Source organism: Yersinia ruckeri ATCC 29473 (assembly GCF_000754815.1).
GTDB lineage: Bacteria > Pseudomonadota > Gammaproteobacteria > Enterobacterales > Enterobacteriaceae > Yersinia > Yersinia ruckeri.
Window position 1 is genome coordinate 683,655 of record NZ_KN150747.1, and the last position, 57,671, is coordinate 741,325.

Consider the following 57,671-nt stretch of genomic DNA (forward strand, 5'->3'; position numbering starts at 1 on the left):
GTTGTCATGCCAATGGCATTGCCCGGTAGCTAAATGCGGAAAAGATAAGCGCTGAAAGCATCTAAGCGCGAAACTTGCCTCGAGATGAGTCTTCCCTGGGGCTTTAAGCCCCCTGAAGGAACGTTAAAGACTATGACGTTGATAGGCTGGGTGTGTAAGTGCAGCGATGCATTGAGCTAACCAGTACTAATGATCCGTGAGGCTTAACCTTACAACACCGAAGGTGTTTTGTGTTTGAGAGAATATGATTTTCAGCGAAGTATCCAGATTGGATTGACTGGTTGTGCAGAGATGCATGGCGGGTTGATTGAAACAGAATTTGCCTGGCGGCCATAGCGCGACGGACCCACCTGAACCCATGCCGAACTCAGAAGTGAAACGTTGTAGCGCCGATGGTAGTGTGGGGTCTCCCCATGCGAGAGTAGGACACTGCCAGGCATCAAATTTAGTTGTGCTGATATGGCTCAGTTGGTAGAGCGCACCCTTGGTAAGGGTGAGGTCCCCAGTTCGACTCTGGGTATCAGCACCAGTAATATGGGTTTAAGTTCGGCAATTAGAAAAGAATTTACCTGGCGGCAATAGCGCGGTGGTCCCACCTGACCCCATGCCGAACTCAGAAGTGAAACGCCGTAGCGCCGATGGTAGTGTGGGGTCTCCCCATGCGAGAGTAGGACACTGCCAGGTATCAAACAAACAAAAAAGGCTACCCTAACGGGTAGCCTTTTTTGTGTCTGAAATTTATGAAAAGAAGCGTAAGTATTACTTCAGTACCGCTTGGTAGAACCTGAAGTTCCTGAGTGACACAGGCAATGCATGTTATCCCGCCTCTTACAATTAAATGCTGTATCGCTTTTCTTATCCCATCCCCCAAAATCTCTGCACTTTACGTATTGTATACGTTGTTATTGTGTAGGATTCCCCACGTTACAATGCCATGTTTTTACGCTTTTCCAGCGCCATCATAGGATGATTTATTACCTTTATAACCAGAATATCATTAATTAAACTAATGGTACTCTATTGAGTTTATTTCAATAGTTATCATTTGTTAGTGATTTTTCTAATTATCCAAAAAAGACATGACTATCTATTATTACAATACTTTTCAGGTTGTTAGCAGCATGGAAGTGATGATGACTGCTATATCAGATAATCCTCTTATGCATCACTAATCTTTTTAACATTGGCTTAATAGCTAACTACTCTTTATGATTTCTATTTTTATCCACTATTATATTAGAATGATTTAACAATGATGAATGCGTGCCGAGGCTGATATTTTGGCAAAGAATTACGGTGATTAGCCTTATCCCACAATGAAACATTTTCAGGTTACCGTTGATTACTCGACTTTTGTTTTAGAAATCGCTATCTTTGGGTGTCTAGAGGTCTAAACGTATAAACGGATATAGTTGAGGATGTAGGCATGCCAATTCGAGTTCCTGATGAACTACCCGCGGTGAGTTTATTGCGTAATGAGAATGTTTTTGTGATGACCTCATCAAGAGCGAAAACTCAGGAAATTCGACCGTTAAAAGTATTGGTCTTGAATTTAATGCCGAAGAAGATTGAAACGGAAAACCAGTTTTTACGTTTACTGTCGAATTCACCCCTACAAGTGGATATTCAATTGCTACGGGTTGATAGCCGCGAATCAAAAAATACGCCGACCGAGCACCTGAATAACTTCTACTGTAATTTTGAAGATATTAAAGATCAAAATTTTGATGGTCTTATTGTTACCGGAGCACCATTAGGGCTAGTTGATTTCTGCGATGTAGCTTATTGGCCACAGATTGAGCGTATTATTACCTGGGCTAAGAATCATGTTACATCGACGCTATTTGTTTGTTGGGCAGTGCAAGCGGCCTTGAATGTTCTGTATCGGATTCCAAAACTGACGCGGGAAGTGAAGTTATCAGGGGTTTACCCACATCGAACGCTGGAGCCGCTCGCCTTGCTAACCCGGGGCTTTGATGAAAACTTCTTTGCCCCCCATTCTCGCTATGCTGACTTTCCCGTTGAAATTTTGCAGCAGTATACCGATTTGGACATTCTCGCCTCTTCCGACGAAGCGGGAGCTTATTTGTTTGCCAGCAAGGATAAGCGTGTTGCCTTCGTTACCGGTCATCCCGAATATGATTTTGATACACTAGCAGGAGAGTATGTGCGGGATCTTGCCGCTGGTCTAGAGCCTACGGTACCACTTAATTACTTCCCGAAAGATGATCCGACACAGCGACCAATTGCATCGTGGCGAAGCCACGGGCATTTGTTATTTGCCAATTGGCTGAATTACTACGTCTACCAAATTACACCATTCGATTTACGTCAAATGAATCCAACGCTCGACTAATTTCTTTTCTATATTGGTGGCTGAATCGAGGCCGCCATTCACTTTAGCTTCTCCCTCCCCATAAAACCTTCATTTCAAACTGGTCTAATCTCTATATAAAACAATGAGTTATTTTGTCATTTTTAGTCTAATGGAATACCTTTCCTACCTGAGTACATTTGTTATTTTAGTTAATGATTTGATAAATAAAGATTAATAAAATATTTTAAATAAAAATGGAAATCGTTTTTGATTTTCGTGATTTATTGATTATTCTTAAATCTGTTGGAGTGAAAACTGACCAAAAAATGCCACCTCCAATGACTCGTGAGATGCATGTTCTGGCAAGGTAACGCTGCTTGTGCATTGTTGTATAGATTGTCAGATAGGGAAGAGGAAAGGGTAATGACACAACAGTTAGTAGGCACGGAGTTAGTTTTCACGCAGCGTTTCACCGTTGCGGAACGCCAGATATTAACCGTTCAGGCCATTGAGTTCTTAACTGAACTGGTGGCGGAATTTGCCGAGCGTCGTCGTCAACTCCTTGCCGCGCGTGAAACCTGGCAATATGCCATTGATGCTGGTGAGTTACCGGACTTTATTTCAGAAACAGCTTCCATTCGTAGTGGAAGCTGGAAAATAAAAGGCATTCCTGCTGATTTACAGGATCGCCGGGTGGAAATTACCGGTCCGGTTGAGCGCAAGATGGTGATCAACGCATTGAATGCTAATGTGAAAGTCTTTATGGCAGATTTTGAAGACTCTCTGGCTCCAAGCTGGGATAAAGTCATTGAAGGCCAAATCAATCTACATGATGCAGTAAACGGCACGATTTCTTATACCAATGAGTCCGGTAAGATTTACCAACTAAAGCCTAACCCGGCAATCTTGATTGCCCGAGTACGTGGTCTGCATTTACCTGAAAAACATGTTACTTATCAGGGTGAAGCTATCCCAGGTGGCTTATTTGATTTCGCCCTCTACTTCTTGCATAACTATCAACAATTGTTGGCTAATGGCAGTGCACCCTATTTCTATTTACCAAAAATGCAGTCCTATCAGGAAGCTGAGTGGTGGAGCGATGTATTCAGCTTTACCGAACAGCGCTTTGGGCTGCCACAGGGTACGATTAAAGCCACGGTATTAATCGAAACCTTACCTGCCGTTTTCCAGATGGATGAAATTCTCTATCATTTGCGCCATCACATTGTCGGTCTTAATTGTGGTCGTTGGGATTATATCTTTAGCTATATCAAGACATTAAAAAATCATAGTGACCGGGTATTGCCAGATCGTCAATCGGTTACCATGACCAAGCCTTTCCTCAGTGCCTATTCGCGCTTACTGATTAAAACCTGCCATAAACGCGGTGCGCTGGCTATGGGGGGCATGGCGGCATTTATCCCGAATAAAGACCCAGTAATAAATGCACAGGTTCTGGATAAAGTGCGTGCAGATAAAGAGTTAGAAGCCACTAACGGCCATGATGGCACCTGGGTTGCTCACCCTGGTTTGGCCGATACGGTTATGGATGTGTTTAACCGCGTATTGGGCGATCGTCCAAATCAGTTAGATATTAGCCGCGTGCAGGATAAACCGATTACCGCCGCTGAATTACTTGAGCCGTGTTCCGGTGAAAGAACCGAGCAGGGTATGCGTGCCAACATTCGTGTTGCCGTGCAATATATTGAGGCGTGGATCTCCGGTAATGGTTGTGTACCTATCTATGGTTTGATGGAAGATGCGGCGACGGCAGAGATTTCCCGTACTTCTATCTGGCAATGGATTCATCATCAAAAAAACCTCAGTGATGGGCAGACCGTCACCAAAGAATTGTTCCGCAGTATGTTGAGTGAAGAAATGCAGGTTGTTAAACAAGAGCTTGGTTCCGATCGCTTTGATTCTGGCCGCTTTAAAGAGGCGGCCCAGTTGATGGAGCGTATAACAACACAAGACGAACTAATCGACTTCCTGACTCTGCCTGGCTACGCACTGCTGGCATAACCCTACAAATTAATAATAAAGGACAGAACAATGACGACCTCTCGTACTCAACAAATCGAACAATTAGAACAAGAATGGAAATCGGCTCGCTGGGAAGGTATTACCCGTCCCTACAGCGCTGAAGAGGTAATTAAGCTGCGTGGTTCGATCAATCCGGAATGTACGCTAGCTCAGCACGGTGCGCAAAAACTGTGGAAATTGCTGCATGGTAACGCCCGCAAAGGCTATATCAACTGCCTGGGGGCGTTAACCGGTGGTCAGGCGTTACAACAGGCTAAAGCCGGCGTAGAAGCGATTTACTTGTCCGGTTGGCAGGTTGCAGCGGATGCCAACACTGCATCCAGCATGTATCCCGACCAATCTTTATATCCGGTGGATTCGGTTCCTGCGGTAGTTAAACGTATTAACAACAGTTTCCGCCGTGCAGATCAAATTCAGTGGTCGAACAATATTGAAGCGGGCAGCAAAGGTTATACCGACTATTTCCTGCCGATCGTTGCGGATGCGGAAGCGGGATTTGGTGGTGTACTGAATGCATTTGAATTGATGAAAGCCATGATTGAAGCGGGTGCGGCTGGCGTTCACTTTGAAGACCAACTGGCGGCAGTGAAGAAATGTGGTCATATGGGCGGCAAAGTATTGGTACCAACTCAGGAAGCAATTCAGAAACTGGTTGCAGCCCGTTTGGCGGCTGACGTGCTGGGCGTTCCGACCTTGCTGATCGCTCGTACCGATGCCGATGCGGCAGATCTGCTGACCTCTGATTGTGATCCTTACGATAGCCAATTTATCAGTGGTGAGCGCACTGCCGAAGGTTTCTTCCGCACTCACGCGGGTATTGAACAAGCCATCAGCCGCGGCTTGGCCTATGCCCCTTATGCTGATCTGGTGTGGTGCGAAACCTCTACGCCGGATCTGGATCTGGCTAAACGTTTCGCTGATGCGATCCACGCTAAATTCCCAGGTAAATTGTTGGCATATAACTGCTCGCCATCGTTTAACTGGAAAAAGAATCTGAGCGATAAGCAGATTGCCAGTTTCCAGCAAGACTTGGCTGATATGGGGTACAAATACCAGTTTATTACGCTGGCGGGTATTCATAGTATGTGGTTCAACATGTTCGATCTGGCTCATGCTTATGCGCAGGGTGAAGGGATGAAACACTATGTTGAGAAAGTGCAGCAGCCTGAATTCGCTTCGGTCGATCGTGGCTATACTTTTGCATCTCATCAGCAGGAAGTGGGTACCGGTTACTTCGATAAAGTGACTAATATCATTCAGGGCGGCGAATCCTCCGTCACGGCACTGACCGGCTCTACGGAAGAGCAACAGTTCTAGTCCTTCTGCTGCATTCTTGAGAGAGTTGACCGGAGCCTGCTAATGCAGGCTCTGTTTCGTGTGATGGGAGATGATCATGGCAATAGCATTAGAGCAGTTAATCGCCCAGACCATTTTACAGGGATTTGATGCGCAATATGGCCGATTTCTGGAAGTGACAGCCGGCGCACAACAGCGTTTTGAACGAGCCGATTGGCCTGCTATCCAGCAAGCGATGAAAAAGCGAATCCATCTGTATGATCATCACGTCGGTTTGGTGGTAGAGCAGTTAAAACGTATCACCGGCAGCGGAAGTTTTGACGCGGAATTTCTGGCTCAGGTAAAGGCTATCTATACCGAGTTGCTACCTGATTATCCTCGTTTTGAAATTGCTGAGAGTTTCTTTAACTCAGTTTACTGCCGTTTGTTCAAACATCGTGATTTAACCCAGGACAAACTCTTTGTTTTCAGTTCACAACCGGAACAGCGCTTTCGCGATATTCCTCGACCATTGGCTCGAGATTTCTCTGCACAACAGGGTTTAGCCGTGATGTTGCAGGCCATATTGAATGATTTGCCATTGCGTTTGCCGTGGGAAGATCTTGCCAGAGATATTGAATATATCATTGCTGCCTTACAGCAAAACTTCAGTCCACAACAATTGGCTACGAGCCATTTTCACATCGCCAATGAACTGTTTTATCGCAATAAAGCCGCTTGGCTAGTAGGAAAGTTACGATTACATGATGGCGTACATCCGTTCCTGTTACCTATCCATCATAATGAATCTGGCGCTCTATTCATTGATACCTGTTTAACCAGTAAAGCCGAAGCCAGCATTGTGTTTGGTTTTGCTCGATCCTATTTTATGGTTTATGTCCCACAGCCTGCGGCCATGGTGGAATGGCTACGGGAAATCCTGCCAGGTAAATCCACGGCTGAGTTGTATATGGCGATAGGCTGCCAGAAGCATGGTAAAACCGAAAGTTACCGTGAATATCTCACTTATGTTCATCAATCTGATGAGCAGTTTATTATCGCGCCAGGCGTGAAAGGCATGGTGATGCTGGTATTCACTTTGCCGTCGTTTGATCGGGTATTTAAAGTCATAAAAGACCAGTTTGCACCACAAAAAGAAGTCAGTCAGGCGCGGGTACTGGAATGCTATCAATTGGTTAAAGAACATGACCGGGTAGGACGTATGGCGGATACCCAAGAATTTGAAAATTTTGTAATTGATAAGCAGCGCATCAGCCCAGAATTATTAGCCGAACTCGAACGGGAAGTGCCAGGAAAAATTGAATATCTTGGCGATCAAATTATCATTAAACACCTGTATATGGAGCGGCGGATGATTCCACTCAATCTATATATGGAACTAGCCAATGAGCAACAATTATGGGATGCGATTGAAGAATATGGCAATGCGATCAAGCAATTAGCCGCCGCTAATATTTTCCCTGGCGACATGCTGTTTAAAAATTTTGGCGTGACGCGCCATGGACGGGTGGTATTTTACGATTACGATGAAATTTGCTATATGACTGAGGTAAATTTCCGCGATATTCCCCCTCCGCGCTACCCAGAAGATGAGATGGCCAGTGAGCCCTGGTACAGCGTTTCTCCCAATGATGTCTTCCCAGAAGAATTTCGCCATTTCCTTTGCAGCGATCCCAAAGTTCGAGCCTGTTTTGAAGAAATGCACGGCGATTTATTCCATGCGGATTATTGGCGCGGTTTGCAGCAACGTATTCGGGATGGGCATGTGGAGGATGTTTTTGCCTATCGGCGGAAACAACGATTCTCCCAACGGGTTTTAAATTAACGGCTACTGCGCGTCGTCACTCTGAGATTGCGCAGTGCTCGGCCTCCTCGTGTACTGCGTGTACACTCCGGGGCTCTCCGCGCTGGGCGCGGAAACCCCTTCTGCTGCCGATCTTCAAACCAGCAGGTCTTTAATGACGATTTCCCCCGCCGTAAGACTGAGTGATTTCTTTGGCTGCATGAATGACTAGCGCGCCCAGTTCCGTCACGCGATCGTCGGTAATGCGTGATATCGGGCCGGAGATAGAGATAGCCGCAAAAGCCTCATGGTGTTCGTCAAATAAGCAGGCGGCGACGCAGCGCAAACCCAAAGCATGTTCTTCATCATCGAAGGAATAACCCTGTTTACGAATCAGCGCCAGATTCTCTTTCAAACTGGCTGGATTGGTACGGGTATGTTGGGTGTAGGCGTGCAGGCCTTTTTTATGCAGCAACTGCACCAGTTGCTCATCAGGCAGGGTGGAGAGAAAAGCTTTACCGGCACCGGAGGCGTGCATCGGCAGTTTACCGCCAATCGGGGCTGACATTCGCATCAATGCGGTACATTGTACCTGATCGATAATGATCGCCTGATAATCACTGTGATCCAATACGGCCAGATTGACGGTTTCTCCAGATTCATCCATTAAGCGTCGTAGTATTGGATGTACCATGGCTAATAGATTACGGCTTTGCAGAAAACTGCTGCCGACAATGAATGCCTGGGCACCCATTGACCATAATCCCAAATCCCCCACTTGGCGGACAAAACCCTGTTGTTGCATGGTCGTCAATAAGCGATGAGTGGTGGAATTGGGCAAACCCGCCTGTTGTGCCAAGTCGGTAAGAGCAACCTGACCTTGAGATTCGGAAATATATTCCAGTAATTTAAGTCCGCGCGTCAATGACTGAACCTGACCCGTGGTTGCCGTTGTTGCTGCACCGGCAGCCTTTGTTTTCTTTCCCCGTTTGATGGGCGTCGGTATTGTCATAAATCAGCTCCATGTGAATATAATGGAATTCATTTTCGTTTTATGATTATGCATGCTAATAGGCAAAAACGCTCATCCGATGTGTAAGGACTTCTACCTGAAAAAGTCTCAACTTCCCACTGACTCATTAGCGATATAACTTGTGCTAGGATGGTTTGCTGGCTTTTGCAGCAATACCTATAGGTTGGACAGCCCTGAAATACTGGCTGGGACGATATTTGGCAGGGCATTCAGGCGAAGAGGCGACAGTGACAAATAGAGTAGAAAAGCTGCACCAGCAACTGGCAGAACGCATTTTAGTCTTGGACGGCGGAATGGGCACCATGATCCAGAGTTACCGTCTGGAAGAAGCGGATTATCGGGGCGCACGTTTTGCCGATTGGCCGAGTGATCTGAAAGGGAACAATGATTTATTGGTGTTATCCAAGCCGGAAGTCATTACTGCCATTCACAATGCTTATCTTGAAGCCGGCGCTGATATCCTCGAAACCAATACCTTCAACTCTACCACCATTGCCATGGCGGATTATCAGATGGAGTCGCTGTCGGCAGAAATTAACTACGAGGCTGCCCGTTTAGCCAGACTCTGTGCTGATGAATGGACGGCTCGCACGCCGGATAAACCGCGATATGTAGCCGGTGTCCTCGGCCCAACCAACCGAACTGCCTCTATCTCACCGAAGGTTAACGATCCGGCTTTCCGTAACGTGAGTTTTGATCAATTGGTTGAGGCTTATCGCGAGTCAACCCGCGCGTTGGTGGAGGGCGGCGTTGATATCATTATGATCGAAACAGTATTCGATACCTTAAATGCCAAAGCGGCCACTTTTGCGGTTGAATCTGAATTTGAAGCTTTGGGTGTGATGTTGCCAGTCATGGTTTCCGGCACCATTACGGATGCTTCTGGCCGCACATTATCTGGCCAAACGACGGAAGCTTTTTATCACTCCCTACGCCATGTGAAGCCGCTTTCTTTTGGCCTGAACTGTGCTTTAGGGCCAGATGAATTACGTCAATATATCGCTGAGTTATCGCGTATCTCTGAATGTTATGTCAGTGCCCACCCGAATGCCGGTTTGCCGAATGCCTTTGGTGAATATGATTTGGAGGCCAAAGAGATGGCCGAGCAGATTGGCGAGTGGGCACGGGCGGGGTTTTTAAATATTGTCGGTGGTTGTTGTGGCACCACACCGCGCCATATTGCTGCGATGGTCAAAGCCGTTGCTGGCGTACCACCGCGCCCATTGCCGAAAATTCCCGTCGCCTGTCGTCTGGCTGGGCTGGAACCGCTGACCATTGATGCCAGCACTTTGTTTGTCAACGTGGGTGAGCGAACCAATGTCACAGGTTCTGCTCGTTTCAAGCGTTTGATTAAAGAAGAAAAATATGATGAAGCGCTAGATGTAGCGCGCCAGCAGGTTGAAAGCGGCGCACAAATTATCGACATCAATATGGACGAAGGCATGCTGGATGCGGAAGCGGCGATGGTCCGTTTTCTCAATCTGATTGCTGGCGAACCGGATATTGCTCGTGTGCCGATCATGATCGACTCATCAAAGTGGGATGTGATCGAGAAAGGACTGAAATGTATTCAGGGCAAAGGCATTGTGAACTCAATTTCGATGAAAGAGGGTGAAGCGGCCTTTATCCACCACGCCAGGTTGGTGCGTCGTTACGGTGCGGCTATGGTCGTGATGGCATTTGATGAGGCTGGACAGGCGGATACGCGGGCGCGCAAGATCGAAATTTGTCGTCGGGCATACAAAATTCTGACCGAAACCGTCGGTTTCCCTCCAGAAGATATTATTTTCGATCCTAATATTTTCGCCGTTGCCACCGGGATAGAAGAGCACAATAACTACGCGGTTGATTTCATTGAAGCCTGCGCGGATATCAAAGCCGAGCTGCCACATGCCATGATTTCTGGCGGCGTTTCCAATGTGTCTTTCTCATTCCGAGGTAATGATCCAGTACGCGAAGCTATTCATGCCGTATTCCTGTATTACGCTATCCGCAACGGAATGGATATGGGGATTGTGAATGCCGGACAGTTAGCCATTTATGATGATTTATCGGATGAACTGAGAGACGCGGTTGAAGATGTCGTTCTTAACCGCCGCGATGACAGCACCGAGCGTTTGCTGGATTTGGCGGAGAAATATCGCGGCAGCAAAAGTGATGAAGTGGCGGTACTGCAAGCAGAGTGGCGTGGATGGCCGGTGGCAAAAAGGCTGGAATATTCGCTGGTGAAAGGCATTACCGAATTTATCGAGCTGGATACGGAAGAAGCTAGACAGGAAGCGACTAGACCGATAGAGGTGATTGAAGGCCCATTAATGGCTGGCATGAATGTGGTCGGAGATCTATTTGGTGAAGGCAAAATGTTTCTGCCGCAGGTAGTGAAGTCTGCCCGAGTGATGAAACAAGCGGTGGCTTATCTGGAACCTTATATTGAGGCCAGCAAGCAGAGAGGCACCACTGCCGGTAAAATCCTGCTGGCTACGGTCAAAGGCGATGTGCATGACATCGGCAAAAATATTGTGGGTGTTGTATTACAGTGTAATAACTACGAAATTATCGATCTGGGTGTGATGGTACCGACAGAGAAAATTCTGCGCACGGCGCGGGAAGAAAATGTCGATATTATCGGGTTGTCTGGCCTGATTACGCCCTCGTTGGATGAAATGGTGAACGTGGCGAAAGAGATGGAACGTCAAGGTTTTACGCTTCCTTTATTGATCGGGGGAGCCACCACCTCTAAAGCCCATACTGCGGTTAAAATTGAGCAAAATTACAGCGGTTCTACAACTTATGTTTCTAACGCTTCTCGCAGCGTTGGGGTCGTGTCGGCACTGTTGTCCGACACGCAGCGAGATGAGTTTATTGCCAAAACGCGGAAAGAATATGAAACAGTGCGTATCCAACATGCGCGCAAAAAACCGCGTACACCCCCGGTTAGCTTACAAGCTGCACGGGATAACCACACGGCCATTGAGTGGGAAAATTACACTCCACCAGTGGCGCACAAACTAGGAATACAGGCGGTGGAAGCCAGTATTGAAACCCTGCGCAACTACATTGATTGGACGCCATTCTTTATGACCTGGTCGCTGGCGGGCAAGTATCCACGCATTCTGGAAGATGAGATCGTCGGTGAAGAGGCCAGGCGTCTGTTTGCCGATGCTAATCAGATGCTGGATAAGTTGTCAGCGGAGGATTTACTGCATCCCAAAGGTGTCGTCGGCTTGTTCCCTGCAAATCGTGTTGGGGATGATATCGAGATTTATCGTGATGAGCGGCGCGATGAAGTGCTGGTGGTCAGCCACCATTTACGCCAGCAAACCGAAAAAACTGACTACCCAAATTATTGCCTGGCAGATTATGTCGCGCCGAAATCCAGCGGTAAAGTCGACTATCTTGGTGCTTTTGCCGTTACCGGTGGTCTGGAAGAAGATGCGCTGGCTGATGCCTATGATGCTCAACATGATGATTACAATAAAATCATGATTAAAGCGTTATCCGATCGTTTAGCTGAAGCTTTTGCGGAATATCTGCATGAGCGAGTGCGTAAAGTGTATTGGGGCTTTGCACCGAATGAGAATCTGAGTAATGAAGAGTTAGTGCGCGAGAACTATCAAGGGATTCGTCCCGCGCCAGGGTATCCGGCTTGCCCAGAACACACGGAGAAAGGCCAGATTTGGCAGTTGTTGGATGTGGAAACGCACACGGGCATGAAGCTGACTGAATCTTACGCCATGTGGCCAGGGGCATCAGTATCGGGTTGGTATTTCAGTCATCCGGACAGTAAATACTTTGCCGTTGCACAGATTCAGCGAGATCAGGTGGAGGATTATGCTGCGCGGAAAGGGATGCCGCTGGGCGAGGTTGAGCGCTGGCTAGCGCCGAATTTGGGTTACGACGCTGATTAAGCTGAATGATTAAAGCACCTGTCGCCGCTGGCTTGGGCGGCAGACTGTTTTGCATCACCGCGTTGGAGAATAGGGTGGTTCTCATCCACATATCAAATAATTAAAGTCGATTTATTAGAGAATAGGCTTACACAAATTCGCTACTCTATTTTAAGACCATAAAACAGGGAGTAGCATTATGAGAGTCAGTATATTCAAGGCATTTAATTTAACGCCTCTCGCGAAGTCAGAAAAAACGTCGGCGACTAAATTATCCGGTAGCCGTATGGGAGAAAAGCTGGCTTCGGTACGCAATAGCAATACTGGAATGGGACGAGCTGCAGGGTTGCATATGAAGGCAAACTTGAACAATCAGAAACACGTTCGATTTGCAGATACGCCAACATTAGCTAAATCGCTGGCTTCTGCACCTAAAGCGCAGGTACCAGCATCGCCAGAGAAAATGGTGAAGTTTGGCGAGTTGAGATTCAATCCAGCTAAGGCTCTGTCTCAATTAAAGATGGCTGAAACACCAATGCAGAAAGCCATCGCTTCTCGTCTAATGAATGCCTTGAAAGCCCAAGGGTAAGTCAGGAGTTGTTCAGTTAATCTGTATTAAAACTATTTACAGGGTCAAAAAACCGGCACTTCCATCAGGCAGTGCCTACTTTCACGAGTTTTATAGTGAAACGATGTCTATAAATCACATGTTTCACCTTACCCTATTCATGCGCTAACACCATCCAGTGATACAGAATCAACTTTGATAACCATCTGTCCTTGGGTATAACGAGTCTTAACTTTTATCTGCTGCTGTTTATCCAACCAACCGACAGAACTCTCCTGTAAAGATAATATGCCGGGGACATTAATGAGGATCTGATATTTTATTTTCCAGGAATGTCCTTCATATATCATAAACGCTGACCCCGTTATATTCTCAATTAATGTTCCCTGTTCATTCTCATGGTAACCATAATGACGGTATTCCATTGCCCCAATCATTCCTTGACCGTGTTCAGACTCATTTAGATTATTATACTCAGCGTCTTCTTTCCCTCCCTGTACATGCCTGACACGGATGATATCGTCACTCAATTTATCTGCGACAAGTGAACATCCGCTAAATCCAGGTGTAAATACCAATTCAGGTTGGCCTTTTTGAGGATGAGAAGGAATATCTACATAGCCTCCCTGAGGCGCCCAATATGCCAGTATTGCACCTGAATTTTTCTGATAATCTGAGGTTTGTGTATCAACAATGCGCAATGCATGGATAGCTTTATTGTCAGATATCGATACACGGATAGCGTTGAATGCGAGTATATCTCCCTCTTGACTTGAGTTGTTTAAAACCTTTTTCGTAGCAGTATCCATCACTACTTTTGCAGGATTGATAAGATCCGTAAGTAAAGGTGTAAGAGACAGTTCTGTATGGTTTAAAACATCTTGAAGTCTTACTGGTGTAGCCTTTAAATCAGCAGTAACAAAATTGAATATAAGGGGCATTAGCTGCGAATTAGGTCTATTTCTGTTTATTCCTGTACTCAACTTAGGTTTATTAAGGCTATCTTTAATTATTGGAGTCTGTGGATGAGAACTGAGGCTATTATTATCCAATAAAGCAGTGGTTACTTTATTTTTCTTAAACTGTTTTATTTTTTCATCATCGGTTAATTTACATACCGCAAGCGGTGTTGAAAGAGATGCTGAGGATCTCATATCATATATTTCGATTGGAGTTTTTGTATCAAATTCATCTTCACCTTCGGTTTTTTTAAGATATGAGTCTTGATTTTGAATTTGAGATATATCATGCCTGACGGAGTTGAATTTCTTCATTTTTAGCATTACATGTGATCCTTTTGGTTCGGCCGATAATATGCTACAAAGCAGAAGTGGGACTTATTCAGGGCATAGTTAGACAGCTAAAAAATAAAATTTTTCTCGGCTTGGCTGGTCACCCACGCTCTTACTGTCATTCTTCTATATGGCGATAAGTGAGCGGATAGGCCAGCCGCCATCAATATGAGAACTTGAATAAAGTGGCGATCCCTAAAACCAAGCACCATTTAATTTTCACTCGTTATTATTGGTTGGCAGTATAATATCACTCTATATTTTTGACGGACTCCCAATCAATGGGGTTAACTTCAGCAAGTATGTTACTGCTCTCTAGATAATACAAAGCTATTTAATGATATGATCACATCTTCTAATATGTTGTTTCTAACATAAATAAATGTCTTTTTTTTTACTGCCATCTCGCTACTGAATATATTTTTAATATCTTTACCCCATGAACAAGAATCAATAGATGCTGCTATTCCTCGAGAGACCATGTCTTTTCTAACTTTTATATTATCAATGATAATTCCATTCTCTTTATATCCAATTTCTTGGAGGTTATTTAGGATGGAATGATAGAAAGTACTCCCATAAAAACGATGATCTTGGGCTAAAAATACATTAGAGAGATTAATGTTTTTATTGTTTGAAAACCAAATCCTCATCGATTCTTCAAGTGTGAATTCAGTAATGTTGTCATCATGTTTTTTTTTCGTTGTAGACACATGAATATCACTCCCTAAAAGGCGTTCTTTCTCATTTTTTATATTTACAAATGTTATATTGTCTTTTAATAGATGGAGTGATAGATCCGTTACTATATCTGAATCAGGAGAGTTTGATGTCAGTGATATGACTTTTGTCTTATAGGTTTTGTAGGTTTTTTTGACTTTCACATTATGCAGTTCTCTATAAATTGGAAATAAGGTGTTGTATAGCTCCTGACCTTCTCTAGTCATCAAGAGCCTTCCATTTAAATTTTCAAATAGTTTACATTCAGCCCATTCTTCTATTTCCTTCAACATTTTAAAAACGGGTGGGACTGTAAGATAAAGACGCTCCGCAGCTTTTTTGTAGCTTTTTTCTTCTGCCATGGCTATGAAAAGATTTAGTTGTTTAGATAAAAACAAGATGCCCGCCCCTTATGAGAGTATATAAATAACACCTAAGTGGTAATGATTCCAATGAGTAGAACATATGTTTTTTAATAAAATTCCCAATCACTTTTTCATGCGACTTCAATCGAGCGTGAGAAGCAGATTGTTTTTCAGGCCAGAGGCGCTTAATACGGGTTCTTAACGCCAGGTTGTTACGCTCAATACGCTGAGTGAATGTTTTGCTGATCCGATGGTTATCCTTTGGCATTGCTTTGGCATCACGATTCTAGCCATTACTAGTCATCATTCCGATATTAAAAGGGGTGAGTAAAACATGCAGAGGTATTCACGGCAGCGAAATCTGTTATAGCCTTTATGGCTCTGACCATGGAAGTAAACCTGTAACGGTAAATCTGAACAGATTGACAACGGGGGCAATGAACATGAATGCAGGCCATGAGATAACCTCAAAAGTGAGCATTATACATCAAGTTCAACCAATTGGAGGCGTTACCCTGTTTTCTGTTTCGTGAATAATATTTAATTCCGATTGAGATATAAAAAACCGGTATTCTGTCGCTTGATTGTAGCTTTTCTTTTCTTCCATATAAGTGAGTTTATTCAATGACCTAGATGAAAACCCTTACTCAGTTCTAGTGGTGATGAAATAAGATAATGGGAAATGTCTCAATTTAACATGGCGCTTTGTTTCTCTTTTTTTAAATGTCATTGGTGTTGATTTTTTTCATCAGATATCTTTTGACTTTCTCTAGGGTAATCCATGTTTTATTTTTAGTGTGAACATTTTCATTTCATATTTTATAACGTCAATTATATAAAATAAAGTGCTAAAAATTAGCAAATGCAATAGTTAGTGATTATATTTAGTGATGTTTCCTTTTATTTTTAATTACATTTCAGATTACATTCGGATATTCACTTTAGTGGGGAAGTGTCACTGAGCTGATTCGAGGAGGTGAAGCCGAAAGGCATATTTCCTGAAGTGATCTGAGTTATTTTATGGCTATCATTATCTTATTGACATGAGAGACTTCTGGCGTAAGCCAAGGGCGGTAGCGTGCTTCTTTACTGGGAAATACCCAATCAGTTATTTCACTTTTCACGCAAGTAACGGTATTTATGTTATTTGCACTTATCATTAATATTAAAGAAGAGGTTAATATGTCTACAAGTGCATCTCAAATTGCGGTTGAATATCCCATTCCTACTTATCGATTTATTGTATCGATTGGTGATGAGCAAATTCCATTTAATAGTGTTTCAGGGTTGGATATAACCTATGACACGATCGAATATCGAGACGGTATCGGCAATTGGTTTAAAATGCCCGGGCAACGTCAGTTGATTAATATTACCTTGCGAAAAGGTGTTTTCCCTGGGAAGACAGAATTGTTTGATTGGATCAGTTCAATCCAACTTAACCAAGTAGAAAAAAAGGATATTACTATCAGCTTGACTAATGATTCGGGTACCGAATTGCTGATGACTTGGTGTGTTGCTAATGCATTCCCTACCTCGTTGAGTTCTCCTTCATTCGATGCCACCAGTAATGATATTGCCGTTCAGGAAATGACATTGGCAGCTGATCGGGTAACGATTCAAGCTATTTAATCTGCTAATAATCATTGAATCTCACAAAGGAATTATTATGACTATTAATACCAGTTACCCAGGTGTGTATATCGAAGAGCTGAACAGCCTTGCTTTGTCTGTTTCAAATAGTGCCACTGCCGTGCCAGTTTTTGCTGTGGGAGCGGAAAAAGGAATTGTCAGAGATGAGAAGGAGATTATCCGAATCAATTCATGGATGGATTATCTTAACTTAGAGGGCAAGTTTAATAATACAGATACATTAGCTATTTCGTTACGCGCTTATTTCACCAATGGCGGTGGATACTGTTATCTGATTAATACCGATAAACTGGAAGCCTTGGTCCCCACGCTGGATGATGTCACCTTATTGGTGGCGGCAGGTGAAAATATCCAAACGGCGGTGGATACCTTATGCACACCAGGCCGCGGGTTATTTGCCATTCTTGATGGCCCGAAAACTCTGTTAACACGGGATGACGTCGAGGCGGCTCAGGATAAATATACCTCCACACCATTTGCTGCGGTGTATTACCCGTGGCTAACTGCGGACTGGGCTGATGCGGATATTCCACCCAGCGCCGTTATGGCGGGTGTGTATGCTTCCGTGGATTTGTCTCGAGGGGTGTGGAAAGCGCCCGCCAATGTCACCTTGAAAGGGGGATTGGAACCAAAGTTTTTGGTTACCGATGAATTACAAGGTGCTTATAACTCAGGCCGCGCGTTCAACATGATCCGCAGTTTCAGTAACACGGGTACCACCGTTTGGGGAGCAAGAACCCTGGAAGATCACGATAATTGGCGTTATATCCCGGTTCGGCGTTTGTTTAATACCGCAGAGCGGGATATTAAGCGGGCGATGAGTTTTGCCGTATTTGAGCCGAATAGCCAGCCTACCTGGGAGCGAGTAAGAGCCGCGATCAGTAATTATCTTTATGCCCTGTGGCGTCAAGGCGGTTTGGCCGGGAATAGTGAAAAAGAAGCTTATTTTGTACAAATTGGCCAAGGTATCACTATGACTCCTGAGCAAATCAACCAAGGGAAGATGATTATTAAAGTGGGGCTAGCGGCGGTTCGGCCAGCAGAATTTATCATCCTTCAGTTCACCCAAGATGTTGAACAGCGTTAACTCACTGATTACGAGGTATCACTATGCCCGCGATTCTACAAGCGCCAGGTGTTTATATTGACGAAGATGCGTCGTTGGCCTTTTCAGTCAATAATAGCCCTACGGCAGTCCCCGTCTTTATTGGTGAGTTTACGCCGCTATTAGCAAACTCTGTTCCTGCCTGTACCCGTATTAATAATTGGCTTGAGTTTACCTCGTCTTTCTCTCTGGCTCCGGCAACGCAGGTTGTAATTCGTTCGACTAAACTTGATGAACTTCCCGTTATTGAGGATAAAGGAGAGGTCGAGCTTAAATCGAAAACTAAAGCGAAGAACAAAGTTGCTACTGCCGAGACTCCGGCGTGGAGCCACAGTATTGAACGCATCAAATTATCTCCTGCTGTTGAAGCGTTACAGCTCTATTTCCAAAATGGCGGTGGGGCTTGTTATCTCTATCCTATCAACGATGTTAGCGACCGAAATACGCTGGCGGCTATTCCCGATATTATTGAGCAAAAAGGGGACATTACATTAATCGTTTGTCCAGAAATTGACCTCGATTATAAAAACGCCGTTTACGATGCAGTGATCCCGCTATTAACTCAGAAGGTGGGTTATTTCCTGATCGCGGACAGCAATGAGGGGGAGCCAGTGGCGAATGTTGGCCATCTCTCTCAGGCTGCCGTTTATTATCCACCATTGGAAACCAATCTCAGAAGCTCAGCATCAGTAATTGATGATGAGAATATTTTTATCAGCGGCTATGAGGATGAGGCAGGCGAGAGCCGGTTTGCGACACTGGCAGAGCTGCGGAGTGAAAACTCAACACTGGCTGAGACCATCGACCATCAGCTGTTAGAAGTACAGCAACGCAGGGTCATAATCCCACCCAGCCCGGTTATCGCTGGGGCTTATTGCCGCACAGATAGCAGCCGAGGGGTCTGGAAAGCGCCAGCCAATGTGGTACTCACCGGTATTGGACGTTTGCTTGATAATGTTGATAACCAGCGTCAGGGGACGATGAATGCCAACGGCGTGAATATCATTCGTTCCTTTAGCGATCGGGGTTTTGTGGTCTGGGGCGCGCGTACTGCAGCAGGCGGCTCAGATGATATTAACTGGCGCTATATTCCCGTTCGTCGTCTGTTCAATTCTGCTGAGCGGGATATTCGCCAAGCATTGCGAGCTGCGTTATTCGAAACCAATAATCAACCGACTTGGATGCGAGCCAAATCTGCCGTTGATAATTATCTTTACGCACTTTGGCAGCGTGGTGCTTTGCTGGGAACTCGTCCAGAAGAGGCTTATTTTGTCCAGATTGGGCAGGGTATCACTATGTCGGAGGATGACATTAAACAGGGCAAAATGATCATGATGATCGGTTTGGCTGCTGTACGACCGGCTGAATTTATTATTCTGCAATTTACGCAGGATGTCGCTCAATAACCTCCATAACAACAATATCGGGCATCACAGTGTCAGGGTGCCTGTCTCACTTTTTATGGAGGAACTTATGATGGAGAGAATACCACCGGGTGTCACACTGTCAGACAGGATTGTATCCGGCAATCAGGGCGTAATCGCCACGGCCATTCCCGTATTTATTGGCTACACCAAACCGGTTAGGGAACAACAATATGAAGCCGCGGCCATTCGTGTCGATAGCTTGGCAGATTATTCCCGGACATTTGGTAGCGAAGGCATCATGGCCTTTGCTGTCAGGCACTATTTTGATAATGGCGGAGAGCAAGCTTTTATTCTGTCTCTGACAGAGAAGATGCCAGCCGACAGAATAACAGGGTTTGATGTGGCCGAATATTTCTCGGCGCTGCAAAGCTCTGATGTTAGCTCCGCGATTGCCAGCGAACCGTTGATTACGTTGATTTTGGCTCCGGATATGGCACGTCTTAATGATAGTCCTATTACGGGCAGTACCACCCTTGCAAATTTGTGGTCAAGCGGTTGGGCAATACTGCTGCAACTCAGTCAAATCAAACCCAATCTCTTTGTGCTACTGGATGCGCCGGATGACGTTTTTCTTGCCTCGCAGTGCATGCAGACATTGTCGTCAGACTACCGTCAATGGGGCGCAGCCTACTGGCCTAGAGTGGAAACCACCTATCGGGATACCTCGGTAATGGAAGGCGAAGCCCCACGGGTGGTGCTGTCGCCTACGGCGGCTATTGCCGCGGTAATACAGCGTACGGATAAGCGTATTGGGGTATGGAAAGCGCCAGCCAATGTGGCATTGGCTCAGGTAATTCGTCCGGTTGTTTCCCATTTGCAGGGCGATACGTTGTTTAACACCAGTGGCACGTCTCTCAATTTAGTCCGCAGTTTTCCCGGAAAAGGGACCCGTATATGGGGGTGTCGTACGCTGGAAAATAGTGCCAGCTCGTCGTGGCGTTATTTACAAACTCGTCGTCTGGTTTCTTATGTTTCCGCTAATTTGGCTCAGCTCATTCGCCTGTATACCTTTGAGCCGAACAATGAACTGACGTGGATGAAGTGCAAAGGGCAAAGCTATAACTGGCTTCGGCAACTGTGGTTGCAGGGAGGGCTTTATGGTGCACAGGAAGATGAGGCGTTTAATGTCTTGTTGGGGTTAAACGAGACGATGACTGAGGATGACGTTCGTGCAGGGAAAATGATCGTAAAAATAGAGTTAGCCATATTATTTCCGGCTGAATTTATTGAGGTCAGTTTGGTATTTGATACCCGCACGGGTGCACTTTTGTCTTAAAAAGGAAAGAGCCTGATGAGCGATTATTACACACCGGTGGTATCCCACCGTTTTATGGCCAGTTTCGTTTTTAACGGCATTCCCAATCCTTTGGATATTCGTTTTCAGCGTATATCAGGCCTTAGCCGGGAACTCCAGGTTACCCAATACAGTGAAGGCGGAGAAAATGCCCGCAACAGTTTTTTAACTGAAAAAATCCAGCATGGCACTCTTAGGCTTGAACGCGGCGTGATGACAGTATCACCGCTAACCATGATGTTTGATCGGGTTTTACGTGGCGACAAAGTTGTTTATGCCGATGTGGTGATTATGTTACTGAACGAGAATTTATTGCCACTATCCAGTTGGACATTGAGTAATGCACTGCCGGTAAGCTGGCAAACCAGTGATTTTGACGCCAGCAGTAACGCCATATTGGTTAACACCCTTGAATTACGCTATCAGGATATGCGTTGGTTGGGAGTTAAACTATGACATTAGAAATCAGAGAGTTAGTTATTCAGGCTCGTGTTGTTCCTGCCGTGTCTCCGAGTTCGGTGGAACCCCAAAACCGTTCGTTGATACAGGAAAGTCTGGATAACGCGGCTTGGGTTGAAATGATTAAGCGTGAGGTACTCGCGGCACTGCGCGATGCGGAGGGGGGGCGTCCATGAGTCTGCTTGAACGAGGTTTGGCCAAACTGACTATTGATGCTTATAAAGATCGGGAAGGAAAAATTCGGGCAGGGAATAGCCTACAGGCCATGTACAACCCGGCCACGTTGCATTTGGATTATCAGACTGACTATTTGCAATCTCAGGCCATTAATAACGAGAAACAGAGCAGCACTTATGTACAGGCGAAACCCGCAGGGCTATCGCTGGAACTGACATTTGATGCAACGATGCCGGGTAATACCCTCCCGATAGAAACCCAACTGATGCAGCTTAAACAGCTGTGCTCAGTAGATGCGACTAGCAAAGAGACCCGTTTTCTACACATTAAATGGGGGAAAATGCGCTGGGAGAATCGCGGCTATTTTGCCGGGCGAACCAAAGGGCTTTCGGTGAGTTATACCCTGTTTGATCGGGATGCAACACCATTACGCGCACAGGTTGTTTTGACGTTGGTCGCGGATGACAGTTTGGTATTGCAAGAAACCGAACAAAACCTGAAGTCACCGGCAAAAGTGGCATTACGCGTACAGGATGGGGTTTCGTTGGCGCTGATGGCGGTCAGCACGGCATCAACCCTGTCAGGTGGTGTTGATTATCTGACGCTGGCTTGGCAAAACGGTTTGGATAATCTCAATGGTTTTGTGCCGGGAGAAATTTTACAGGCAACCAGGGAGAATGATTCATGAGTCATCAGCTCAAAATTACCGCCGATGGTAAAGCGCTGTCCCTGCTGACAGCCGTTGATGTGGATACTTATCATCAGGTTAACAGTGTAGCCTCTGCAACCATCAAACTCAGCGTATTGGATCGGCCGTTATCCTCTTTCAGTCAGCCAGATATACAGGGGGAGCTGGCTCACTGCCAAGTCGGAAAAACATTAAAGTTAGAGCTGAATGCAGGTAACCGAAAATCGGTACTGTTTAACGGGGTGATAACTCGACAAACGTTGCGTATCAGAAATAAACAATTACTGCTTACGTTGGTTATTAAACACCCGCTACAACGGATGGTTGATACCCAACACTCGCAGTTATTTAGTCATAAAAGTGAGAAAACAATCTTAAGTGCGCTGTTAAATCAGGCGCGAGTTGAGGCCAGTTTTGGGCGTATAGCCGCATTGGATCAAAAACATGAACAAATGGTGCAATTTCGCTGTTCGGATTGGTACTTTTTGTTGTGTCGCCTCTCGGCAACCGGGGTATGGCTACTGCCGTCTCCTGAGGGTGCCCGCTTGGTACAAGCCGGAATCCAGAGTGCGACTAAAATTCATATCCTAAAAAGCCGGGGAGATGAGAACCAAGATATTGTGGTGAAAGACGCTTACTGGCAGTTTGACAATCAACGTAATCCGGCCTCACTAGAGGTCAGTAGTTGGGACATCAGTAAGCAACAATCGCAATCGGGTGGCCGCTATGGCAGCAGTGCTACGGGTAAGGGGGCGTTTTCCCTCGATCATTTAGCTTCGCTGAATAAAGAGAGTTGGGATATTCGTTACAGCAGTCCACTCACCACCCAGGAAAGTGGCTATTTGGCACAAGGATTATTGCTCAATCAACGTATTGCCGGGGTGAGGGGGGAGTTTTTGCTGAAAGGCGGTACGATTTATCAGTTAGGTGATGGCGTGCAACTGGTGGGGTTTGGTTCTCAAATCGATGGCACGGCAACGATTACCGGCATTCGACAGCGTTTTAACCGGCAAATTGATTGGGAAACCACCCTGGAAATAGGCTTACAGCCAGAACATCTTCCTTTAGTGCCGGAAGCGTCAGAGCTGCATATTGCTACTGTCGCGAAATATCAGCAGGATAGTGCGGCGCTCAACCGTATTCCCATTATTCTATCGACCTTAAATCGGCCAAATGAAATCTTATGGGCCAGATTGGGGAAACCTTACGCCAGCAGTGAAAGTGGTTTTTGTTTTTATCCTGAACAAGGTGATGAAGTTATTGTTGGCTTTTTTGAAAATGACCCGCGTTATCCGGTTATTTTAGGGGCGATGCATAACCCAAAAAATAAAGCGCCTTTTGAACCGACCCAAGACAATAGAGAGAAAACGCTGATTGTTAAAACCGGGAATATACAGCAACAACTGCTTATTAATAGCAAGGATAAAACCATCACAATAAATGCAGGGGGGAACCTAATGACCCTGCAACAAAATAAAGACATCTCACTGGTGGTAGAAAAAGAGTTTACGTTAAAAGCACAATCCATTCAGGCCACGGCAGATAAGTCATTGGCAATATCCGGGAAAAGTAGCGTGGAAATTAAAGGTGCTAAAATTAATCTTACCCAATAAAGGTGATAAATGGAAAACCAAATACTGACACAACTCTATGGCCGAGGCTGGGCATTTCCCCCGTTATTCTCTCTGGATGAGGGCGTGGTGATGGCTGAAGGGGCAGAAGATGTTCGGCAAAGTTTGCAGATCCTCTTTAGCACCGAGCCAGGAGAGCGGTTGATGCGTGAAGATTATGGCTGTGGATTGAATGATTTTATGTTTGAAAATATCCGTAATGAACTGATCGCTGAGATAGAAACCCGGATCCAGGACAGCGTGTTACGTTATGAACCCAGAGCGGATATGACGGATATTCAAGTCAGCCAGGCTCCGAATAGGAGCAATACTCTGCAAGTCCGGGTCGTCTACCGTCTGCGAGGCAGTGAAATTAACCAACAAATTCAAGGGGCACTTGCCCTAGGTGAGGGGAACAGTGCGGAGATCGGATGAGCGATGCAATAGTGATAGACGGTGATTTGCTACAGTTTGACGTGCAGTTTGGCCATCGTACGGTAACGGTTTCTGTTCCAGGGAAAATGAGCGGCGCAGGTCATGCGCAAGTCAACGGCAAGAAAGTCTGTATCTTGGGTGATGAAAAGAAAGTAAAAGTTTCAGCGAGTTACATCACGGCGAACCACATTATTTTGGGTGATGGGGAGATTACCATCAGCGCACTGGATCGCAGCCAGCAGGCTTTGCAATGCACTAGCGGGGCGACATTAATTATCAAAGGTAAAAAGTTTACCGCGACGTTTACGCCGGGAAAGGTGGCTACTGCACCAGGTAGCCCTCCCCCTCCTCCAGATGTACCGACTCCTTCATCAGGAACCGGCAGTTTTATTACCCAACAAAGTTTTGCCACAGTGAATTAAGTTAACCATCTAATACGGCAATACAAATGGAGTGAATAATTATTTATTCGCTGAGGGTTCTCTGTGCTCGAAAAACACAGGTGATATTATGGAATTGATCGAGTTAAATAATAAATTGTCAGATTTAGTGCCTGACTCTGATTTCAAATTAGATAACCGAAGTGGTTTAACACTGCTTGAGTTTATTAAAAAATACACACAAAAAATCCCTTTTAATAATGAGAGTGACTTTTGGGATGCCTTTTTCTTTATGTTGGACAATAATCCTGAAGAATTAGCGAAATTTTATCTGGCAGAAAATGTAGCCGATGGAACACTCCCTCCTCATCAAGCTCTTATATTGGCTGTTTTGCAGATATTGGAAACGCCCAGAACATTATTGAATTCGTTGCCAGCTGTTCACCGAAATCTTTATTACCGGGATTTATTAGGTTTATCTTCCCGACCAGCAAATCCCGATCAGGTGGCACTGTCTATTGCACTGAATCCCACAGTGAGCACGCAATTATTAGCTAAAGGTACTTTATTTGAAGCCGGTCAGGATGCACAGGGCGCTCCACTGCACTACCGACTGGATGCCAGCTTATTGGTCAACCGCGGATATATCAGCGATCTGCGTTGGTTATGGAAAAAAGAATCTCAGGGATGGGTTACTGCCGCCCCTTTGGATGTACAAAATCAGATCAATCTCCCCACGACGGGGGTTCACTTATTCAGTGAGACGCCGAGCGATCGATCCGTAGCTGGTGGCTTACTTATCGTGGCGGCACGGCTAGTGATGGAGGAGGGAGAGAGACGGATTACGCTGACTTTTGCCGAGAATATTGAGGTGGCTAGATTCGCCTCAATACAAATTAGCAGCGGCGATCGCTGGTTGGCTTTAACGCCAGTAGTACCAGCGTCTAAAACGGTCACACTCATGCTTTCCGCGCGGGAGCCGGCCATTAGTGCGCCAGACAATCTTGACGATCTCATTTTTGAACAGCCGGTACTGCGCTTGCAAGCAGCAAAAGACCAGCAACTGCCGAGGGTCACAGCCGTTCAGGTTGAGCAACTTCAGACAATTGACGCGGATAGCCAACGTGATGTGCACACGATGGTTGCGGTGAATGCCCCCTTCGATTCCTATTATTTGACCCCCTTTGGTTACAGTCGGAATGATGAGTGGATGCAGGAAACAGGATCCTCGCTTTATTTAGGTTTCTCTGATGTCGCTCCCGGTCAGACATTATCATTGTATTGGAAGTTGAAAACTCCGATTCAACCTAGCGTGGCCTGGTTTTATCTGAATCAGGAGAATCAGTGGGCTGCTCTGGACGCTTGGGTGAATGATGAAACTCAAAGCCTGTATCAGGATGGTCTCTGGCGTCTGGTGTTGCCAACTGACGCGGCTGATCAGGCCAGTCAAATGCCGAGCGGACGCCATTGGTTAAAAGGCGTGGTTAGCGTACCCGAACAGGCCGACGTTTGGCGAAGTTATCCCCGGTTACAAGGCGTTATTGATAATGCGATGACGGCAACGTTAATTAATGCAGAAACCCTAAGCGATAACCATTTTTTACAAGCATTACCCGCCGAGACTATCCAGCGGTCAGTCGAGCCTATTCCCGTGTTATCAACGATTACCCAACCCTGGGCATCATGGAATGGTCGCATGGCTGAATCGGATGGTGAATTCTTTGAACGTGAGGCGCAGCGTCTCTCACACCGTAATCGGGCGCTGACCTGGGGCAATATGGTTACGTTGTTGAAACAGCGGTACCTCAGTATTTTCGATGTGAAATATCCGGGCAATGATGAATTAACCCGTGTGCCGGCCCCTGAGACGCAACAACTGACGGTGATCCCTGTAACCCATTATAACGACGGCGATGACCCTCTACGTCCATTGCTCAATCCAGCTCGTTTGGCGGAAATGGCCAACTGGTTGGAACAACGAGACTCGCTCTGGGCGTCAATTACCGTGGCTAACCCGACCTATATTGATGTGCATATCAATTATCAGCTGATTTTCAAATCAGGTGTTAACCCGGATTTCGGCTATCAACAGCTCCAACAAAGCCTGAGTGAGGTATATATGCCCTGGAGTGGCGATGAGCAACGGGTGGTCATGATGAACAATAACATTGGCTATTTTCAGTTGTTGGCAACCATTCAACAACACCCGTTGGTTGAACGGGTCACTAGCCTGACATTGCGTCGGGAAGGTGCCAATACGGCTATCGACGACATGGCTTCGGTGGATGCAAATAATAACGAAGTGCTGATTCTGGTCTGGGAAAATGATGATTTGGTACAACGCCGGGGGAGCAAAATATGAGTAATCCAGACACATTATTTCTCCTCGTAAAAGAGGATATCCATTTCGATAGATTGCTAAATCAGGCTCATCAGGTGGTGGAGGATCAGGCCGGAAAGTTATGGACAGATACCGCAGAGCACGACCCGGGGATGACAATTCTCGAAGGGATCTGTTACGGCGCTTCAGATTTAGCCTATCGCCATACATTACCGTTGCAAGATCTCCTGACTCCTGCATTATCTGAGCCGCAAAAGGGGATTTTCCCCCGTGAATTTGGCCCACACCGGGCGCTGACCTGTGGCCCAATCACCGCTGATGATTACCGAAAGGCGTTGCTGGATTTACACAGTAATGATTGGCCAGTAGAAAACGCCGGTCATGAGGGCGATTTTTTATTCCGCAATGTGCAATTGGTACGTGAACCGGAAGCTGAGCGGTATGCCTATTGGTATGACTCAGAGAAAAGAGAATACAGTTTTGTAGAGACAGACAAAGCAAAAAAATTAACTCTGCGAGGGAATTACTGGCTCTATCTGGAGCCGACCCGACACACTCAGCTTGATACTGCGGCGGCGCAAGAACAACTCAGCGCATTCTTGATGGAAAACCGAAATATCGGTGAAGCAGTCAGCCAGATAAACTGGCTGGAACCGGTTGATTTTCCTCTATTACTGGATATTGAACTGGGTGACGATACGCAAAATATCGCCAGCATATTTGCCAACGTCTATAGTGCGGTTGAACAGTTTATGATGCCCAGAGCGTTGCGTTACAGCACGGGAACGCTACAACAACGGGGCATGAGTCATGACGATATTTTCGACGGACCGCAGTTGAAATACGGCTGGATACCGGAACTGGCACCCAATCGGGACTATACCCAAGGTGTAACGCTCAACCTGAGCCGGCTAGTCAATGTTCTGTTGGGCATTGACGGCATCAAAAATATTACCCGCATGGTATTAGGGGAGAGTTACGATAAAAATAAAATTACCCCGATCGCGGATGATACTTGGTCATGGAGAATAGCCGCCGGATGCTATCCACGGCTGTGGGGAGCGGATCCGATCCATTTATTGGCACAGCAAGACGGCCCGCTTCGGGTGATTGCCAAAGGGGGGATCAGCGTCTCTGTCAGTGAAAAGGACATTATTAAGCGTCTTCCTCCGGTTGAAATGATCCAGAATGCGCCGGTTATCTTACATTACGGACAACACCGTGATGTGGGCAGTTACCATCCGGTTAGCGATACCTTGCCCCCGTGCTATCAATTACAGCAGTCATTGCAGACATTGTCTGAACCAGACCGCTTACGGGTATTGGCGTTGCATCAGTTTATGTTGCCCTTTGAGCAACTATTAGCCAACGGTTGCCAGCAACTGGCGATGCTGCCGCAGTTACTGGCTTTTCAACGTGAGGGTATCCGGGTATGGGGAGCGCAGTGGCCGTTTAAATCAGGTTCTGTAAACGATGAGGCCCATAAAGATTATGCCGCAGAGCTGAAAGAGTGGCAGGAAGAAATAGCACAAGATACCGAGCAAGAACTGAATATCATCAATTACCTGTTGGGATATTTTGCTACGCAACGGGCACCACGCACCTTTACTACCAACGCCAGTGAATTTCTTGCGGTACAACAAGGCTATTTGTCACAGCAAACGGTATTAACCTACCATCGCGATAATATTCGTATCGATCAGGTTTCCTCATTACAAAAACGCATTGCAGCTCGGATGGGATTGGGGAAAGAATTATTTAAGCCGCAGCCTGATTTAAGTCAACTGCCTTTCTACCTTATCGAACACCGCGCATTGTTACCGATCAAACCTAACGCCGATTTTGATACTGAGCAAACACCAGACTCGGTACAGATTCAGGATGATGAAAATAAGCAGCCCCATCTGGTGATAAACCAAAGCGGTATTGGCAATAAATTAACGCCAGGCCAGGTGGTCAATTTAACGCTGTATGAGGGCCAGGCCGGTGAGAACAAGTTTATTTTACGTGGTCAAATGATCGCCAAAATAGAAGCTGACAGCATTTGGTTGAATATGAGCAACAGCGTGCAGTTGGCACATAATATAGACCGAGTGATGGCTGCGGCAGCTATCGGCAAGTTACATTGGCAAAATAGCCTGGTGTGGCTGGAAGATATGAGTTACCGCTTGGCCTACGCCAGCGATCAAACTAAGGACGGCGAACAACTGCCTGCGAATCAACGGCGGTTGACCCGAACCGACCAGACACCATTCCCAGCTCTGATTAAGTTAGGAACGGAAATAACATTGGCTGCCAATATTGGTTTGGTCAGCAATGTCAGTTATACCCAAGAAACCACTCAGACACTTTATGCCAAGGTTGTTAGTTTTGATCGTATCCAAGGTACCCTGATTATCGAGCGTTTGGATGTATCGACCCTGGCTTTCCCATCTCCTGAAGATGACTGGCGCTACAATTGGCACTTTTCCGGTGATGAATATGAGCGTACTGACCGTTTCTCATTCGTTATTAGCGTGGTGATCAACAGTGCGTTAATTTCTATGCCTGGTGTTGACCCCTATAAATTGGAGGAGTGGGTTAAAGATACGGTTCTCTCGGAATTCCCTGCGCATATTTCCATGATCATTCATTGGATGGACAATCGCCAATTTTCAAATTTCGGTAGAACCTATCAGCGCTGGCAAAATAATGGAGCGCCATTAGGTGATGCTGCTTATTCTATTTTAGAAACTTTGACGTTGGGTAAATTACCATCAGGATTTATCGGTATTGGCACAATGCGAATCGCCACGCCAGCTCAGCGTACCGAAGTTATCGGCAGCAATGAAACTGAATGGAATACAGACAAGATAATTCAGAACGAATTATTCTATGTTCCGAAAGAAAGCTAAAAATAATCTAGTCATCTAATTAATTTTTATTCATTCTATTTGTGGAACTCATCATGAAAGAGACTCATCGTTTAATTATTGGCAATGAAAAACAAATGTTAACGGGTCTGGCGGTAGTCGGGCCTGAAACGAATAGTTTAAAAGAAAGATTTAAGGAAGGCAGTATTCCGCTGCAAACGGATTTTGAAAAGCTAATTGATATTGCAGACGTTGGGCGTAAAGCCGCAGGGTTAGCTCCAGGGCAAACTGGCCCGGGGAATGGTTTTCAACTTGACAGCGTAGAGCGCTTGTCTGTAAAGGTTGACAGCAACAGTGGATTATCAGTAACTAGTTCGGGGGTAAAGGTTATACCCAAAAACAGTGGTGGAGTAGTCGTAGATTCTACCGGTATCTCGGTGAAGCCAGGTAGAGGAATGGAAGTCACATCTGATGGCGTGCGTATAACAAATGAGTTTGCTTTCCAGAAAGGTATGATTCTGATGTTTGCCGGAACAGCGGCTGAAATGCCACCTGGATGGGCATTATGTGATGGAAGTAATGGTAGACCAAATTTGATAGACCGCTTTATTTTAGGCTCTACGTTCACTCACTCAAAATATTCTAATACTGCACAACTAGCAGGTTCAGGTAACACAAAAACCTATAACAAGCAGAGCACATCATTTACGGTTACAGGTACAGTTAATATAGCAGAGACTATATTAACTCTGGGGCAAATACCTAGGCATAATCATAATGATGGTGTGCGTTATACTTATAAGGCGGGTAATTATGACATAATGAATATTAATCAGTATGGTTCTGTAAGTGTAGGCACTGGTTCCAGTAGTAACAAATTTGCTAGACTAGAAAATTTTTCAGACAGTGAGTCTGTTCATTTAACCCAATCTTCTACAGTTGGTGATGGAGGAGGCCATAAGCATACTGCTACGATGAGCACTAATGGACATCAGCATTCCACGGATGTTATTCCGCCTTACTACACGTTGGCCTTTATTATCAAGTTATAGTTTGTTGATTAATTGGAATGAATCTTGACTGAGAGCGCTAAGGATAGTGCTCATCTACTAATTCTTCAATGGCTATTTTCTCAAAGGTTTATATGGAAAATCCTGACCTAGGTGATGGGAGCTTTATTGGGCGAGTCACAATCGTTATTGAAATATCAGATTGTGATGGAAATAGAGTAATAGAGAAGTGCTCATCTGTGTTTCATAAAAGAATAGACGAAATCATATCAAAAAAAATACAGGAATTAATATTTAGCCTGAATGAAAATTTATCCATCGACCGTCTTGCTGTGGATATAGGCATGATTGAGTATGAACTATTTGAAGTCCAGATGGCGGACAAATTAACTCTAGCATTGGAAAAAGCATTGTCGGTTTATTATCAGGCAATACCAAAATTTTCCTTGGGTGAAACGGGCACCTACCCCAGGTGCCAATCAGAACGTCAACTAATAGAAAATGGCTTATTGGCTCAGTCTTTGCCTCAAATGTCAGCGGCATTAGTGGAGAATAGAATATCCGTCCCATCAGCCCCATCGGTGGTAGATATCGCCGCTGAAACAACAGCTACTGGCGAGCTATCACTGATAGCCACCGTCGAACATTATTTACAGCAAGGAGATTGGCCAACGCCATCAAATCAGATCCTACCTTTAAATAGCCAAGAATCACCATTGATTACGCAGGATCTCTGGTTACAGGTTCAGCGCCAACCTCAACAGTGGCTACCGATGCTGGCAAAGCACGGCTTACAGCCGCTAGGGCTGCGGCGTTTGTCGGTGATTCTTCCGCAGTCGGCACAAAAGGCGCTATACCGCTTACTGATTGAAGATAACGCTATAGTGGCGCAACTCAACCATACATCAACGGTTACGCCTGAGCAGTTAACTACAGCGGCGGAGCACTATTTAAAAAAACAAAGTGTAGTGGCAAAAGATAGCCTAGAAATTACACCAACTCAGCCAAAATGGTTGCCACAGAAAGCACCATCAGGAGCATCAGATTTAACCCATGGGGTAGATAAAGATAAAGAAGCCTCGAACTCTAGCCTTGCCACGACGCTTAAGAAAAATAAGCCAGAAGCATGCTTAGGAACAAAAACTACAGCTCAATCTATGGGAGTGAATATAACACCCATATCAGGACAGACTTTGGCTGTCAGTAATGCGGGGGGGGTGATTTTTTGGCCGCTGTTATCAACGTTTTTTAGCGTTTTTGGTTTGCTGGAAAAACAGGTGTTTATTAATCAGCAAGCACAGGTAGACGCCGTATGTTTACTTGACTGGCTTATCTGGGGAGATGACGAGATATCTGACGGACGGCTGACGTTAACTAAACTCTTATGCGGATTACCGATTCATTTTGATGCGGGATGGTGCACTCCGGCCACCGAGCAAAAAATATTGATCGGCGAATGGTTGGAAAGAGTCCGAGAGCAACTTCCTGCCTGGAAAAGAATGGGACCAGAAGATATTCGTACGCTTTTTCTACAACGATCTGGCGAAATACTTTGGTTAGAGACTGGGGTGACCATTCATGTTAACCCGGAAATTTATGACGCACTCATTAATGACTGGCCGTGGCCAATGAATATGGCCTGTTTTAACTGGCTACAGCAACCATTAACCATTCGCTGGTTATAACCTTTCAATGAATATTCCATAATGAGTCAAAATATGAGTTTATCTTCAGTATTACAGTCAAGAGACAGTCAGTATAGCGGAGATCAATTATCGCTGTTATTCGCTGAGTTGGAGCGAATTGATCTGCTTCTACAGCATTATTATTATCGTTTCAAGGGAACAGCTAACGATCTGGCCGATGAATTCTTATTAAGTCAGTCAGAGGTATTGGCACGGATCAATCAGCCTATTGGTCGGCCTCATTGGGCGAAGGGCGAAGTGACAATAAAACAAGCTCAAGACACTTTATTTCCAGAGGTAGCAGAAGGCCTCATTGAACTGGTTAGTCGTTTTGAATTAACTGATTTTGAGCGAGATACTCTATTGCTGGGTTTATTACCCTATTTTGATAGCCGCTATTATGGTTTATTTTCTTTACTTCAAGGCGGGAAACAAAGCCAGTTACCCAGTTTTTCATTGGCATTAACGTTATTTTGCCATTCAGAAAGGGAAAAATGGGCGCAGCAAGCCAGTTTTTTACATCGTGCCCCCTTGATCAGTTGTCAGCTATTATCGGTTGATAATAATCAAAAGAATCTGGCGTGGAGCCAGACAACATTTATTGCTGATAGCGGTGTTTACCATTTTTTATTGGGGCACCACTACCTTTCACCACTATTAGCCCAATGTGCTCAATGGCTCATGCTACCAACGCTACCCAACTATCCGAAAAGTTTAAAGCAGGCATTGGAGCCATTATTAACTGAAGATATTGAACCTCGACCTGTGGTGTTATTACAAGGTGCTATGAGTAGCGCCAGAGCGCATACGGTTGCTCATGTTTTTGCTTCAAAAAAACGGCAAACGTTGGTTGTCGATATGGGTAAATTTGTCGAAAACGATGACAATATAATATTAATTCAATTAAAATACATTCTACGAGAAACGCGTATGCGCGGCGCGTGTAGTGTATTCCGGAACCTACACTTACTAAAGGAGCGAAATTTATCATTTCTCGACTCCCTATCAGAGTTATTAGCTCAACCAGGAATAAGAGTTGTTTGCTTGGTAGATCCATACTCACCGTTACTATGGTTTAAAAAAACGGCTACATTGCAAATAGAGATGCCGATTTTTACTCATGAGGAAAAAGTATTATTATTAATCGATAGCTTACCTGAACGCCGTTCAGAAAATATTGATCCGATAAGCTTGAGCCAGCGCTATACCTTTAATGCAGAAAGTCTGCCATTGATTATGCAAGAAGCTGAACTTTATCAACGACAGCGAGATTATTCAGATATATTACAACAATGTGATATTCGTAAAGCGTTTAATTTACGTACCCAACAGAACTTTGGCTCACTGGCTCAAAGAATTACGCCGAAGCGAAACATACAGGATCTTTTAGTCTCCGATAATATCACACAGCAACTACAAGAGATTATCACCGCAATAAAATACCGGGGAAAAGTCCTCGCGAGTGGTTTTAAAGATAAAATTGGTTACGGTACAGGGATTAGTGCTTTATTCTACGGTGACTCAGGAACGGGGAAAACAATGGCGGCGGAAGTACTTGCTAATACCATTGGGGTAGATCTTATTAAAGTAGACCTTTCGACAGTGATCAATAAGTATGTCGGTGAAACGGAGAAAAACCTCTCGCGTATCTTTGATTTGGCAGAGTTAGATGCCGGTATTTTATTTTTTGATGAAGCCGATGCATTATTTGGTAAGCGCAGCGAAACGAAAGATGCACATGACCGGCATGCTAATATTGAAGTGTCATATTTGTTACAGCGTTTGGAAAGCTATCCTGGGCTGGTTATTTTATCTACCAATAATCGAAGTCATTTAGATAGTGCTTTTAATCGTCGCTTTACCTTTATTACACGATTCACTTATCCCGATGAAGCAGTGCGCCATGAGATGTGGCGGAAAATATGGCCAAAGAATATTAATGTTTCATCGGATATTGATTTTAATCAGTTAGCCAAGAAAGCGAATATCACAGGAGCTAATATCAGGAATATTGCTCTATTAGCCTCTTTCTTTGCCGGAGAAAATGAGAATCAAGAAGTTACTTATACTCATATTGAAACTGCACTGACTCGAGAATTAGCCAAAACGGGGCGACTAACGCTTTAGGTTCTCTTTCTAGATATGCTGAGAGTAATAGATAAATACATTGTCAATATTGAGTGAACAAAATCTAACCAAGAGATTCTTATATGTTAAAAACTCAAACAGTAGTCGAAGTCAATAAAGCGATGAATGCGATTCTACGAGAATATGTTAATAATAATGTAGCCATTCGCTTTGATTTACCTGATGTCGATGCCACGCAGGCGGATGCTGCTATTAGCGTATTTCTTTATGACATCCATGAGGACCTACAATTACGGACCGCTGAGTCTCGGGCATTTAGTGCTTCGGCCGGTAGATTATTACCCGGCTGGGTCAATATTCAATGCAACTATCTGATTACTTACTGGGAACCGACTGGGCCGGCCAACGATGCCAGTAATCCGGATAGCCAGCCGGATAACCAGGCAATACAGGTGATGTCTCAGGTGTTGGATGCCTTGATTAATAACCGACAACTGACCGATATTCCTGGAGCTTACACACAGGTTATTCCTCCGAAAGAAAACCTAAATAGTTTAGGTAATTTTTGGCAGTCTCTGGGTAATCGTCCACGTCTTTCTCTTCATTATTCTGTTACGGTACCTATTAGTTTGAGCAACAAAGAAGAGAAGGCCACACCAATTACATCACTGTCGGCAGATATCGAGCAAACGGTGTCGATCCCTCCGCAGGTTATTAATGATGCATTACGGGAGCGACTGATTGCGGCCATCGGTGGTGGTACTGATGCCAGGCTCGCCGTCACTCACGTTAATCTGAAGACTATTCCGGTAGCCAATACGACAAGTGATGTGTTTAAAATGGCCGTTTCTCTATCGGTTTCGGGTATTACGCGGGAAGAATATATTCCCAAAATCGGCGTAGTATTGGATGCCTGGGTAAGTGGTGAAACAGCAGTGGTCACTCATGATGGCTATGATATTTATATTAGGGTAGTTGAAAAGTCAGCGCTTTCTGGAATTTAGCCCCCACTCTTATATTGATACCACTCTATCCCTATCAGATTAAATTTAATGCAGAGCGGTAAAAATAGTTTAAATTATTTTTACTCACGTATTTATTTGTGTTGATAAACTTTGAATTTAATAGCCCGATACTGAAAAGTAACTTATCCCGACGGAATTAATATAATAATTCATTATATCTTATAGGAAGGCTAGGTAAAGTTATCATTATTAAAATAATCAGTCTGCTCGCCGTAATTATCCTTACCCCTTGATAAGCCATTTCAGAACGTATTTTAACTAATCATATCATGAGGACATTGTTATGCCTTACTTTAATAAATCGAAGAAAAATGAAATAAGGCCAGAAAAAAGTAAGGAAGAAGTTGGGGGGGTATTATTCGATGATAGCGCGATCCACGAAAATATCGATCATAACATGGAACCTCAGACCGGTGATTCAGTAGCCACTTTCCCAGATAATTCCGATGAAGTGGTTGGGGGCGATCTGGCCGCCCTGCGGGCTCGCCTACAAGCCACTATTGGTGATTACCTGCCAGAGTTTTACGAGTTTCAACAGACGGGTCGCAATATCCTATATCCCAAACCGGTCGACATCAAAGCATTACAAGCGCGGCTCAACTCAATGCCGATAACGGCATGGATACAACCGTTACAGCAACAATTGGAACAAGCTGGCAACGCTTTTCTGGATCGGTTCAGACTGTTCCGGAAAGAGAAGGACTGGCATAACAACGCCCTGGAATTTGTCAAATTTCGGTTGGCGGTGAAAGAAACGGGCTGGGATGAGCAGCAAACCCGAGATTATAACGAAGCACTTAAGCATGCCAACCGCCTGAGTGGTTATCTTTCAGGAACGCTGGATCTCATTCAACACCTCAATGACAATCCGGAGCGGCAGACATCGTGGGAGGCCGTGAGGAAAACAAGCTACGATATGCTCCTCAATGAACTTCTCCCGGTAGATGCGGAGAATAATGGCAACCAATATACCGCTAAAATTCGTGGAAATTTGACTAAAAATCATCCTGACAACATAAAATTTAATACCATCGTGAACTCAGTCACCCGGGATGAAAGGATGGCCAGTGAAGCACTGAGTGCGGAGACGAAGGGGCTGTCGGCGAGATTATTGAGTGGTATTGCGCTAACCAGAAATTCTGCGGAAAAGATAGATAAAAAAAGTGAAACCAGTGGGATTACCCGCGACATTGTTGCGCTCTGTCAGGTCTTGCAGGGTGTTATCAAAACCATTAAGCGTAGAGGGGAATATATTCAGCCTCTGACAGACTGGCAGCCTAGTGAGCACAAATTACCTGGGCAGAAGGAAGAATTAACTAAAGCAGAAACTGTAAAAAGAGAATTGGTGAAATCGCGGAAAGTGATGATGCAGAAGGTGCAAGGAGCCAAGACCATTTTGGGGGTGTTGTCTGATAAGACAAACAAAAATAGACACCGTATTACGCAGACACTCCCTTACTCCGCTAACCCTGATACAAATACCGTCAGCCGTAAAACAAACGAAGCTGTTTTTCGGGCAGGGATAATGCTGCTTGATAAAATTCAGCAAACCACATCCGGTATTCATAAAGCCAGTCTGGCTTCCCGTCCATTACAACATGCAGTAACACAGTACAGTGCGCTGGAGCAGATGTCATCTGGTATGCCCTCCAACAGAATACTGGATGCGAAGCTACGTAGCGAGTCCGGCAGATGGCAAGAAAAAGCAGAAAAATCAAAAAAGCAACTGCAACATATACTCAGGGAAATAACGGCGCTGGCAGAAGAACACTTGAAGCATAAATTTATGTCAGCATTGAGAGATGAATTAAAACGTGCCCCTGAGACTCTGGCATCAAATAACATAATCAGTAATTTTGATACACGGGCAAAAATAGTTGTTGAGGGTTTAGCTAGCATTGAAATAGGTATGAATCAGTCTGTGGTACGCCTTGCCGGGCATGGTGAAGCTGGAAGGAAAGATCTGGACGAACAAGTAGTGGCATGGTTGCAGCGTCTGGAACGCATAAAAGGTGAGTTAAAAACCGATATTACACAGGCAACAGGGCAGTCGATCAACAATTTTTCCCGCCAAGGTATGTTGGCCAGACGAATGGGAGAATGGAACGAAGCGGAGAAGCAACGCTATCTGGCGGCGCTTTCTACAGAAGATCGGGCGGTAGCCGAAATGCAATATAACACATTGTTTTTTGAGGTGATCCAGCACTACCTTCCCTTATTATCCAAAGAGACTGATCCACAGGGCGAGAGGCTGCTTCAACGATTGCGCCTCGAAGTGAGCAATGCGGCTGAAGGCACCACTGTCTACCCTGCAACTATGGCCGAAATCCTTGCCGGGATGAAAAGCACCGAGCAGGCAATAAGAGACTGGTCAGGAAGAAAACTGCTCAGGGTGGTCTTTCTAGCCGCCTGTTTGGAGGGGGTAAAGTTGATGCCGAAACTGGCTGCACTGCCGCTACGGGTAGCGATTAAATTTGTTATCACGGGGGCGAAAGTGGCGTGGGCTACCCACAAAGGACAGCAGGGGATACGCGGTGGTGAGGGTGATGTAGATGATGAGATAGGGGAATATGCAAAGCGAAGTTTCAAAACTGCGAGCGTCAAAGTGGTGCTCTCACTTCCCCCAGGGCTGGCAACGATGCTGGGGGTTGCCTCGATTGCACTGGACGTTTACGAGGGAGGACTAAAAGGTGCGGGGGGAAAGATAGCAAAAAATATTGTGGGGGACGCTCCCTGGCGTGCGCTGAATCAAGGCAGCAAAATAGCGGCCGAAGCTTATACTACTGCATCGATGAATGCCGCGCTGAAAGAAGGGGGAGCCAATCCGGTGAGCCACTCATCGACATTGCAGCAACAAATGGATGCCAAGCCGTTCTTTGATAATAGTGACCAGGATGCCGATCAACCTCGAGTCAGACGTAAGCGGGAAATGACGGATGAAATTATGCTGTCAGATGGAAGTAGCAGGAGTGAAGCCAAAGCGCTCCCAGATGAGAATGAACTGGATACCGATCAATCTAAAAGCAGACCTGAGAGCGCGCTAGCCGTCGAGACTCTACAGTCAGAACATTTTGATTTTGATCGTGGCATACGTTATCAAGACTTCTCCGATGAACAGAAAAAACAAACCTATTTACATGGCATTAAATTCGTATTGCTTCAAATAGAAAATGATGGACATTTTGCACAAAATATTAGAAATAATGCCTATCTTGCCAGGATTGGTGCCAAGCTTGCCGTTCCTGTTGATATATATAGATACAAGCTTAATAACACCTTTCTTCTTCCTGATGAGATAGATTCAAAATCTGGTGTTCTTATTCGTTTGGATTCGGAAATACCTTATTACTATGTCAGTGAAGGAAAAGATCTTTTAGAAAATATCGCATGGGCTATGCCTTACAATGCTGCTAATCGTGGTCCTTTGAAATTTAGTCTCGACCCAGGGGAAGTGACTAGTAGTCACAGTGGAGTTGATATACTTAATAATATAAGATCTGAGAGGTTCAAGTTTGAAACATACTTTAATTATAATGCTCCAGAGGCGATGAGTATTGAAAGTCTTTCTGCACAACTAGCTAATACTATCGAGGCCGATTATAAATTTAAGAACACGAGCCCAACAAACAAAATATTAATTTCCAGAGCGATTGTAGGTGCTCACATTCCTGACCCTGGAGTCAGGGCAACCCAAGGAGAATATCATATTGAATTCGACTCTGATGAATTGGCCCCAGCAAAGTATTTGAGATCATTCGCAAGACCATTTTCTACCTTGAGTGGGGAAATGCAGTTAATATCCAGCTCCATTAAGGGGGAAACGATACAAGAAACAGAGCTACATGTACATCAGGCTGAATATATAGGAAGCTGGGTTGACGCCACTGCAGGGGCAATCATATCGTTTACGCCGGAAGGGTGGTTTCTCAATACTGCGCAATCAGCAGCGGAGATTACTGCTGATTTGACCGAGGGTAAAGATCCTGACCCATTAGCGGTTGCTGGTTTGCTTGTAGGGATCATTCCTGGAGGTAAAATTGCAGCTAAAGTAGGAAAGTTCACTCGTATTGGCGGTAAGACTGTTAAATACGGCTTGATACTTGGAAATAAATCGGTCGATCTGGCTATCGTGGGGAAAAGCATTAAGACAGCCGTAGACACTGGTGAGCCACTCGCCATTTATCAGGCGTTTCTGGCCAGTGGCATGAGTGTTAAGAATTCTTATGACATAGCAAAAAATATGTCCTCAGAGCTAAAAATTAGCAAGAAAATAGAAGAAAGTGCTCGACTGAGAAAACTTAAAGCACTCCAAAAAAATACTTATAAATATTCTATGAATTCGAAAATGCCAGTACGCAAATTTAGAGTTGGACAGACAGACCTGCTCGGAAAAATACATAAAGGGGAAATTAAGATATCCAGGAATAACGGAACGACTTGGGAGAAGGGAAATCAACTCCACTTGTTAGCGTACAGGCTACAAAATGCCGGAGGGGGACGTCTGCTTCCGGATGTATTTAGAGATAAAATAGTTATTGGGGAGTACAGTTTTAAACGTGTTAAATATAATCAAAAAAAATTAAATGAAATGATGCGTATCGCTAAGATGTATACCCCAACATCAAATAGCACAGAGAGAATAGCAAAACTTCAACAAAATTATAAGACTGGAAAGGAAATGAGTCATGCACCTCAGTATGACACATATAATGATTTATCTCTTGGTGAAAAACTTGATTTATTTATTAACTCCAATACTGATGCGACAACTAGAGGGGTTTTAGCAGGAAAGATAAATGAATCCATTACGAATATCAATTTATATGAAACAGCTAAGGGAGTTGATGCCTGGAAAACGTCAGCAAATAAAGCAACGGATGTTGTTCTTGCCCCGCAAAATATTTTCTTAAAAGGGAGGGCTGGCGAGTGTCTGCCGGAGTCCATATTAATGGGTTGGGCTTTACAGAGTGGGCAAGATACAAAATTAGCGAAAAAATTAATGAATATTCATTCATCATCGAATATTGCAGCCAATCCTTTATATAAATCACTCGTTGAATTGCATTCAGATGGCAATGCGTCTAGATTTGGCGAGTCAGTGATATCTGATATTAATATGAAAATGTTAAGTGGTGCTGAGTCAAAACTGTTCCCAACGGAAAACTCTTCCGTTAGAGTTGATATTCCTGAACATACTATGTTGATATCGAAAGTGAATAAGGATGGTAAAATAAAATATGTATTCTATGATCCTAATTATGGCATGGCTTATTTTAATAAATATAAAGAAATGATTTCGTTTTTTAAGAAAAAGATCAAGGGGTATGATACTCCAAAGCGATCGACTAGTTTCCGTCAGTTAGATTACTCACATCTTTCCGATATTAAAATAAAAGGAAAAAACTTGAATGAAATTATAGATGGTGAAATCCCACAAATTTTCAGGCAAGAGGATGTGAATTTAGAGGGTATCACACCTCAAGATGGTATTTATAGGATGCTTGGAACTCATCAACAAGAAAATAATACATATATAAAATCTCAAAATAACATTTATCAAGTTGAGTGGGATCAAACGACGAATACGTGGAGAGTGTTTGACTCTGCAAATACCAATCGGTCCAGGATAACTGTACCAATAAAAAGAGATACCGATGGGGAATGGTTCAAGTATACAGAGACTGGTCTTAAGGGCGGAGGGCTTTTTGATGAGATAAAAAATAACTGGCTTCAGCGTAAAAGATTTAAAAATTTACAAGACTTTAACGATATCGTAGATTTTGAAGAAAATAAATGGCCTTCTGAGCCAATAAATAAAGATATTCATATGATATGGGTTGGAACACGAAATATATCTGAGAAAAATATTGGTTTATCTCTCGAAACAGCGCGAAAGAACTCTGATTATAACACGACAATTATTTATGACAGTGGGATCGCAGGGTATGAAAGCGCTAAGGATTTTATGACTGAAAAATTTAAAGATAGTAAGGTTACGCTTGTTGATTTCAGAAAGAAAAGCTACTTTCATCAACTGCAACAAGAGCCATCTTTTCCTTATTATGAACAAGCTATTCGAGATAAAAAATATGCGCAAGCCAGCGATATTTTAAGATTATTGGTTTTAAAATATGAAGGCGGTATATATAAAGATATTGATGATGTACAAGTGAAGGCATTTGGCTCTTTAGCCTTTCCGAAGGGGATTGGTGTTATGAGGGAGTATGCACCAGAGGCGGGTAAAACCACGGCTTTTCCTAATACACCAATAGCGGCGACAAAAAACAACCCAGTGGTTAATAAAACATTAGAACTTGCTGTAGAAAATTATCATCGTGGAGAGACAAACGTATTGAAGTTAGCAGGGCCAGATGTTTTTACTGAGTCTCTATATCAAGAGATACCAGGAATGCGTCCTCAGGTTTTAGGCGCACAATTAGATCAGTTCGAATTAGCAAAACGGCAAGCGCTAGGAATGCGTCTCGAAAAACCAAAAGGCTTTGCGGATGAAAAACTGACATTGCAAGAAAAAGCGAAAATTAGACAGCCTTATGAAGCGATACGTGGACTTTCTGGATATGTTGACAATGGTGCAGATCACTCTTGGGTCACTGATATGCCCGGTAACAGCACTCAAAGCTCAGGCCTGAGCTAATACAGCTAATTCCCTTTGGCATATAAGGATAAAATCTGGCTGTCCATCTGCGTGATACGCGTCTGGTTTTTCTTTATCAACTGGGGTTCAAAGGAGCCTTCGCGGTCCCGTGGGGTATTCAACTCGATCTCGCCATCATCCGTGAACAGAGTCTTAGACGAATAACCGTTACAGGTATTTGAGCCTGTTTTAGGGGCATTTTTTTCATGACCGAGGTGATCGGTAAGCTCAACATTCAAGGCGGTTTCGACAGTGAGTTTAGTCAGCATACGAGAAAATGCAGTGAGGTCAGCTTCGGTTTTAATTCCTTTAGCCAGTTCAGCGGCCAGTGCCTTGAGTTTCTTTTCGTCCATAATTTGCCTGTCTCCGTTGTTAGGAATAACATACCAAAAACAGGCAATTACACAATTTTAATTACAGGTTCTGATTTTGTGATCCACTACACGTCCCCGACGAGTGGGGCCGTGGCGTGGGTCGGTCTTCTTTCATGGCGCGTTTCTGTACCACCGTAACGATACAGACCATTGCGCACCGTCCGCACTGCTGCGCAATCCAGTCCCTTTGATGAGTTACCCACACTGTCGCATTCAAAACCGAACCATCCCCATTATGATGGGCCTACTGTTCGTCCTCAAAGCCCCACGCATCCCTGAGCCCTTCAATAAACCCTGTGTTTACTGCCGCTGGAAACTTGCCCGGCCGCCAAAGAGAAAGAAAGTGGCTGGCTTCATCACTGAGATGGACAAAACCCGCGCCTCAAAGGCGCGGGTAACCCAAAAACCAATAAAACCCCAAGTAACACTAACAACCCCAAGGTTAAAGCCTAAAAACTAAAGGTTAAAGACCCTGCCGACACACAACATAGAGATCGCCGCTGTCGTAGTTGCTGCCGACGTCGCCATTGTACAGGCTGACGCCGTAATAGTAGCCGATGCCATCGGCCTCAGACGTCCAGTGGTAGCCGCTGTCGAAACCGGAACCACTGTAGTTGCCCATAACACCCCACTCCGACCACAGCGAACCTACAGCTCGGGTATCACCTCCCATAGTCAACTCTCCTCTGGTGGGTTGCGATAGGCTCTGGTTCGTGCACCAAGTAGAGGCATTAGCCCAGTTCATAACGGTCGAGCCATTATTGATAAACCAGCTTCCCACCGTGAAGATATAGGTTAACGGGGTTCCTCCCCCCGTTGGCGTCGCCGTAATTGTGACCGGCGATGCATTTCCCTGTGAGGTAAAACTCACCTTGCCGCTGCTGTCCACTGGTGCCCAGGAAGACGCGCTGCTACTCCAGGTGTAATCACTCGCCGCACCGGTTACCGTCAGGCTAAACTCCGCCCCGGTAAAGCCGGTACTCGGGAACCCGTTGTTTGTAGCAAAAGTGGTGCCATTGACAGAAACCCCGGTAAACGCAGGCACCGCCACAACGGTGGTGCTCACTGTTTGGCTGCTGCCGTTGACCGTCGCCGTGACCACACTGTGACCTGCCGCCGTGTTGGTCAGGGTCGCCGTGGCGATACCGTCCGCGCCGGTAGTGCCAATAACCGTGGTCACTGTCGCCCCGTTAGTGGCCGTAAAGCTCATGCTCTGACCTGCCACCGGGTTGCTGTGCGCATCAGTGACCCGCGCCTGTACGCCATTGGTCGCCGTGCCGTTCGCCACCGCGTTATCACTGGTCACCGTCAGGTTGGCTGCCGTCAACGTGGCTGTCGAGTCGTCCGCCACAACGGTGGTGCTCACTGTTTGGCTGCTGCCGTTGACCGTCGCCGTGACCACACTGTGACCTGCCGCCGTGTTGGTCAGGGTCGCCGTGGCGATACCGTCCGCGCCGGTAGTGCCAATAACCGTGGTCACTGTCGCCCCGTTAGTGGCCGTAAAGCTCACGCTCTGACCTGCCACCGGGTTGCTGTGCGCATCCGTGACCCGCGCCTGTACGCCATTGGTCGCCGTGCCGTTCGCCACCGCGTTATCACTGGTCACCGTCAGGTTGGCTGCCGTCAACGCGGCTGTCGAGTCGTCCGCCACAACGGTGGTGCTCACTGTTTGGCTGCTGCCGTTGACCGTCGCCGTGACCACACTGTGACCTGCCGCCGTGTTGGTCAGGGTCGCCGTGGCGATACCGTCCGCGCCGGTAGTGCCAATAACCGTGGTCACTGTCGCCCCGTTAGTGGCCGTAAAGCTCATGCTCTGACCTGCCACCGGGTTGCTGTGCGCATCCGTGACCCGCGCCTGTACGCCATTGGTCGCCGTGCCGTTCGCCACCGCGTTATCACTGGTCACCGTCAGGTTGGCTGCCGTCAACGTGGCTGTCGAGTCGTCCGCCACAACGGTGGTGCTCACTGTTTGGCTGCTGCCGTTGACCGTCGCCGTGACCACACTGTGACCTGCCGCCGTGTTGGTCAGGGTCGCCGTGGCGATACCGTCCGCGCCGGTAGTGCCAATAACCGTGGTCACTGTCGCCCCGTTAGTGGCCCTAAAGCTCACGCTCTGACCTGCCACCGGGTTGCTGTGCGCATCCGTGACCCGCGCCTGTACGCCATTGGTCGCCGTGCCGTTCGCCACCGCGTTATCACTGGTCACCGTCAGGTTGGCTGCCGTCAACGCGGCTGTCGAGTCGTCCGCCACAACGGTGGTGCTCACTGTTTGGCTGCTGCCGTTGACCTTCGCCGTGACCACACTGTGACCTGCCGCCGTGTTGGTCAGGGTCGCCGTGGCGATACCGTCCGCGCCGGTAGTGCCAATAACCGTGGTCACTGTCGCCCCGTTAGTGGCCGTAAAGCTCACGCTCTGACCTGCCACCGGGTTGCTGTGCGCATCAGTGACCCGCGCCTGTACGCCATTGGTCGCCGTGCCGTTCGCCACCGCGTTATCACTGGTCACCGTCAGGTTGGCTGCCGTCAACGCGGCTGTCGAGTCGTCCGCCACAACGGTGGTGCTCACTGTTTGGCTGCTGCCGTTGACCGTCGCCGTGACCACACTGTGACCTGCCGCCGTGTTGGTCAGGGTCGCCGTGGCGATACCGTCCGCGCCGGTAGTGCCAATAACCGTGGTCACTGTCGCCCCGTTAGTGGCCGTAAAGCTCACGCTCTGACCTGCCACCGGGTTGCTGTGCGCATCAGTGACCCGCGCCTGTACGCCATTGGTCGCCGTGCCGTTCGCCACCGCGTTATCACTGGTCACCGTCAGGTTGGCTGCCGTCAACGTGGCTTTTCCCTGTATCACCACTATCTGCATCGTTGCCCGAGGCGATGCATTGCCCTGCCGGTCATACGCCACCGCACTCAGCGTATGGGTATTACTGCTCCGCGTCGCCTGATAAGGTGGCAAGGTGACAGAGACTGTCTGTGGCGAGACCTGCACCAGGTTTCCTCCCGCCGCCATCAGAGCCGCACTGTCCCACTCTATCCGCTCAAGACCGTATTTCGACGTCACCTGCGCATTGACCGTCGCACTGGACGAGGACTCTCCCGTCACCTGCTCTGGCAACGTCAGCCCTATCAGGTCCTGCTTCTGATAATCCAACACTATATTGTTGTTACGCTCCACCAGGTCATAACGACTCCCAGCCAGTGTCCGGCTTGCTGCCACCCCTGACGGGTCGATATGGGATTGCCAGGACTCACCCAGCCGGTAGTTGAACTGAACATTGATACGGCTGTCATTGTGACTGCCGTTACCAGCACGATGTTCTGCTCCTACCGTGAACAATGGGACCGGGGTGTAATTTATTCCCGCCGTAATCACATGTGGGTTTTTCTGGCGGTCGTCTTTACCAAACAGGGCCACTTCATCACCCTGGTATTGTTCATACATCAACTTACCGCCCAGTTGGGGGTAAGCCGGTAAATACGCCTTAGCCCGCACATCATAACCGTTGGCCGGACGCTCGTTGTAATCGGCAAAATCCCGCGACTGATGCCAGTCCGTGGTCCCAAAATAACTGTTGGCCGATAATTTCAGATAGTCAGTCCAGGCCTCAGCACCCACCCCCACGCGCCGATTCTTGCCGGTCACGTCATTATCGAAGAAGGTGTTCATGCCGTACATCCAGTCTCCCTGGAAGGTACGCACCCCCGCCCCGATATTGAGGGTATTACGGCTGTCTTTATTCCGCGCCCCCAGTTGGGTAAATAATATCGACGATTGATTGTCATAAAGGGGCACCAGGACATCAACCGCACTGCCATCAAGATGGAAGTCCTCATTGACGTTCAACTGAACGTGCGCCGTCCCGAACTGGCTCAACCATTGCTGGGCCGAGCTGTTGAATTCATTATTGACCGCAGAGCGGGCCAGTTGCGCGGCGGATTTGGCCGCATCACCAGAGGCTAATGCGGCTGCCCCGGTTTGGGCATACCCGGCCAGGGCGTGGTCAGGCGAAGTATCACGGTCCGTGTTTGTTTTATCGTTATCGACCGAGAACGGTGACATCCTGCGGGGCACCTCAAGTTCATCACCCACCGTCAGGGACACAAAGGGTTTGGAGAAGGTGCGGTAGACATTGATTTTTTTCAGTTCATCGACAGAAATACCGTATTTTCTCGCCACGGTATCCACATTTTCGCCGACCCCGAGCACATAGGGCTCCGTCGTCGGTATGCTGGCGTTGGACGTCAGGGATGTCGGTGCTGCGGCCATAACGGGGGTAAAGGATAAACTTAACGGAAATAACAGCTGGAACAGAATATTGCCCCAGGCAATGATTTTCACCCTGCGGGAAGCAGGGTGTCGGGTAAAGGAGGTAGACATAAAAACCCCGGTATTAAGAAAGACGAAAAATGTTCAACGTAAAAAAACATCAAGAAGGACAAAGAGCCTGTCCATAATTCTGTGTGATTGCCAACACATTAAAGGTGATCGTTCAGGCGGTCACCGAACTCGATAATAAAACGGCTCATGGCCAACCGGCAGTTCTGGATCGGCATATTCCATTTTTTCGACGCCGCCTGGATTGCCAGATAAATCACTTTTCGCACTGACTCGTCTGTCGGGAACACTTTGCGTTTCTTAATCGCCTGTCGGATCACGCTGTTCAGCGATTCTATCGCGTTGGTCGTGTAGATCGCCTTGCGGATATCAGCAGGATAACCGAAGAACGTGTTGAGGTTTTCCCAGTGTGTACGCCAGCTTTTGCTGATTTGCGGGTATTTTTCATCCCAGACATTCGCGAACTTGTCCAACGCCACCAGTGCCGCTTCTTCTGTCGGAGCCTGGTACACTTCTTTCAACCCGCTAGTGACCCCTTTGTAGTCTTTCCACGACACGTATTTCAGGCTGTTGCGTACCATGTGGATAATGCACAGTTGGATGTGGGTTTGCGGATAGACACTGTTGATCGCATCAGGGAAGCCCTTCAGGCCGTCTACACAGGCAATCAGGATATCTTGAAGACCCCGGTTTTTCAGTTCAGTCAATATGCCCAACCAGAACTTGGCCCCTTCATTTTCTGCCAGCCACATACCCAACAGTTCTTTCTGACCCTCGGTGTTGATGCCCAAGGCAAGGAACACGGCTTTGTTGATTACGCTACCATTATGACGAACTTTAACCACGATACAGTCAAGATAAACAATGGGATACAGTGAATCTAGTGGCCGGTTTTGCCACTCGGTGACCTGCTCTTTAACCGCATCGGTGACTTTGGATATTAGCGTGGGTGACACGTCTGCATCGTACATTTCCTTGAATGTGGCAACGATATCCCTTGTGGTCATCCCTTTGGCATATAAGGATAAAATCTGGCTGTCCATCTGCGTGATACGCGTCTGGTTTTTCTTTATCAACTGGGGTTCAAAGGAGCCTTCGCGGTCCCGTGGGGTATTCAACTCGATCTCGCCATCATCCGTGAACAGAGTCTTAGACGAATAACCGTTACAGGTATTTGAGCCTGTTTTAGGGGCATTTTTTTCATGACCGAGGTGATCGGTAAGCTTAGCATTCAAGGCGGTTTCGACAGTGAGTTTAGTCAGCATACGAGAAAATGCAGTGAGGTCAGCTTCGGTTTTAATTCCTTTAGCCAGTTCGGCGGCCAGTGCCTTGAGTTTCTTTTCGTCCATAATTTGCCTGTCTCCGTTGTTAGGAATAACATACCAAAAACAGGCAATTACACAATTTTAATTACAGGCTCAATTTTAATTACAGGCTCAATTTTAATTACAGGCTCAAAAAAACCGGCACTTCCATCAGGCAGCGCCGGTTTTGTTTTTCAAGATGTCAGTGAGTTGCCGATGCTATTCGGTCACTTCTTTACCTTCTTCAATCCCGCCTTTTACATCACTATTTTCAGATTTAACTTTTACCTGAATGAGTGGCGTGTTGCCAGCTACAGCATCTTTGGCTCCGCCAGTCAGCAGGCCTGAAACGGTTGGGGTGAGGTTAACACCACCACTGACCTGAGAATTGCGCGTTTTGATTTGCTGTAATTCCAGGTTGTTTGTTTCCAGACTTACTTTAGCTTGTTCACTGATCAGTTTACCGCCGTTCAGCAGCGTATTTCCTTTCACTTTCAGTGTGACACCCTCTTTACCACTGATAGCTGAGGTTTCCCCAATCGCATCATTGTTAACCGAGGTAACGTTAGCCTTAAAGTGACCATCAAGACCGACTTCTTCTGATGGGCCAACCACTTTGTTTTTCGTTTTATTACCCAACCAACGCGCGCCTTTATCCCAGGTTGCACTGTCAGTTTTTTCTTCTGTCAGTTTTTCCGGCAATGTCACCTTGTCGTTGGCTTTGTCAAAGTGAACGGCATTGGTGGTGTCTTGCTTGGGATCGTTTTTGTGAGCGAATTGGTTGTATTTATCCTCAACCTTGTCAAAAACTTTATTGGCTTTGCTTTCCAGAGTATTTTTGATTTTTTCTTTGCCTACTGGGCTGGCGTTGGACGCTTGGGTAAGCAGATTCTCTTGTTTCTTGTTGGTGTGACTCAGGTTCGCGTCCACATTAACCTTCAGACCTGTTTCCACATCTTTACGGCTCTCTACGCGCAGATCGCCACCGATGTCGCCAGTCACTTTATCTGCGGTTATTCCGGCACCGGCCAGCGTCGTGTCTTTCCCGCTGTTCAGTGTCAGATTACCGGTGTTGATTTTGGTATTTTGCTGCTTAGTCGCATCTTGTTTCTCGACTCCAATATTAAGGCCGGCGCTAACGGCATGAGAATCTTCACCTGAATTGCTGTCGACTACGCCTTTATCATCCTTATTATAAGATTGAGAAATGCCCACGTTGCCTTTCAGACCAAGATTCCAGTTGTTTTTCTTCTCATCGTTTTGCACCGACTCCAATACTACGCCACCTTTTTTGGCATCCAGAATAGTATCTTTGCTGCTAGTTTCAGTGCCTTGCAGGTGGATGGCCTGTTTGTCTTCGCTACCGGACTCAATTTTCAGGGTACCATTGCTGCTAATTCTTCCACCCTGATGAGTGGTCGCAGACTCATGCACTTTATCGAAATTAGCGTCTCCGCCAAGGTTGAAGCCACCGCTGCTGTTGGTTTTAGAGTCGGTATTGTTGGTACCGATATTGATATTACCGGACAGCTTGGTGTTGTCTTTGCTGCGAGAGGATTCCGCTGCCTGCACATCTACCTTGCCTGCCGCTTTCAGCGAGACATCACCAGTTGGTTGTTCTTTGCTGCCAATCTGGCTGCCTTTTAGCGCCAGATCGCGGCCTGAATCCAGCTCTACGCCTTGTTGACCTGTCAGTTGGCTCACTTTGGCATCGGAAGTGCTGCTGCTACCATTGTCGATGCTACCACCCAAACCACCGCCGAAGCTTTTGCTGTCTGCCGTGATGCCACCTTTAGCTGAAAGCTTAACGTTAAAGCCGTTGTGGTTTTCGCTGTTGGTGTCGGCTGCCTGGTTGAATTGAATATCTCCGCCAGCTTTAACGCTGACTTTACCGGCACCAGCATCCAGTGAGGTGCCCTGATAGCTGGCGTTGTCCTTCACTTTGATGCTGATACCATCGGCTGCGGTCATGTTGCCAGTGACTGCGGTGTTGGCGGTTTTTTCACTGCGGGTAGTTCCCCCTTCGCCTTTCGCATCAACCGTGACATCGCTACCTGTTGTGGTATAAACACGAGCGCCTGCGCTGCCTTTGGTTTCACGGCTATGGATTTCTTCTTGATTAACCGCCGTCTCGCTGTGATGACTTTGAGCATCGATATTTACGCTGCCTTTGGTCGCGTTATACTGGGTACCCTGGTCTTTAACCTCGCCTTTGGTTGTCGTATCAATGCTGCCAGCCTGTAGCGAAGTCACGACTGCAGTTGTGGTATTTTTTTGGGTATCACTGCTGCTGCCTTTGGCACCAATATCAATGCCGAGGTTTGGCGTGCCAATCGCGCCCAAATCATTTGCGGCACCAAGAACATCCAGATTACCGATTTTGTTGACCGCTTTTTCAATTGGACGAGTGATACCGCTGTAATCGACGTTGGCACCGATATCGACACCGACTTTCAAGGTTTCAGTTTGACTGTTTTCGCTATTTTTAGCCGTGAGATTATTGACGTTGGCTGCATCTTGTTTCAGTTTGCCATCAACTTGATGCTGGGTACCCTGATTAGTCAGTGAGCCTTTGGCTTCAATGGAAAGATTGCCTGCTACCTGCGAGCTGGATACCACCGCTTTGCTGCTGTCGCTGTGGGTTGTGCTGCTTTCATGACTGACTTCATAGCCATTACCCGCTTTATCTATACCGCCGGTATAGTAAAAGCCCCCACCAGTTTTGGTGCTGTTTTTCTCGCTGACGGTTTTATCTTCCGCTGCCAGGAAGGCTACATTGTCGCCTTTAACCACTGCGTCGCCGTTGGTAGTCTCCAGTTTTGAGCCGGTGAAGGTGACGTCTTTAGCCGCGTTGATATCTACACTGCCACCGCTTAATTTGGCTCCAGTGTTTTCATTACGGCTGGTTTTTTCGCTGTCGCTGGTGTGTTCAATACGCAGGCCAGCTCGATACTGTTTGTCGCTTTCTTCTTTGGCATAGGCATTAATGTTTAGTGCGCTGTTTTGTTCATCAATTTTTTGCTGTTCTTTCGACGCCGTCACGTTGAGATTACCAGCGGTCTGGATGGTTAATTTACCTTGGCTAGTCACTTGGCTACCGACTACGTTCACATCTTTTGCGCTACGTAATGTCAGGTCGGTATCAGACTTCAGCTCACTTTGAGTCGAGGACTGTTTAACGTTATCGTGCTTTTGTGAACCGCTGGTGATATTGAATACCGTACCTGTACGGCTGTTGACCTTATCGGTAGAGGTGCTCACCGCATTGTCGATCAATAAGCCGCCCATCTTAGTGTCGACATAGCCACCATTTACGGCTTTCACTTTACTGCCAGTGATAGAGACACCCTGTTGGCCAGAAAGAAACAATTCATTGCCTGCCGTCAGTTCTGAAGAATGGCTGACTTCATTCAGACGACCATTGTCCTGATTTTCACCGCCGCCAATTCCTCCCCAAGAGGTTTTATCGTTTTTGATTGTGTGGGTGTTAGCCGTTTTTTGTACATCCACCGAGATTTTATTACCGGCAGTTACGTCGAGATTTTTACCAGCATGAACCTGTGCGCCACGGGCTGTAACATCATGTCCTGCGGACAGTTTTAAATTATCACCAGCAGTTAATTGGGTTCTGGCCAAGTTTTCTTCTTGGGTGCTGTTATGCCAGTTTCCGGTCAAAAGCTTGGCAGTGTCATTTTTATGATAGCCAGTTTCAGCGCTGTGGTTTTGTGTGGTGGAACCCGATAGATGAATATTCCCTTTGGCATCCAGAGACAGTTCTTTACCTGCATTAAGGCTGGCATTTTGCAGGGAAATATCCCCTTTGCTGGCGTTAAGGGCAATGTTGTCTTTCACATTGATGGTGGTCGCAACCTGTTGGCGCTGCGACTTTTCGGTCGTGACATTACGGATCCATGCTCCGCTGTTCCGGTTGTCAGTATGTGCTTGAGTCTGATCGAGTTGTTGTCCGTCCAGCACGATCGAACCGCCATTCAATCTGACATTATTCGCGTTGATATCTGTTGCCGTCAGATGATTACTGTCGCTGGCTTCCAACGAAATATTTTTACCTTTCAGCGTGGTACGATCCAGTTTTTGGCTGGTGCTGCGATTATTAACGTATTTACCACTCCACCAACCGTCGTAGTTATCGTTCTCGCTCTGATTGGTCGAGCTGTTGGTTACTTGGCCTTCGGCCCGGATATTTTTGCCGGATAGGGAAATATCGTCACCGGTGAGTCGGGCTGCCTGTAATCCCAGATTACCTTTGGCATTGACGGTCACTTCCTTTGAACCATCCAGTTGACCGGTGATATTCACGCCACTGCCTTCTGCGGTACTGATCAGACGAATACGACCCGCCTGCATACTGCCGAGATAGTAGCTGTCTAACGCGCCCGCTTTTTGGGTGTTGCGGGTCTCAAGAATGGCACCTTTAACTGAGAGTTTATTTTCACCGCTCAGGGCATAAATCTGTTCTGGTGATGAAATATGGCCTTTGCTGTTAATCCGTGGCGCGATTAAATCCAATGCGTTATTAGCCGTTAAACCACGGCTGCCGACCGTCAGTGCGTTGGTATTATTAAACGTTTGGAAACCATTAAGGTTACCTTGTTCAACCAATGGATTTCCTACCACCAGCGATGAGCGGTTGGTGTTGATAAAACCACAGCCATCGCAGGTAATACCATTCGGGTTTGCCAACACATAGTCAGCTGCCATGCCGAAAATTTCCTGTTGACCCAATAACCGTGAGGCGTTGAGGCTGATCACTTCATTCAGAATCACTTTTGCCGCTGCACCGCCTAAATTCGGGTTGGCACCGAGTTGACCTGCCAGTTGAGAAGTTCCATTAATAAGGGAGTTATTTAGCACGGCACCGGGAGTATCGACGTTAAATCTATCGTATTGGTTGTGGGATAAACCTGATGCTGAAGGTGTCACAATATTGACCACAGCAGCGCCGTTGGCGGCGTTGCTGATGCCTGGTTGGTGAGCGGAATCACCCGCCCCGACGATGTCTGCGGTATAAGCGCTGCCCTGTGAGGCAAGAATGATTGCCAATGAGGCTGCCAGTTTTCCTGCTGGTGAGAGTTTGAATATTTTATTTTTCATCCATGTATCTCCTAGATGTTCCCATTTTGATAACGTTAACAACGGCTGTGTGGGTTAATGACGCAACAGTCAAAAGATGTATGAGAAGTGAGCCAGAACCTGGATCGGATCGAGCGGCGTCTGGTGTTCGGAAAGCAGCCAGCCTCGACTGGCTTCAACATCAATCAATACTTGCTTATGGTGGAAGGTCACGCCGGTGCTGAGGCCTGCGCTGCTCTGCCAGCCTTTCTGGCTATGACGAGCCTGCACCCGGCCGGTATCCGCACCCAGACGTGGAGTCATAGTGCTGTTACCGATTGGCATAGTGCGCGATAAAGTATTCTGCAAATACCAGCCGTTATCGCCGGAAAGCGTGCTGCGGCTGAAACCACGCACCGCGCTGCGGTCAGTCAGACTGAGCCATTCCACGCCTGGTAACGGATCATTACTGTGTTGGCCAAAAAAGACATGGCTGAGCTGGTAAGGGTTATCGAACAGTTTGAAACGCTGACTTAAACTGGCAACGACTTTGGCTTTGGTAAATTCGGCATTCGGATAGCCGCTGGATTTCAGGTTATGAGTGCGGTCTGCGCCAAACCAGGTTAACCCTTGCTCTACGCTGGCATTGAGGTTAAGTAAACCGTGGGGAAGAATCTGCATATGGTTCGCACCCAGCTCCAGCACGGTGAGTGTGGGGCTGCTGATACGTAGTTTGGACGACTCAAAATAGTTATTAACATTTTTATAGGTTAATTGGGCAGTCAAGCTGTTAATTTGATCCTGATCGCGATAAAACACATAATCGGTACGTAAGCCATATTGTTTAGTATTACCATCCAGTTTGACGGTATTAATCGCCAAACGCTGATGGTTTAAATATTCTGAAAAGCTGGCAAAACTGCTGAATGTCCATGAGCCGTAAGGCACAGAATACAGCATGGTATAGGCGCGGCTGTAATGCTGCTGTGGATCTTTAAGTGTGCTGCTGATATTCAAACTGACAAAGTCAGATAAACCAAACGGGCTATCTAAACTGGCCGTTGTTTTGGCTAGCCATTCTCCCGTACTCTTCTGACCATAATTATCCAGATTAGCGGCTAATAACCATGATTTGGTATGGATACTATTCAGTTGGATAATTGAGCCACCAGATTTTTCTCCGGGTAGAATATCTAGCTTGGTAGTATTGGATTGCAATCGATTGGCTTGATCTAATCCTTGATCAAGTTGCGATAAATTAAGCGGTTTACCTTCCAGTCCAGGAAATAATAGATCGCTATTAACCCAGTGATCTCCACCGGTTATTTTCTCGATAATACCCTCAGTAATATTTATGCCTAACTCACCATCTTGATTCGGCGGGATAAATTGTACCCGAGCCGTAATGTAGCCTTTCTTGACGTACAACTGAGTCAGTTCATTGGTCAGGCGATTGATGTCGTTACTGCTGATACAGCTATCGGGTAATGCGGTGAGCGATTCCAGATCGCTATTTTTTAACAGCGTAACGCCGCGAAGATAAACGCCGCTAACGGGTAGACATTGGGCTGATACTGGCAATGCCATATGCTGTGCGGAGACCTGTGTATTCAGCAGTTGTTGTTTTTTGAGCTGCTGATAACGACGTTCTTCCATTAATGCTTGAACGGTGCGAGAACTGTCTTGTAATGCCCGGCGAGATTCACTCATTGGTGAAAAACTACCCATATTAGGTAACGTCTCTCCCTGGGAATAGGCACTCAATAGCAACAAAAATGCAGCATATTTTTTTATCATGATATTCCGTTATTAGAAGCAGCCTTACCGGATCAAGGCAAAGATAGGGCTTCTGTCCTTTTTTAAAACGTAGGAACAAAATCGTCTCACCGCAGAATAGGGTTAACTGGACAATAAATTGCGGTACGTCAAAAGTATCTATATTACTTGAGCTAAATGGTGTTTATTTATGAAAAAAGAAAGTGTTTTAGTAATAATTTCAGGGTGGTTTACAGAACAGTTAACTTAGGATGATTATTCTAAGTATTGTTTAAACATAAAATGACTGTCAGTGAGTATCTTTTAATGGCTTCTTATTAAAGGGTAATTTAACTTAATATTAATCCTATTGTGATACCTAAGAAGATTCCTAATACGATTTTCTTTAAGCGGATAATAGGCTAAACGGGAATAACTAACAACCCATGCCAGGGGGAATGTGAAATTTCGTAGAAGGGAGTGAAAGGAAGTGACGTTGGCTATGGTATTGCGTTCGGCATGGCGTCTGAATCTGAGTAGATACCCACGCGTTTCCCAAGATGAAAAAGCGCCGGAAGGTAACCCTCCGGCTGACTGTTATTTATTCAAACAAATTGTGGTGTAGCGTTTTGACCACTTGCTCGGCATCATCGCCTGGAACCAGGAAACATAAATTGTGACTGCTGGCTCCGTAGCAAATCATGCGGATATTGAATGGGTCCAATACGCCGAACACTTCTTTGCCCACGCCGTAGGCTTGAGACAGTTGGTTACCGATAATCGCTACCAGTGCCAGATTTTCCTCCACTTCCACCCGACATAACGAGGATAACTCGGTTAATAACGAAGTGGTCAGCAGGCTGTCGCCGGTAGAAGTCGAACCCGTGGTATCCAATGTCAACGCGACACTGACTTCAGAGGTGGTGATCAAATCAACCGAAATATTGTGGCGGGCCAGAATATTGAACACTTCCGCCAGAAAACCACGAGCATGTAGCATATTTAGACTATGCAGCGTGACCAGCGTTTGTTTACGGCGTAAGGCCAGCGCACGGAAGAGCGGTGGGTTTTCGGTTGTGTTGCAGACCAGTGTTCCACCTGCCGCCGGATCTTTACTGGAACCGACAAATACCGGGATATCGCTGCGTACTGCCGGTAATAACGTGGCAGGGTGTAGCACTTTTGCGCCAAAAGTTGCCATTTCGGCAGCTTCTTCGAAAGCAATTTTATCAATGCGTTGTGCCGCAGGAACGATGCGTGGATCGGTAGTATAGATACCCGGAACATCAGTCCAGATATCAACCCGATCCAAGCTCAGGGCTTCTCCTAGCAGTGCCGCTGTATAATCGCTGCCGCCGCGGCCAAGTGTGGTGGTGCGACCTTTCGATTCACTGCCAATAAAACCTTGGGTGACCACGATGGCTTGGATCAAACGCGGTGCCAACTGGTTTTTAGCCAACTCTGCCAGCGCAACGGTATCGGGTTCGGCTCGACCAAAGCGGTCATTGGTTCGCATCACTTTGCGCACATCAAACCATTCTACAGCAGCGCCACGCTGGCGCAGGATTTCGACAAACAACCGCGTGGACATCATTTCGCCATGGCTGACCAGCTCATCGGTCAACGCGGCAGAAGTGGCCAGACTAGCGGCTTCTGACAGTATGGTCAGGTTTCCCAGTAGACGGTCAATTTCATCGCGGATGGCTGCGGTATCGGTGATCATAGCCAGGATCTCGTACTGAACGCGGCGAATTTCGTCGAGATGGGCAATGCGTGTTTCAGCTTCACAGCCTTCGGCAAGGGCGATCAGCAGATTAGTGATACCGGCAGAAGCAGAAAGGATAACCAGGCGAACTTCCGGATTGGATAGAACGACGTCGGCACTGTGGCTCATGGCGGTATAATCGGCAACACTGGTTCCACCGAATTTTGCGACGACAGTAGCCTGTTGGGGGGTTGCATAAATCATCTAAAAAAACCTCGTGTCAGGATGCCATCGTAGGTGGTCATCAAAATCCATAAGCCTTGGCACAAGGGAAGAGCGGGAGACAGGGAGCACAAGCGTAAGAATACGCTAGGGTACACCCAGAAGCGCTCCACCTTGCTAATCGCTCAATGTGAGCGGTATCGGGTGACAACCCAGGAGATTCAGCCCCTGTAGTCGACGTGGTGATAGCCGAAGTCATCACGTCTCGGCGTCGCTCCCCCTTGAATGCCCTCAGCGGATAACGGCTCCTCCGACATTTTACCTGGGCGACGCACCTCTTCTGGCTTACGCGCTGCGTAAGTAGGCGTCTAGGAATAACGGGTTCTCGGGCGGCTGTCAACGGTGGCACAATGAAGTTTTTTCATCTCTATTGAGAGCGAAGTAACGATGGTGGCGGATTCTGCGGTCAGGGTGAGAGATAGCATTGAGATTATCTATAAAATACATTCGTTCCCAACGATATGACTAATGGTTAACAAGGAATTTTTTTATTCTGCCACCCATTTTTTTCTCCATAAGCACCAGAAAAGGGCAAGTCAACGTGCTGTGGGTGCCCATACATTCTGCATCCACACAAAAGGATTGACGGAAATCCCAGTGCTAAAAAAGTGAAAGAGTACGATTCAGATCAAGAGATAATGCCTATCGCAAGAAAAGAGA

The 57,671-nt window shown here is 46.2% G+C and carries 33 protein-coding genes, 1 tRNA gene, 2 rRNA genes, 2 pseudogenes, 1 riboswitch and 1 other annotated feature; of the genes and pseudogenes, 26 read left to right on the forward strand and 12 right to left on the reverse strand.

The window, feature by feature from the left end; all coding sequences use genetic code 11:
* The first annotated feature begins 95 nt into the window (after positions 1-95).
* Positions 96-198 (forward strand) — a sequence feature (23S ribosomal RNA rRNA prediction is too short).
* Positions 199-322: 124 nt separating this feature from the next.
* From rrf (DJ39_RS03105) to aceK, 7 genes are all read left to right on the forward strand, one after another.
* Positions 323-438 (forward strand): 5S ribosomal RNA (gene rrf / locus DJ39_RS03105).
* A gap of 15 nt (positions 439-453) precedes the next feature.
* A tRNA-Thr gene (locus DJ39_RS03110) sits at positions 454-529 on the forward strand.
* A 39-nt stretch (positions 530-568) separates the two neighbouring features.
* A 5S ribosomal RNA gene (gene rrf, locus DJ39_RS03115) occupies positions 569-684 on the forward strand.
* A gap of 742 nt (positions 685-1,426) precedes the next feature.
* Positions 1,427-2,356: a homoserine O-acetyltransferase MetA gene (gene metA, locus DJ39_RS03120; protein ID WP_004721458.1), complete on the forward strand. Its 930-nt coding sequence runs from the start codon at positions 1,427-1,429 to the stop codon at positions 2,354-2,356.
* 384 nt (positions 2,357-2,740) lie between these two features.
* Complete coding sequence (gene aceB, locus DJ39_RS03125) at positions 2,741-4,339, forward strand: malate synthase A (protein WP_004721454.1); 1,599 nt, start codon at positions 2,741-2,743, stop codon at positions 4,337-4,339.
* 30 nt (positions 4,340-4,369) lie between these two features.
* On the forward strand, positions 4,370-5,677 hold the full coding sequence (aceA, locus tag DJ39_RS03130; RefSeq protein WP_004721451.1) for an isocitrate lyase: 1,308 nt from the start codon (positions 4,370-4,372) through the stop codon (positions 5,675-5,677).
* Between the two features lie 76 nt (positions 5,678-5,753).
* Positions 5,754-7,481: a bifunctional isocitrate dehydrogenase kinase/phosphatase gene (aceK, locus tag DJ39_RS03135; RefSeq protein ID WP_038245117.1), complete on the forward strand. Its 1,728-nt coding sequence runs from the start codon at positions 5,754-5,756 to the stop codon at positions 7,479-7,481.
* A gap of 130 nt (positions 7,482-7,611) precedes the next feature.
* On the opposite strand, the gene iclR is transcribed toward aceK, so the two are convergent.
* The gene (gene iclR, locus DJ39_RS03140; RefSeq protein WP_004721447.1) at positions 7,612-8,451 is read right to left on the reverse strand and encodes a glyoxylate bypass operon transcriptional repressor IclR; all 840 of its coding nucleotides are present in this window, start codon (positions 8,449-8,451) and stop codon (positions 7,612-7,614) included.
* 248 nt (positions 8,452-8,699) lie between these two features.
* Between iclR and metH the strand changes: the two genes are divergently transcribed.
* Both metH and DJ39_RS03150 read left to right on the forward strand, forming a co-directional pair.
* Positions 8,700-12,380, forward strand: a complete 3,681-nt coding sequence (metH, locus tag DJ39_RS03145) for a methionine synthase (RefSeq protein WP_099511722.1) — start codon at positions 8,700-8,702, stop codon at positions 12,378-12,380.
* Positions 12,381-12,558: 178 nt separating this feature from the next.
* Positions 12,559-12,948 (forward strand): hypothetical protein, encoded by a 390-nt coding sequence (locus tag DJ39_RS03150; RefSeq protein WP_004721443.1) that lies wholly within the window; start codon positions 12,559-12,561, stop codon positions 12,946-12,948.
* Between the two features lie 137 nt (positions 12,949-13,085).
* Here DJ39_RS03150 and DJ39_RS17080 read toward each other — a convergent pair whose 3' ends face one another.
* The 4 genes from DJ39_RS17080 to DJ39_RS18410 form a co-directional block, all read right to left on the reverse strand.
* Positions 13,086-14,210 (reverse strand): hypothetical protein, encoded by a 1,125-nt coding sequence (locus DJ39_RS17080; protein WP_004721441.1) that lies wholly within the window; start codon positions 14,208-14,210, stop codon positions 13,086-13,088.
* 314 nt (positions 14,211-14,524) lie between these two features.
* Positions 14,525-15,337 (reverse strand): helix-turn-helix domain-containing protein, encoded by an 813-nt coding sequence (locus tag DJ39_RS03160; RefSeq protein ID WP_038245114.1) that lies wholly within the window; start codon positions 15,335-15,337, stop codon positions 14,525-14,527.
* The gene (locus DJ39_RS17275) at positions 15,324-15,572 is read right to left on the reverse strand and encodes an IS1 family transposase (protein ID WP_071666948.1); all 249 of its coding nucleotides are present in this window, start codon (positions 15,570-15,572) and stop codon (positions 15,324-15,326) included. The genes DJ39_RS03160 and DJ39_RS17275 overlap by 14 nt, the downstream gene beginning before the upstream one ends.
* A gap of 46 nt (positions 15,573-15,618) precedes the next feature.
* Entirely contained in the window at positions 15,619-15,762 is a 144-nt protein-coding gene (locus tag DJ39_RS18410; RefSeq protein WP_115175312.1) for an IS1 family transposase, read from the reverse strand.
* Positions 15,763-16,486: 724 nt separating this feature from the next.
* On the opposite strand from DJ39_RS18410, the gene DJ39_RS03165 reads away from it, so the two are divergent.
* The 17 genes from DJ39_RS03165 to DJ39_RS03245 all read left to right on the forward strand — a co-directional run bounded on the left by DJ39_RS03165 (position 16,487) and on the right by DJ39_RS03245 (position 42,188).
* Positions 16,487-16,936 (forward strand): phage tail protein, encoded by a 450-nt coding sequence (locus DJ39_RS03165; protein ID WP_038245127.1) that lies wholly within the window; start codon positions 16,487-16,489, stop codon positions 16,934-16,936.
* 37 nt (positions 16,937-16,973) lie between these two features.
* Positions 16,974-18,044: a phage tail sheath family protein gene (locus DJ39_RS03170; protein ID WP_004721434.1), complete on the forward strand. Its 1,071-nt coding sequence runs from the start codon at positions 16,974-16,976 to the stop codon at positions 18,042-18,044.
* 23 nt (positions 18,045-18,067) lie between these two features.
* Complete coding sequence (locus DJ39_RS03175; protein ID WP_004721432.1) at positions 18,068-19,468, forward strand: phage tail sheath family protein; 1,401 nt, start codon at positions 18,068-18,070, stop codon at positions 19,466-19,468.
* A gap of 67 nt (positions 19,469-19,535) precedes the next feature.
* The gene (locus DJ39_RS03180; protein WP_004721430.1) at positions 19,536-20,765 is read left to right on the forward strand and encodes a phage tail sheath C-terminal domain-containing protein; all 1,230 of its coding nucleotides are present in this window, start codon (positions 19,536-19,538) and stop codon (positions 20,763-20,765) included.
* Between the two features lie 15 nt (positions 20,766-20,780).
* Positions 20,781-21,239, forward strand: coding sequence for a phage tail protein (locus DJ39_RS03185; RefSeq protein WP_004721429.1), 459 nt, complete (start codon positions 20,781-20,783; stop codon positions 21,237-21,239).
* Positions 21,236-21,418 (forward strand): DUF5908 family protein, encoded by a 183-nt coding sequence (locus DJ39_RS03190; RefSeq protein WP_038245105.1) that lies wholly within the window; start codon positions 21,236-21,238, stop codon positions 21,416-21,418. The genes DJ39_RS03185 and DJ39_RS03190 overlap by 4 nt, the downstream gene beginning before the upstream one ends.
* On the forward strand, positions 21,415-22,107 hold the full coding sequence (locus DJ39_RS03195; protein ID WP_038251141.1) for a CIS tube protein: 693 nt from the start codon (positions 21,415-21,417) through the stop codon (positions 22,105-22,107). Before DJ39_RS03190 ends, DJ39_RS03195 begins: the two co-directional genes overlap by 4 nt.
* Positions 22,104-23,720 (forward strand): phage baseplate assembly protein V, encoded by a 1,617-nt coding sequence (locus DJ39_RS03200; RefSeq protein ID WP_038245100.1) that lies wholly within the window; start codon positions 22,104-22,106, stop codon positions 23,718-23,720. The genes DJ39_RS03195 and DJ39_RS03200 overlap by 4 nt, the downstream gene beginning before the upstream one ends.
* Positions 23,721-23,729: 9 nt before the next feature.
* A complete protein-coding gene (locus DJ39_RS03205; RefSeq protein WP_004721421.1) occupies positions 23,730-24,152 on the forward strand; it encodes a GPW/gp25 family protein in 423 nt (140 codons plus the stop codon).
* Positions 24,149-24,574, forward strand: a complete 426-nt coding sequence (locus DJ39_RS03210) for a hypothetical protein (protein ID WP_038245097.1) — start codon at positions 24,149-24,151, stop codon at positions 24,572-24,574. The genes DJ39_RS03205 and DJ39_RS03210 overlap by 4 nt, the downstream gene beginning before the upstream one ends.
* An 88-nt stretch (positions 24,575-24,662) precedes the next feature.
* A complete protein-coding gene (locus DJ39_RS03215; RefSeq protein WP_038245094.1) occupies positions 24,663-26,894 on the forward strand; it encodes a baseplate J/gp47 family protein in 2,232 nt (743 codons plus the stop codon).
* Positions 26,891-29,767 (forward strand): hypothetical protein, encoded by a 2,877-nt coding sequence (locus DJ39_RS03220; protein ID WP_038245091.1) that lies wholly within the window; start codon positions 26,891-26,893, stop codon positions 29,765-29,767. The genes DJ39_RS03215 and DJ39_RS03220 overlap by 4 nt, the downstream gene beginning before the upstream one ends.
* A gap of 53 nt (positions 29,768-29,820) precedes the next feature.
* Positions 29,821-30,777 (forward strand): phage tail protein, encoded by a 957-nt coding sequence (locus tag DJ39_RS03225; RefSeq protein WP_004721414.1) that lies wholly within the window; start codon positions 29,821-29,823, stop codon positions 30,775-30,777.
* A gap of 92 nt (positions 30,778-30,869) precedes the next feature.
* Entirely contained in the window at positions 30,870-32,420 is a 1,551-nt protein-coding gene (locus tag DJ39_RS17085) for a contractile injection system tape measure protein (RefSeq protein ID WP_139127576.1), read from the forward strand.
* A gap of 33 nt (positions 32,421-32,453) precedes the next feature.
* The gene (locus DJ39_RS03235; protein ID WP_004721410.1) at positions 32,454-34,547 is read left to right on the forward strand and encodes an ATP-binding protein; all 2,094 of its coding nucleotides are present in this window, start codon (positions 32,454-32,456) and stop codon (positions 34,545-34,547) included.
* An 83-nt stretch (positions 34,548-34,630) separates the two neighbouring features.
* Positions 34,631-35,512, forward strand: a complete 882-nt coding sequence (locus DJ39_RS03240; RefSeq protein ID WP_004721407.1) for a Pvc16 family protein — start codon at positions 34,631-34,633, stop codon at positions 35,510-35,512.
* 304 nt (positions 35,513-35,816) lie between these two features.
* Positions 35,817-42,188 carry a glycosyltransferase gene (locus tag DJ39_RS03245; protein ID WP_004721406.1) on the forward strand — a complete coding sequence of 2,124 codons (6,372 nt, stop codon included), beginning with the start codon at positions 35,817-35,819 and terminating at the stop codon, positions 42,186-42,188.
* 11 nt (positions 42,189-42,199) lie between these two features.
* Here DJ39_RS03245 and DJ39_RS03250 read toward each other — a convergent pair.
* The 7 genes and pseudogenes from DJ39_RS03250 to lysC all read right to left on the reverse strand — a co-directional run.
* Positions 42,200-42,541 (reverse strand): annotated as a pseudogene (locus DJ39_RS03250) (transposase); the annotation flags it as partial.
* Positions 42,542-43,025: 484 nt separating this feature from the next.
* Positions 43,026-43,628, reverse strand: a complete 603-nt coding sequence (locus tag DJ39_RS18340) for a hypothetical protein (protein WP_248578332.1) — start codon at positions 43,626-43,628, stop codon at positions 43,026-43,028.
* Positions 43,604-46,937: pseudogene (gene yrIlm / locus DJ39_RS17705) on the reverse strand (YrIlm family inverse autotransporter adhesin); the annotation flags it as partial. The pseudogene yrIlm and the gene DJ39_RS18340, both read right to left, overlap by 25 nt.
* Before the next feature lie 98 nt (positions 46,938-47,035).
* Positions 47,036-48,244 carry an IS256 family transposase gene (locus tag DJ39_RS03265; RefSeq protein WP_038241264.1) on the reverse strand — a complete coding sequence of 403 codons (1,209 nt, stop codon included), beginning with the start codon at positions 48,242-48,244 and terminating at the stop codon, positions 47,036-47,038.
* A gap of 174 nt (positions 48,245-48,418) precedes the next feature.
* Positions 48,419-53,311, reverse strand: a complete 4,893-nt coding sequence (locus tag DJ39_RS03270) for a hemagglutinin repeat-containing protein (protein WP_004719456.1) — start codon at positions 53,309-53,311, stop codon at positions 48,419-48,421.
* Positions 53,312-53,380: 69 nt separating this feature from the next.
* The gene (locus DJ39_RS03275; protein ID WP_004719455.1) at positions 53,381-55,066 is read right to left on the reverse strand and encodes a ShlB/FhaC/HecB family hemolysin secretion/activation protein; all 1,686 of its coding nucleotides are present in this window, start codon (positions 55,064-55,066) and stop codon (positions 53,381-53,383) included.
* Between the two features lie 559 nt (positions 55,067-55,625).
* Positions 55,626-56,993: a lysine-sensitive aspartokinase 3 gene (gene lysC, locus DJ39_RS03280; protein ID WP_004719452.1), complete on the reverse strand. Its 1,368-nt coding sequence runs from the start codon at positions 56,991-56,993 to the stop codon at positions 55,626-55,628.
* Positions 56,994-57,105: 112 nt separating this feature from the next.
* Positions 57,106-57,299: riboswitch (Lysine riboswitch) on the reverse strand.
* Positions 57,300-57,671 lie beyond the last annotated feature (372 nt).

Excerpts from the sequence above, each read along its gene's own strand:
- DJ39_RS03175 (WP_004721432.1), top strand. The coding sequence starts at position 18,068 with ATGCCCGCGATTCTACAAGCGCCAGGTGTTTATATTGACGAAGATGCG.
- DJ39_RS03270 (WP_004719456.1), bottom strand. The coding sequence starts at position 53,311 with ATGAAAAATAAAATATTCAAACTCTCACCAGCAGGAAAACTGGCAGCC.
- aceB (WP_004721454.1), top strand. The coding sequence starts at position 2,741 with ATGACACAACAGTTAGTAGGCACGGAGTTAGTTTTCACGCAGCGTTTC.
- DJ39_RS17275 (WP_071666948.1), bottom strand. The coding sequence starts at position 15,572 with ATGCCAAAGGATAACCATCGGATCAGCAAAACATTCACTCAGCGTATT.
- DJ39_RS03195 (WP_038251141.1), top strand. The coding sequence starts at position 21,415 with ATGAGTCTGCTTGAACGAGGTTTGGCCAAACTGACTATTGATGCTTAT.
- aceA (WP_004721451.1), top strand. The coding sequence starts at position 4,370 with ATGACGACCTCTCGTACTCAACAAATCGAACAATTAGAACAAGAATGG.
- iclR (WP_004721447.1), bottom strand. The coding sequence starts at position 8,451 with ATGACAATACCGACGCCCATCAAACGGGGAAAGAAAACAAAGGCTGCC.
- DJ39_RS03240 (WP_004721407.1), top strand. The coding sequence starts at position 34,631 with ATGTTAAAAACTCAAACAGTAGTCGAAGTCAATAAAGCGATGAATGCG.
- DJ39_RS03235 (WP_004721410.1), top strand. The coding sequence starts at position 32,454 with ATGAGTTTATCTTCAGTATTACAGTCAAGAGACAGTCAGTATAGCGGA.
- DJ39_RS03165 (WP_038245127.1), top strand. The coding sequence starts at position 16,487 with ATGTCTACAAGTGCATCTCAAATTGCGGTTGAATATCCCATTCCTACT.
- DJ39_RS03150 (WP_004721443.1), top strand. The coding sequence starts at position 12,559 with ATGAGAGTCAGTATATTCAAGGCATTTAATTTAACGCCTCTCGCGAAG.
- DJ39_RS17085 (WP_139127576.1), top strand. The coding sequence starts at position 30,870 with ATGGAAAATCCTGACCTAGGTGATGGGAGCTTTATTGGGCGAGTCACA.
- DJ39_RS03210 (WP_038245097.1), top strand. The coding sequence starts at position 24,149 with ATGAGCGATGCAATAGTGATAGACGGTGATTTGCTACAGTTTGACGTG.
- DJ39_RS03245 (WP_004721406.1), top strand. The coding sequence starts at position 35,817 with ATGCCTTACTTTAATAAATCGAAGAAAAATGAAATAAGGCCAGAAAAA.
- metA (WP_004721458.1), top strand. The coding sequence starts at position 1,427 with ATGCCAATTCGAGTTCCTGATGAACTACCCGCGGTGAGTTTATTGCGT.
- DJ39_RS03180 (WP_004721430.1), top strand. The coding sequence starts at position 19,536 with ATGATGGAGAGAATACCACCGGGTGTCACACTGTCAGACAGGATTGTA.
- DJ39_RS03185 (WP_004721429.1), top strand. The coding sequence starts at position 20,781 with ATGAGCGATTATTACACACCGGTGGTATCCCACCGTTTTATGGCCAGT.
- DJ39_RS03225 (WP_004721414.1), top strand. The coding sequence starts at position 29,821 with ATGAAAGAGACTCATCGTTTAATTATTGGCAATGAAAAACAAATGTTA.
- DJ39_RS03220 (WP_038245091.1), top strand. The coding sequence starts at position 26,891 with ATGAGTAATCCAGACACATTATTTCTCCTCGTAAAAGAGGATATCCAT.
- DJ39_RS17080 (WP_004721441.1), bottom strand. The coding sequence starts at position 14,210 with ATGCTAAAAATGAAGAAATTCAACTCCGTCAGGCATGATATATCTCAA.
- DJ39_RS03200 (WP_038245100.1), top strand. The coding sequence starts at position 22,104 with ATGAGTCATCAGCTCAAAATTACCGCCGATGGTAAAGCGCTGTCCCTG.
- DJ39_RS03205 (WP_004721421.1), top strand. The coding sequence starts at position 23,730 with ATGGAAAACCAAATACTGACACAACTCTATGGCCGAGGCTGGGCATTT.
- DJ39_RS03215 (WP_038245094.1), top strand. The coding sequence starts at position 24,663 with ATGGAATTGATCGAGTTAAATAATAAATTGTCAGATTTAGTGCCTGAC.
- DJ39_RS03170 (WP_004721434.1), top strand. The coding sequence starts at position 16,974 with ATGACTATTAATACCAGTTACCCAGGTGTGTATATCGAAGAGCTGAAC.
- DJ39_RS18410 (WP_115175312.1), bottom strand. The coding sequence starts at position 15,762 with ATGGCCTGCATTCATGTTCATTGCCCCCGTTGTCAATCTGTTCAGATT.
- aceK (WP_038245117.1), top strand. The coding sequence starts at position 5,754 with ATGGCAATAGCATTAGAGCAGTTAATCGCCCAGACCATTTTACAGGGA.
- lysC (WP_004719452.1), bottom strand. The coding sequence starts at position 56,993 with ATGATTTATGCAACCCCCCAACAGGCTACTGTCGTCGCAAAATTCGGT.
- DJ39_RS03275 (WP_004719455.1), bottom strand. The coding sequence starts at position 55,066 with ATGATAAAAAAATATGCTGCATTTTTGTTGCTATTGAGTGCCTATTCC.
- DJ39_RS03265 (WP_038241264.1), bottom strand. The coding sequence starts at position 48,244 with ATGGACGAAAAGAAACTCAAGGCACTGGCCGCCGAACTGGCTAAAGGA.
- DJ39_RS03190 (WP_038245105.1), top strand. The coding sequence starts at position 21,236 with ATGACATTAGAAATCAGAGAGTTAGTTATTCAGGCTCGTGTTGTTCCT.